At 67.7% G+C, this 55,148-nt stretch carries 54 protein-coding genes (2 of these 54 cut by a window edge); 32 read left to right on the top strand and 22 right to left on the bottom strand.

Translation table 11 applies throughout. The annotated features are described in order from the left end of the window. Positions 1-923: the 5' portion of a heavy-metal-associated domain-containing protein gene (locus ACZ6DL_RS26035; RefSeq protein WP_466054930.1), read on the bottom strand. The gene continues 364 nt to the left of window position 1, outside the view; only the first 923 of its 1,287 coding nucleotides appear in the window; the start codon lies at positions 921-923; its stop codon lies off the left edge, out of view. After that, positions 920-2,176, bottom strand: coding sequence for an aminotransferase class V-fold PLP-dependent enzyme (locus ACZ6DL_RS26030; RefSeq protein ID WP_466054928.1), 1,257 nt, complete (start codon positions 2,174-2,176; stop codon positions 920-922). The genes ACZ6DL_RS26035 and ACZ6DL_RS26030 overlap by 4 nt, the downstream gene beginning before the upstream one ends. 136 nt (positions 2,177-2,312) lie before the next feature. Here ACZ6DL_RS26030 and ACZ6DL_RS26025 point away from each other — a divergent pair, with 136 nt between their 5' ends. Then, entirely contained in the window at positions 2,313-2,744 is a 432-nt protein-coding gene (locus ACZ6DL_RS26025; protein WP_466054926.1) for a pyridoxamine 5'-phosphate oxidase family protein, read from the top strand. Here ACZ6DL_RS26025 and ACZ6DL_RS26020 read toward each other — a convergent pair. The 4 genes from ACZ6DL_RS26020 to ACZ6DL_RS26005 form a co-directional block, all read right to left on the bottom strand. Next, positions 2,741-3,175 (bottom strand): CBS domain-containing protein, encoded by a 435-nt coding sequence (locus tag ACZ6DL_RS26020; protein ID WP_466054924.1) that lies wholly within the window; start codon positions 3,173-3,175, stop codon positions 2,741-2,743. The genes ACZ6DL_RS26025 and ACZ6DL_RS26020 overlap by 4 nt on opposite strands. A gap of 102 nt (positions 3,176-3,277) precedes the next feature. Continuing rightward, positions 3,278-4,540, bottom strand: a complete 1,263-nt coding sequence (locus tag ACZ6DL_RS26015; protein ID WP_466054923.1) for a PucR family transcriptional regulator — start codon at positions 4,538-4,540, stop codon at positions 3,278-3,280. Between the two features lie 239 nt (positions 4,541-4,779). Beyond that, entirely contained in the window at positions 4,780-5,019 is a 240-nt protein-coding gene (locus ACZ6DL_RS26010; protein ID WP_040866586.1) for a hypothetical protein, read from the bottom strand. Positions 5,020-5,242: 223 nt separating this feature from the next. Continuing rightward, the gene (locus ACZ6DL_RS26005; protein ID WP_174315388.1) at positions 5,243-6,040 is read right to left on the bottom strand and encodes an SAM-dependent methyltransferase; all 798 of its coding nucleotides are present in this window, start codon (positions 6,038-6,040) and stop codon (positions 5,243-5,245) included. Positions 6,041-6,366: 326 nt separating this feature from the next. Between ACZ6DL_RS26005 and ACZ6DL_RS26000 the strand changes: the two genes are divergently transcribed. After that, positions 6,367-6,588 carry a DUF397 domain-containing protein gene (locus ACZ6DL_RS26000; protein ID WP_393238602.1) on the top strand — a complete coding sequence of 74 codons (222 nt, stop codon included), beginning with the start codon at positions 6,367-6,369 and terminating at the stop codon, positions 6,586-6,588. A 90-nt stretch (positions 6,589-6,678) separates the two neighbouring features. Beyond that, positions 6,679-7,566 carry a helix-turn-helix domain-containing protein gene (locus ACZ6DL_RS25995; RefSeq protein WP_466054920.1) on the top strand — a complete coding sequence of 296 codons (888 nt, stop codon included), beginning with the start codon at positions 6,679-6,681 and terminating at the stop codon, positions 7,564-7,566. A gap of 247 nt (positions 7,567-7,813) precedes the next feature. On the opposite strand, the gene ACZ6DL_RS25990 is transcribed toward ACZ6DL_RS25995, so the two are convergent. From ACZ6DL_RS25990 to ACZ6DL_RS25975, 4 genes are all read right to left on the bottom strand, one after another. Next, positions 7,814-8,041, bottom strand: coding sequence for a hypothetical protein (locus ACZ6DL_RS25990; protein WP_040866587.1), 228 nt, complete (start codon positions 8,039-8,041; stop codon positions 7,814-7,816). Between the two features lie 297 nt (positions 8,042-8,338). Beyond that, positions 8,339-8,641: a putative quinol monooxygenase gene (locus ACZ6DL_RS25985; protein ID WP_040866588.1), complete on the bottom strand. Its 303-nt coding sequence runs from the start codon at positions 8,639-8,641 to the stop codon at positions 8,339-8,341. A 64-nt stretch (positions 8,642-8,705) separates the two neighbouring features. Beyond that, positions 8,706-9,365 carry an SDR family oxidoreductase gene (locus ACZ6DL_RS25980; RefSeq protein ID WP_466054917.1) on the bottom strand — a complete coding sequence of 220 codons (660 nt, stop codon included), beginning with the start codon at positions 9,363-9,365 and terminating at the stop codon, positions 8,706-8,708. Positions 9,366-9,399: 34 nt separating this feature from the next. Beyond that, positions 9,400-9,912 (bottom strand): DUF2599 domain-containing protein, encoded by a 513-nt coding sequence (locus ACZ6DL_RS25975; RefSeq protein WP_466054915.1) that lies wholly within the window; start codon positions 9,910-9,912, stop codon positions 9,400-9,402. 165 nt (positions 9,913-10,077) lie between these two features. Between ACZ6DL_RS25975 and ACZ6DL_RS25970 the strand changes: the two genes are divergently transcribed. Further along, positions 10,078-11,187 carry an alpha/beta hydrolase gene (locus ACZ6DL_RS25970; RefSeq protein ID WP_466055121.1) on the top strand — a complete coding sequence of 370 codons (1,110 nt, stop codon included), beginning with the start codon at positions 10,078-10,080 and terminating at the stop codon, positions 11,185-11,187. 10 nt (positions 11,188-11,197) lie between these two features. Here the strand turns inward: ACZ6DL_RS25970 and ACZ6DL_RS25965 are convergent, their stop codons facing one another. After that, positions 11,198-11,440, bottom strand: a complete 243-nt coding sequence (locus ACZ6DL_RS25965) for a hypothetical protein (RefSeq protein ID WP_393238588.1) — start codon at positions 11,438-11,440, stop codon at positions 11,198-11,200. A 344-nt stretch (positions 11,441-11,784) separates the two neighbouring features. On the opposite strand from ACZ6DL_RS25965, the gene ACZ6DL_RS25960 reads away from it, so the two are divergent. The 7 genes from ACZ6DL_RS25960 to ACZ6DL_RS25930 all read left to right on the top strand — a co-directional run bounded on the left by ACZ6DL_RS25960 (position 11,785) and on the right by ACZ6DL_RS25930 (position 19,592). Then, positions 11,785-12,960 carry a lipase family protein gene (locus tag ACZ6DL_RS25960; protein WP_466054913.1) on the top strand — a complete coding sequence of 392 codons (1,176 nt, stop codon included), beginning with the start codon at positions 11,785-11,787 and terminating at the stop codon, positions 12,958-12,960. Positions 12,961-13,194: 234 nt separating this feature from the next. Next, a complete protein-coding gene (locus ACZ6DL_RS25955; protein WP_466054911.1) occupies positions 13,195-14,565 on the top strand; it encodes a lipase family protein in 1,371 nt (456 codons plus the stop codon). Between the two features lie 177 nt (positions 14,566-14,742). Beyond that, complete coding sequence (locus tag ACZ6DL_RS25950; protein WP_466054910.1) at positions 14,743-15,807, top strand: fused (3R)-hydroxyacyl-ACP dehydratase subunits HadA/HadB; 1,065 nt, start codon at positions 14,743-14,745, stop codon at positions 15,805-15,807. A 393-nt stretch (positions 15,808-16,200) separates the two neighbouring features. After that, on the top strand, positions 16,201-17,145 hold the full coding sequence (locus ACZ6DL_RS25945; RefSeq protein ID WP_466054909.1) for a helix-turn-helix domain-containing protein: 945 nt from the start codon (positions 16,201-16,203) through the stop codon (positions 17,143-17,145). A gap of 101 nt (positions 17,146-17,246) precedes the next feature. Continuing rightward, complete coding sequence (locus ACZ6DL_RS25940; protein ID WP_466054907.1) at positions 17,247-18,197, top strand: helix-turn-helix domain-containing protein; 951 nt, start codon at positions 17,247-17,249, stop codon at positions 18,195-18,197. Positions 18,198-18,369: 172 nt separating this feature from the next. After that, positions 18,370-19,029: a TetR/AcrR family transcriptional regulator gene (locus ACZ6DL_RS25935; protein ID WP_466054905.1), complete on the top strand. Its 660-nt coding sequence runs from the start codon at positions 18,370-18,372 to the stop codon at positions 19,027-19,029. Further along, the gene (locus ACZ6DL_RS25930; RefSeq protein WP_466054903.1) at positions 19,011-19,592 is read left to right on the top strand and encodes an Rv1733c family protein; all 582 of its coding nucleotides are present in this window, start codon (positions 19,011-19,013) and stop codon (positions 19,590-19,592) included. The genes ACZ6DL_RS25935 and ACZ6DL_RS25930 overlap by 19 nt, the downstream gene beginning before the upstream one ends. A gap of 216 nt (positions 19,593-19,808) precedes the next feature. Here the strand turns inward: ACZ6DL_RS25930 and ACZ6DL_RS25925 are convergent, their stop codons facing one another. Then, positions 19,809-21,359 (bottom strand): acyl-CoA carboxylase subunit beta, encoded by a 1,551-nt coding sequence (locus ACZ6DL_RS25925; protein ID WP_466054901.1) that lies wholly within the window; start codon positions 21,357-21,359, stop codon positions 19,809-19,811. A 567-nt stretch (positions 21,360-21,926) separates the two neighbouring features. On the opposite strand from ACZ6DL_RS25925, the gene ACZ6DL_RS25920 reads away from it, so the two are divergent. The 4 genes from ACZ6DL_RS25920 to ACZ6DL_RS25905 are packed head-to-tail and all read left to right on the top strand — an operon-like array spanning position 21,927 to position 25,996. After that, entirely contained in the window at positions 21,927-22,871 is a 945-nt protein-coding gene (locus tag ACZ6DL_RS25920) for an RsbRD N-terminal domain-containing protein (RefSeq protein WP_466054900.1), read from the top strand. A 57-nt stretch (positions 22,872-22,928) separates the two neighbouring features. Continuing rightward, the gene (locus tag ACZ6DL_RS25915) at positions 22,929-23,879 is read left to right on the top strand and encodes an acyl-ACP desaturase (protein ID WP_466054898.1); all 951 of its coding nucleotides are present in this window, start codon (positions 22,929-22,931) and stop codon (positions 23,877-23,879) included. Continuing rightward, positions 23,876-24,904: an alpha/beta hydrolase gene (locus ACZ6DL_RS25910; protein WP_466054896.1), complete on the top strand. Its 1,029-nt coding sequence runs from the start codon at positions 23,876-23,878 to the stop codon at positions 24,902-24,904. The genes ACZ6DL_RS25915 and ACZ6DL_RS25910 overlap by 4 nt, the downstream gene beginning before the upstream one ends. Before the next feature lie 42 nt (positions 24,905-24,946). Next, on the top strand, positions 24,947-25,996 hold the full coding sequence (locus ACZ6DL_RS25905) for an LLM class flavin-dependent oxidoreductase (RefSeq protein ID WP_466054894.1): 1,050 nt from the start codon (positions 24,947-24,949) through the stop codon (positions 25,994-25,996). Positions 25,997-26,008: 12 nt separating this feature from the next. Here the strand turns inward: ACZ6DL_RS25905 and ACZ6DL_RS25900 are convergent, their stop codons facing one another. Then, on the bottom strand, positions 26,009-27,046 hold the full coding sequence (locus tag ACZ6DL_RS25900) for a fused (3R)-hydroxyacyl-ACP dehydratase subunits HadA/HadB (RefSeq protein WP_466054892.1): 1,038 nt from the start codon (positions 27,044-27,046) through the stop codon (positions 26,009-26,011). Positions 27,047-27,090: 44 nt separating this feature from the next. Then, positions 27,091-27,696, bottom strand: a complete 606-nt coding sequence (locus ACZ6DL_RS25895; protein ID WP_466054890.1) for a YdcF family protein — start codon at positions 27,694-27,696, stop codon at positions 27,091-27,093. Positions 27,697-28,054: 358 nt separating this feature from the next. Between ACZ6DL_RS25895 and ACZ6DL_RS25890 the strand changes: the two genes are divergently transcribed. The 5 genes from ACZ6DL_RS25890 to ACZ6DL_RS25870 all read left to right on the top strand — a co-directional run bounded on the left by ACZ6DL_RS25890 (position 28,055) and on the right by ACZ6DL_RS25870 (position 33,702). Beyond that, complete coding sequence (locus tag ACZ6DL_RS25890; RefSeq protein ID WP_466054888.1) at positions 28,055-29,254, top strand: esterase/lipase family protein; 1,200 nt, start codon at positions 28,055-28,057, stop codon at positions 29,252-29,254. 327 nt (positions 29,255-29,581) lie between these two features. Continuing rightward, on the top strand, positions 29,582-30,889 hold the full coding sequence (locus ACZ6DL_RS25885; RefSeq protein WP_466054887.1) for an ABC transporter substrate-binding protein: 1,308 nt from the start codon (positions 29,582-29,584) through the stop codon (positions 30,887-30,889). A gap of 2 nt (positions 30,890-30,891) precedes the next feature. Continuing rightward, entirely contained in the window at positions 30,892-31,737 is an 846-nt protein-coding gene (locus ACZ6DL_RS25880; protein ID WP_466054885.1) for a carbohydrate ABC transporter permease, read from the top strand. Further along, complete coding sequence (locus ACZ6DL_RS25875; RefSeq protein WP_466054883.1) at positions 31,734-32,600, top strand: carbohydrate ABC transporter permease; 867 nt, start codon at positions 31,734-31,736, stop codon at positions 32,598-32,600. Before ACZ6DL_RS25880 ends, ACZ6DL_RS25875 begins: the two co-directional genes overlap by 4 nt. Before the next feature lie 13 nt (positions 32,601-32,613). Then, positions 32,614-33,702, top strand: coding sequence for an ABC transporter ATP-binding protein (locus ACZ6DL_RS25870; protein WP_466054881.1), 1,089 nt, complete (start codon positions 32,614-32,616; stop codon positions 33,700-33,702). A 220-nt stretch (positions 33,703-33,922) separates the two neighbouring features. On the opposite strand, the gene mhpA is transcribed toward ACZ6DL_RS25870, so the two are convergent. From mhpA to ACZ6DL_RS25855, 3 genes are read right to left on the bottom strand one after another with little or no spacing between them, the layout of a single operon-like run. Then, entirely contained in the window at positions 33,923-35,707 is a 1,785-nt protein-coding gene (gene mhpA / locus ACZ6DL_RS25865; protein WP_466054879.1) for a bifunctional 3-(3-hydroxy-phenyl)propionate/3-hydroxycinnamic acid hydroxylase MhpA, read from the bottom strand. Further along, positions 35,704-36,732 (bottom strand): VOC family protein, encoded by a 1,029-nt coding sequence (locus ACZ6DL_RS25860; protein ID WP_466054877.1) that lies wholly within the window; start codon positions 36,730-36,732, stop codon positions 35,704-35,706. The genes mhpA and ACZ6DL_RS25860 overlap by 4 nt, the downstream gene beginning before the upstream one ends. Further along, positions 36,729-37,562 (bottom strand): alpha/beta fold hydrolase, encoded by an 834-nt coding sequence (locus tag ACZ6DL_RS25855; RefSeq protein ID WP_466055119.1) that lies wholly within the window; start codon positions 37,560-37,562, stop codon positions 36,729-36,731. The genes ACZ6DL_RS25860 and ACZ6DL_RS25855 overlap by 4 nt, the downstream gene beginning before the upstream one ends. Positions 37,563-37,754: 192 nt before the next feature. Between ACZ6DL_RS25855 and ACZ6DL_RS25850 the strand changes: the two genes are divergently transcribed. Further along, a complete protein-coding gene (locus tag ACZ6DL_RS25850) occupies positions 37,755-38,393 on the top strand; it encodes a TetR/AcrR family transcriptional regulator (protein ID WP_466054875.1) in 639 nt (212 codons plus the stop codon). Between the two features lie 518 nt (positions 38,394-38,911). Here the strand turns inward: ACZ6DL_RS25850 and ACZ6DL_RS25845 are convergent. The 3 genes from ACZ6DL_RS25845 to ACZ6DL_RS25835 are packed head-to-tail and all read right to left on the bottom strand — an operon-like array spanning position 38,912 to position 41,826. Then, positions 38,912-39,925, bottom strand: a complete 1,014-nt coding sequence (locus ACZ6DL_RS25845; protein ID WP_466054873.1) for a hypothetical protein — start codon at positions 39,923-39,925, stop codon at positions 38,912-38,914. Next, the gene (locus ACZ6DL_RS25840; protein WP_466054871.1) at positions 39,922-41,256 is read right to left on the bottom strand and encodes a Dyp-type peroxidase; all 1,335 of its coding nucleotides are present in this window, start codon (positions 41,254-41,256) and stop codon (positions 39,922-39,924) included. Before ACZ6DL_RS25840 ends, ACZ6DL_RS25845 begins: the two co-directional genes overlap by 4 nt. A 9-nt stretch (positions 41,257-41,265) precedes the next feature. Beyond that, positions 41,266-41,826 (bottom strand): hypothetical protein, encoded by a 561-nt coding sequence (locus tag ACZ6DL_RS25835; RefSeq protein WP_466054869.1) that lies wholly within the window; start codon positions 41,824-41,826, stop codon positions 41,266-41,268. A 143-nt stretch (positions 41,827-41,969) separates the two neighbouring features. Here ACZ6DL_RS25835 and ACZ6DL_RS25830 point away from each other — a divergent pair, with 143 nt between their 5' ends. The 5 genes from ACZ6DL_RS25830 (at position 41,970) to ACZ6DL_RS25810 (ending at position 46,686) form a co-directional block, all read left to right on the top strand. Then, positions 41,970-42,680 (top strand): hypothetical protein, encoded by a 711-nt coding sequence (locus ACZ6DL_RS25830; RefSeq protein WP_466055118.1) that lies wholly within the window; start codon positions 41,970-41,972, stop codon positions 42,678-42,680. Between the two features lie 50 nt (positions 42,681-42,730). Continuing rightward, on the top strand, positions 42,731-43,162 hold the full coding sequence (locus ACZ6DL_RS25825; protein WP_466054867.1) for a hypothetical protein: 432 nt from the start codon (positions 42,731-42,733) through the stop codon (positions 43,160-43,162). An 814-nt stretch (positions 43,163-43,976) separates the two neighbouring features. Then, positions 43,977-44,183, top strand: coding sequence for a DUF5988 family protein (locus ACZ6DL_RS25820; protein ID WP_396986390.1), 207 nt, complete (start codon positions 43,977-43,979; stop codon positions 44,181-44,183). A 180-nt stretch (positions 44,184-44,363) separates the two neighbouring features. Then, positions 44,364-45,269, top strand: a complete 906-nt coding sequence (locus ACZ6DL_RS25815; RefSeq protein ID WP_466054865.1) for a toll/interleukin-1 receptor domain-containing protein — start codon at positions 44,364-44,366, stop codon at positions 45,267-45,269. Between the two features lie 424 nt (positions 45,270-45,693). Next, a complete protein-coding gene (locus ACZ6DL_RS25810; protein WP_466055116.1) occupies positions 45,694-46,686 on the top strand; it encodes an alpha/beta hydrolase in 993 nt (330 codons plus the stop codon). 144 nt (positions 46,687-46,830) lie between these two features. Here the strand turns inward: ACZ6DL_RS25810 and ACZ6DL_RS25805 are convergent, their stop codons facing one another. Next, complete coding sequence (locus ACZ6DL_RS25805; RefSeq protein ID WP_466054863.1) at positions 46,831-48,345, bottom strand: MFS transporter; 1,515 nt, start codon at positions 48,343-48,345, stop codon at positions 46,831-46,833. A 162-nt stretch (positions 48,346-48,507) separates the two neighbouring features. Here ACZ6DL_RS25805 and ACZ6DL_RS25800 point away from each other — a divergent pair, with 162 nt between their 5' ends. The 3 genes from ACZ6DL_RS25800 to ACZ6DL_RS25790 all read left to right on the top strand — a co-directional run bounded on the left by ACZ6DL_RS25800 (position 48,508) and on the right by ACZ6DL_RS25790 (position 51,371). Next, on the top strand, positions 48,508-49,092 hold the full coding sequence (locus ACZ6DL_RS25800; RefSeq protein ID WP_466054862.1) for a TetR family transcriptional regulator: 585 nt from the start codon (positions 48,508-48,510) through the stop codon (positions 49,090-49,092). A gap of 22 nt (positions 49,093-49,114) precedes the next feature. Further along, the gene (locus ACZ6DL_RS25795) at positions 49,115-50,332 is read left to right on the top strand and encodes an FAD-dependent oxidoreductase (protein ID WP_466054860.1); all 1,218 of its coding nucleotides are present in this window, start codon (positions 49,115-49,117) and stop codon (positions 50,330-50,332) included. A 184-nt stretch (positions 50,333-50,516) separates the two neighbouring features. Further along, positions 50,517-51,371: an aminoglycoside adenylyltransferase domain-containing protein gene (locus tag ACZ6DL_RS25790; RefSeq protein WP_466054858.1), complete on the top strand. Its 855-nt coding sequence runs from the start codon at positions 50,517-50,519 to the stop codon at positions 51,369-51,371. Between the two features lie 134 nt (positions 51,372-51,505). On the opposite strand, the gene ACZ6DL_RS25785 is transcribed toward ACZ6DL_RS25790, so the two are convergent. Then, positions 51,506-53,242 (bottom strand): DUF3556 domain-containing protein, encoded by a 1,737-nt coding sequence (locus ACZ6DL_RS25785; protein WP_466054857.1) that lies wholly within the window; start codon positions 53,240-53,242, stop codon positions 51,506-51,508. A 76-nt stretch (positions 53,243-53,318) separates the two neighbouring features. Between ACZ6DL_RS25785 and ACZ6DL_RS25780 the strand changes: the two genes are divergently transcribed. The 3 genes from ACZ6DL_RS25780 to ACZ6DL_RS25770 form a co-directional block, all read left to right on the top strand. After that, positions 53,319-54,074, top strand: a complete 756-nt coding sequence (locus ACZ6DL_RS25780; protein ID WP_466054855.1) for an NUDIX hydrolase — start codon at positions 53,319-53,321, stop codon at positions 54,072-54,074. Positions 54,075-54,169: 95 nt separating this feature from the next. After that, positions 54,170-54,754 carry a biotin transporter BioY gene (locus ACZ6DL_RS25775; protein WP_174371818.1) on the top strand — a complete coding sequence of 195 codons (585 nt, stop codon included), beginning with the start codon at positions 54,170-54,172 and terminating at the stop codon, positions 54,752-54,754. Beyond that, positions 54,747-55,148 carry the 5' portion of a class I adenylate-forming enzyme family protein gene (locus ACZ6DL_RS25770; protein ID WP_466054853.1) on the top strand. Its footprint extends 720 nt past the window's final position, so the window shows 402 of its 1,122 coding nt (coding positions 1-402); the start codon lies at positions 54,747-54,749; the stop codon falls past the right edge of the window. Before ACZ6DL_RS25775 ends, ACZ6DL_RS25770 begins: the two co-directional genes overlap by 8 nt.

Raw genomic sequence — 55,148 nt, 5'->3', positions numbered from 1 at the left:
AGCGACGGCAGGACACTGACATGCCCGCTGTCGAGCTGATGCGGCGTGGCCGCCAGGCAGGCCGGATGACTGCCGGCGGGCAGCAGTGCGTACTGCCGGGAGATCAGGTCCAGGTCGTCGTGATACTTGGCGATCGCCTCGGCGACCGTGAGACCTTCGACCGTGGTGGCGCGCTCCATCACGGCGTGCGCGTCGGCGATGGTGGCGTCCTTCATGGCGCGCAGGGTCGCCACCGTCTCCGCCGAATAGCGAACGGTGCCGTCGGGCTGTGCGACGAGCGTCACCGGGATCATGCCCCGCCGATAGGTCGAGGCCTGTAGCTCCCAGAACCAGCGAGTGGCCACCGCGGCGAAGATTCCGGAAGCCCGCAGGCCCTCGGCGAACTCGGCGGCATCGCGGTAAGGGGTCTGGGCGGCCAGCAGCGCGTGCTGGGCCAGTACGCGCCCCGCCGCCTCGATGCCCACCCGGAAGATGTCGCGCGGATCGTGGTCGGTGGTCGTGCCCGCCAGCACGGCATGTTCGCCCGGCCCGAGCGCCGCGATCCGCGCGGCGAAGGCCGGATCGGCGTCGAGCTGGTGCCACAGCGCCAGGACGGTCTCACGCATCGCGATCGGCAGCGAGGGCCCGAGGCCGCCGGCGCGGAAGTGCCCGGTGTTCGGGATGCCGTCGCTGTCGGTCCACGCCATCCGGTGCGTCGCGCTGGTCACCTGATCCGCGCGGCACGGCCGCATGAACCGCTCCAGATACAGCCGCTGGGAATAGGTGAGATGGCTGTCTGGCTCGGGACGCAATGCGGCGCAGGTGAATTCGAATCGCCGCGGCGGGGGAGCGGGCGCGAGCGCACCGCGCGACCCGGGCTGCGCCAACTGCGCCAGCACCCTGGACGCGGCCCGCCGGTCGTAGCGGGGGATGTCGTTACTCACGTGACCTCCTCGGCGATGGTTCGCACGCACGCGACGAATCGGTCGATCTCGTCGGGCGTGTTGTAGATGTGCGTGCTGACCCGCACCGAGCCCGCGCCGTCGGTGTCGGCGGGGACGCAGTGCGCGCCGGTGCGCACCAGGAAACCCAGCTCGCTCAGGACGAATCCCGCGTCGGTGGCCGAGATCCCGTCCAGGGTGAAGGAGAGGATGCCGTAGCCGACCTCGCACGCGGCATGCGCCGGACCGGGCAGGAACTCCAGGCCGGGGACCGCTCGCAGCCCGTCGATCAGGCGCAGGGTCAGGGCACGGTTGTGCGCGGCGATGACATCCATGCCGAACGATTCCAGCACCTCCAGCGCACTGCCGAGGGCGAGGATGCCCGGGATGTCGGGCGTGCCGCCTTCCAGCAGCGCGGGCATCGCCCCCGGCCGCAGACCGCCCGGATCCGTGGCGATGCCCGAATTGCCGCCGGGCAGGAACGGCACGAGCCGGTCGTGCACGCGCCGGTGGCAGTACAGGATCCCGGTGCCCGGCGCCCCGAACATCTTGTGCGCGGCGAAGATCGCGAAATCCGCACCGAGCGCGGTCACGTCGACCGGAAGATGCCCGCCGCTCTGCGAGCAGTCGAAGCACAGCAGGATCGCGGGGTCGATCCGGCCGCGCAATTCCTCCAGGGTGCTGAGCCCGCCGAAGACATGGTGCAGATGCCCGGTCGTGATCAGCCGGGTGCGCGGTGTGATCTTGGCCAGGATGTCGTCGGTGTCCGCCTCCCCGGCGGCGGTCGTCCGGTAGGGGATCGGGTGGATGCGGCGTCCGAACCGGGCGAGCAGTCCGCGAAGGTGCTGCCACGGGTACACGTTCGACGCGTGATCGCCGGCGTTGTAGAGGATTTCGTCGCCGTCGGCGAGCGCCGTGAGGCCCCACGACAGCGCGACGGCGTTGAGTGCGGCGGTGGCTCCCGCTGTGAAGACCACCTCGTCCGGGTGCTCGGCGCCGATGAAGGCGGCGGTGCGTTCCCGGATCCGGGCGATCCGGGCGGTCAGGCCGGTGGCCCAGGGATAGGTGCCGCGGCCGACGTTGGCGGTGCCGTTGCTGTGATAGCGCTGGATGGTCTCGATCACCGGGAGCGGCTTCTGTGTGGTGGCGGCGCTGTCCAGGTAGACCTCGGTGGCGCGGGCGAGCGCCGGGAACAGCGCCCGTGCCGCGACCGGCGGCGTCGCCGGTGGCCGGGGAGTCTCGTCGGTCCGCGTCACCGGTGATCTCGGGGCAGAGGACCGCAACGTGACGCTCCCTTCACCGGTAACTCGGACGTCACCCACGATACGCATTTTCGGTACGGACTTCGAAGCTTTGTCGCCGACAACGGCTTTCGGGACTAGCCTGGGCGATATGCCCCTGAGCCCGCAAGAGCGTCAAGAGTTCCTCGCGCAGCCGCACGTCGCGGCGTTCGCGGTGGCCGCGGGTACCGGTCGTGGCCCGCTGACCGTCCCGATCTGGTACCAATACAGCCCCGGTGGCGAGATCTGGATCCTGACCGGCCCGCAGTCGCAGAAGATGCGCTACCTCCGGGAGACCGGCCGCTTCAGTCTGATGGTGCAGCAGGTCGAGCCCACGGTCCGGTATGTGAGTGTGGAAGGCCCGGTCACCCGGACCGTCCCGATGACCGACGAGCAGCACCGCGAGATGGCCGCGCGGTATCTGCCTGCCGAATCGGTCGACGCCTACCTGAAGGCGGCCGAGGCCTTCGGTGAGCAGGTCGCGGTCTACCTGCGGCCGGAGCACTGGCTGTCGGCCGATCTGGGGAACCCCAGCGCGTTCTAATATCTGCCCTGCAGATACTCGACGAGGTGCTCGCGCTCGGTCGCCAATTCGGAGATCGCGCTCTTTACCACGTCGCCGATGCTGACGATGCCGACCAGCTTGCCCTCGTGTACCACGGGCAGGTGCCGGATGCGATGGTCGGTCATGGTGCGGCGCAGACCGTCGACCCGGTCGTCGAGTGCGCAGGTGCGCACCGCGGAGGTCATGATCGCCGACACCGGTGTGTCCAGCAGCTCCGCGCCCCGCGCGTGCAGACTGCGCACCACGTCGCGTTCGGAAACGATGCCCGCGATCGTGTCGCCGTCGGGGGAGACGACGACGGCGCCGATGTTCCGCTCGGCCAGGGTGGCGAGCAGTGTGCGTACCGTCGTGTCGGGTGCGACCGTGGCCACGTCGCTGCCCTTCCTGCGCAGGATCTCCGAAATTCTCATATTTCACCATCCAGACGTCGGGGCACTACCAGGATCGCAAGTTCACGGCGCGGTGACCAGCACGAATCCGTTACAGGCCACGGTTCGGTCACGGTGGGCAGGTCAGAGCCTGCGCGCGACGCTGCGGTCCAGATCCCGGGCCAGCAAGGCGATCGCCGCCTGGGAGATGCCCGTCGAGGTCGCCAGGTCGACGGAGGTCAGCTGGGCGATGCGGCGTAGGCGATAGTCGACGGTGTTCGGATGCACGTAGAGCTGGCGGGCGGTGAGCTGCCGGTTCATGTCGTTGCCGAGGTAGGCGCGCATGGTGTCGAACAGTTCGGGGTGGGCGTCCAGCGGGTCGAGGATGGTCGCGATCCGCCGGGTGGCCGGCCCGCTGCGCGTGAGCTGGTATTCCACGGCCAGATCCGACATCTGATAGAGGCCGGGCGGCCGGACGCCGACGCGCACGAGACTGAGCAGCTCGTGCGCTTGATCGGCCGATTCGGGGATCTGATCGGTGTCGGTCGGCACGACGGTGGCGGTGAGCGGTACCTCGGCCGCAGCGGCCAGCAGTTCGAGCGTCGTGGCGGTGAGGACTGCCTCGTCCTCGTCGCCCAACGGGATGAGCAGTGTCCCTCCCTTGGCGCTGAGTAGGGCGAGCGCGCGGGAGGCGAACACGGTGGCCAGCTCGGACTGCAGCCGCCGCAGCTTGCGGCGCGCGGCCACGTTACCGTCGACGCGCGGATCGCGCTCGTCCGGATGTTCCGGAATCGACAGGGCGACAACCTGATAGGCCTCCGCGATCGGAATGCCGGTCTGCCGTGCCAGAGCCGAGCTGCCGCGACCGCTGAGCAGCGCCGAGGCGAGCGTCTGCGTCGCCGTCTGATGCTCCTTGGCAACCAGGTGCTGTTCGTCGACGTAGGCATCGGACACCGCCGCGGTGATCGCCTCGAGCAGTTCGAGAAGCAGATCGGCGGCGACCAGCACCTCGTCGACGTCGTCGGCCGCGGCAGGCGCGGTGACCAGACCGAAGGCGATGCGCAGTCCCTCGTGATAGGCGCGCAGGATCGTGCTCAGCGGCACCGCCTCCCGCGCCCAACGAGCAGCAGCCGCGCGGACCGGGCCGAGCTGGTGCTCGTCCGGTACGGTACGCCGGTCGAACATCTCGGCAGCGAGGTTCAGGCAGCTGCGGGTGAGTTTCGTGACGTCACCGCGTAATTGCTCGCCGGGCAGGGTACGGCAGGGTGCCATGACGTTCTCGAAGTATCCGACCATGTGCGAAGCTACGCTGTCGGCGTTCAGCAAGGGCACCGAAGCCGGCTGTCCGCCGATTTCCAGCACCGGGTCGGACGAGTCGGGGGACAGATCCAACGCGGAGTAGGTCATTACGAGTTCGCTCCCAATGCCACGCCGGGCGTGCGAGAAATCGCGCCCGGGTCGATCGATCACTATACGAAAGGGTTGTGTGCACGGGGAGTGATCTGTGAGATCGTCTGGGAGCCGGACGCATTGCGCGATGGCGCTATTCGACCGCGGCGCGGGATCGTGAAGCGCTACCGGCCGGTCACAGCGTCGGAGCCGGCTTCGCCCGCGGCGAGGGCTCTTGCGTGCCCGCCGAGGCAGGGTTACTCGTCGTCCAGCCCCGCTGACAGATAGGCGGCGGCGGCCAGCCATTGCCTGCACTGCGGACCGTGGACTTCGTGGGTGTAGAGAATGTCGCGGGCCTGCCGGTAGGTGAGGCCGCGGGGCTCGACCCCGCAATCGGAGAGGGCGAACTCGGGCGCTGCCGAGTACTGGCGCAAGGGTTCGGCGCCGGCCCCATCGATGACGGCAACCCGGCGGGGCGTTCGAAATGGCTCGATCATTCGACTACCCCTCGCGTCCCACGTGCGGCGGGGAGGCCGTCGTGCCGGTGACGCAAGCTCGAACTCCCTGCGTACCTCCCCGATTTCGAGTTCGAGTCTATGCCTCCGTTACTTACAGATGCAAGTACATCTGCACGATCGGTCGGAGAAAAAAACGGCGGCGGCCGCCGGTGCGAGACCGGCGACCACCGCTGTGCCGCTTACGGTTTGATGTTCAGGGGCCTTACGGCTTGCGGGCGACCGCGCCGTAGGCGGAGATCGGCCGGGTCTCACCGACCTCGGTGTCGCCCGAGCGCCACTGCGTGATGGACACGAAGCCGGGGTCGACGAGTTCCAGACCGTCGAAGACGGCCTTGATCTGAGCCTGCGGACGGGGGACGTAAGGAGTGCCGCCGGTGCCGGTGTAGTTCTCGCACAGGGTGACATACGCCTTGCTGTCGTCGGTGCCGTCCCACATCACCAGGTAGCTGCCCGACGGCACCGCATCCAGCACGGTGTGCACGATGCGCAGCAGATCGTCGTAGGTCTTGGCATGGCCGAGCACGCCCATGAACATCACGGCGACGGGCTCGTTGAAGTTGAGGACGTGCTTGGCGTCGTTGACGATCCGCTCGGGATCGTGGTAGTCGGCGTCGATGTAGGTGGTGACGCCCTCCGGCGTGGTGGAGGTGAGCAGCGCCCGCGCGTGCGTGAGCACCAGTGGGTCGTTGTCCACGTAGACGATCCGGGACTCGGGCGCGACGGTCTGGGCGACCTCGTGGGTGTTCTGCATGGTGGGCAGGCCGGTTCCGATGTCGAGGAACTGACGGATGCCCATCTCGCCCGCGAGGTAGCGCACCGCGCGGATGAGGAACTGGCGCGATTGCACCGCCATGGTGGTGATGTCCGGATCGACCTCGATGCCGGCGTCGCCTGCGATGCGGTCGATCTCGTAATAATCCTTGCCGCCCATCCAGTAGTTCCAGATCCGCGCGGAGTGGGGGATGTCGGTCCGGATGAGGGGGCTGTGGTCTTCGGGCATGGGGTGGTACTCCTCGGCAATAACGTGTCCGCGACACTGCCGTGCGGGTGGGTGCGTGGGGGCGTCGCGAATGACTGGTGCATCCGATGTGCACTGCGACACTACAAGATTCGAACTCGTCCAGCGGGGTGGATCGGGGAGCTGATCTCGCTGTTCTCGAGGCGAGGCAACGGCGTTTCACATCGCCGCCCGGATGCCTCCGGTCTGCGAGCGCACGGAGGGCGAACTTCGTGCTATCGTCCGGTGTTGGTGCAAATGCAAGAACGTTTGAACGTGCATCTGCACGAACCGAATCGCCTAACTGCGGTAACCGAGGAGTGGGGAAGATGTCGGATACGTCCACCAACGAGATCATCGGAACTTGGCGTAAGAGTTCCTTCAGTAATCCGAGCGGCAACTGCGTCGAGGTGGCCGAAACGGCCAACGGCCAGGTGGCGGTGCGGAACTCGCGGGACCCGGAGGGTGGGGTCCTCGTCTACACGCGTCCGGAGATCGACGCGTTCGTCCGCGGCGCGAAGGCCGGGGAGTTCGACTATTTGACTAGCTGAGCGGTAACATTAGCGGTCGGTACGGTGTGTTTCGCGACAGGTGGTTGTGACACACTGTGGGCAACCCCCGGAGTATCGGAGACGAACTCGATGATCGCTGAACCCGATGACGATGGTCATGTGCAATCCGTTGTCGCGGAACGTGGTCCGACCGTGCTACGCATCGCACTGGGCGGCCAGCTGCGCAAGCTCCGGGAGAAGAGGAACATCACCCGCGAGGCGGCGGGCGATGCGATCCGCGGATCGCACGCCAAGATCAGTCGACTCGAGCTCGGCCGTACCGGCTTCAAGGAACGTGACATCCGCGACCTGCTGACCCTGTACGGCGTCCACGATCCCGAGGAGCGCGAGTCGTTCCTCGAATTGGCCAGGCAGGCCAACGAACCCGGTTGGTGGCATCGCTACAGCGACCTGCTGCCGCAGTGGTTCGGTACCTACCTCGGCCTGGAACAGGCCGCGAGCAAGATTCGCACCTACGAGTCGCATCTTGTTCCCGGCCTGCTGCAAACACCCGAATACGCCAGGGCGGTCGTGGCGCTCGGGTACGAGGACGTCGATACGGAGCGGCGGGTCGCGGTGCGTCAGCGCAGGCAGGAAATTCTCTTCCGCGCGGATCCTCCGGTGGTCTGGGCGGTGCTCGACGAAGCCGCGCTGGTGCGACCGGTGGGTGGCACGGAGGTGCATCGGGAGCAGATGTTGCATCTGGTCCGGCTGGCGAAGCTGCCGAACGTGACGATCCAGGTATTGCCGTTCACCGCGGGCGAGCACGCCGCGGCGGGCAGCTCGTTCAGTATTCTGCGTTTCGCCGAGCCGGAACTCCCGGACATCGTGTACCTCGAACAGCTGACCAGCGCGCTGTATCTCGAGCGGCGACAAGACCTGGCGCTGTACCTGTCGGTGATGGACCGGCTCAGCGTGCAGGCCGAGCGTCCGGAGAAGTCGATCGAGATCATGGAGAAGTATGCCGACGGGCGCTGAGATCGCGCGATAGCGTCTCGCGGCCGGGAAATCCCCGATACGCCGAACGGCCACCTCCGGAATCGGAGGTGGCCGTTCGGTTGTGCTGTCCAATTGCTAAGCGGCGGTGGCCGCGGAAATGGTGTCTATCCGCGCCCGGCGTCGGCGGCATCGTGGTGGCTACGCGCCTGCGTCGGGCGACGCGACAAAGTGCTCGTGGCACAAGGCATTCAGCTATCCGCCGGTGCTCGGACGGCGGGGCTCGGGCCTACTGCCTGATGAAGCTGGAGGCAATTCGCCAAAATGTCGCGGGTTGCAATGTCTCGAGATCCCAATCGTCGGCCATCGCGTGCGCGGTGGTGACGATCCGGTCGATATCGAAATCGTGCCGAGTTGCCGCCCCGGTGGATTCGACGGCATCGATGACGTATGCCACGGCGGTTTCTCGGGAAAAGGCGGTATTGCTGTGGCCGCTGCGGGCCGTCGATGTGCTCATATGTCTACCGTTCGCTGGCTGGTCGGCCAGTGCGGTGTCGGTTGATCCGAACCGACCGCCGGTAAGTGGTAGTTCCATTCGAACGCCCCTGCTTGTCCGGCGGCGGCAAACCCACGGCGGCTTCGGCCTTCGGCTCGCCCACGCGGCCTTCCCTGGTGGTCCCCTGTAAAGCGTTGCGGGACCGAGTTTATGCCGCTGTACCTTTCAGATGCAAGCACATCTGCACGATCGATTGCACGTGCGCAGTGCGCATTTCGAGGCCGGAAGTTTGCGGATGTGGTGCCCGGCGCCGGAATTTCAGTCGCGGGCGAATAGGACGTCCGTGCTGTAATCGATCTGTGTACCCGGCTCGACGAATTGGTCCGCGGCGGCCCGCCAGGCCAGAAAATGTTCGGTGAAACGGTGCGCTTCCGCCGCCTCGTCATCGGTGTAGAGCTGGTAGAGGAAGAATCGGTGCGGATCCACTCGATCAGCGCAGATGTCGAAGCGCAGACAGCCGGGCTCGGTCCGTACGGAGGCTTCGGCGCTGCGGGATATGGCCGCGAGGAACTCGGCGCGAGAGCCGGGGCGGATCTTCATCGAGACGATTCGACTGAACACGGTTGTTCTCCCATCGTGACCGTTGCGGTCGATCGGCAAGGGCGGTGGCGAGCGACACGACAGCTCAGTCGGCCAGTTGCGCTATTGCCTGGCTAATCGGATCGCTGCCGGAAACGAGTTCGAGTGTCAGCTCGAAGGTGTGCGCGGCGGGCAGCAGTCCGGCCAGTACGGCCGCGACGTCGGCGCGGGGGACCTCGCTGCGCTCAACCGGGGGCGGGGCCAGAGTCACGAGTCCGGTGCCCGGGGCATCGACCAGCCGGCCGGGGCGCAGGATGGTCCAGTCGAGAGCTCTGCTGCGCAGATCGTTCTCGGCCTCGGTCTTGGCGTCTATATACGCCGCCCACACCTCGTCGGAACCGGGAGCGGGCGACGCGCCGGCGCCCATCGTGGAGATCTGCAGGAAACGGCGCACCCCGGTTCGCTCGGCCGTCTCGGCCAGCCGGACGGAGCCGCCCAGATCGACGGTGTATTTACGTTCGACGCCGCTGCCCTGCCCGGCGCCCGCGGCGAAAATCGCCGCGTCGCAGCCTTCCACGACGTCCGCCAGTTCGTCGGCGGCCGCATGCTCCAGGTCACACAGCACCGGCTCGGCGCCGGTGACGCGCACCTCGTCCGCGTGCTCGGGATTGCGGATGAGGGCGGCGACCTCGTGGCCGTTCGCGGTGAGCACGGGGGCCAGCAGCAAGGCGATCTTCCCGTGTCCGCCTGCGATGACGACGCGCATGGATCGCTCCTTCCGGTCGGGGCGGCGCCCGCGCTCAGCGCTCGGGGCCGCCGGGATTGCAGTGCGCTTCGACGGTGGCCGGATAGCCGACCGCCGGGCGCCAAGGTTCCAGGTTCCAGCTCGGTTTGTTCGGCTGGACCAGCCGCGCCCACGCCCAGTGACAGATGAACTGATCGCGCATGCCCGGTGCGTCGGCGTCCGTCGACCGGTCCACGACTTCCTGCCACGCCCGTTCGTCCGAGCCGGGGAAGGTGGTCTGCCGACCGGCCTGTGTGGGGAAGACGAGCAGTCGCGGGCCGTCGATCGTCTCGGTCCAGGTGACGTTATCGATCAGCGGCTGCCCCGCGTAAGGGTCGACGGACGGTATCGCGGCCTGCGCTGTCGTGATCGGCGACGCCGGGGCGCTGGAGGTGGTCGTGCGGCCGATATCCGCCGACGGCGTGGACGAATCGGCACCGCAGGCGACCACCGAGGCAAGCAGGCCCGTCGCGAGGAGCGCGGCCGCGCGACGCCGGGTGACGAGGCGATGCGGGTACCGCTGCGCCACGGTCGAGCCTCCTGTGTTCTCCTCGGCACCGCTTTCCGGCGTGATCACCCGAGCCTAGCGAGCCGGGGCGGCTCCGGCGAGACTCCCCGCCCGCGCCACCGAATGTGGTGGCTTGCCGGTGCGGCTCCAGCTGGGGATAGTCGGTCGGTGCGGTGTGGACGGATCATGGTGGGGGCGGCGGGCGTCGTGGTCTCGGTGACGGTCGCGTTGGCCGGCCCCGCGGGCGCTCGGGTGGGCGAGGCGCCGGGCACCGTGACGGACCTGATGGAGCTGGCGGGGCGGCTGCGTGTGGCGGGGGCGACGACCGCCGATCGGCTGACCTATTGGTCGCGTGGCCCGCGTGGGCCGATGCAGAGCACCGGAGTGCTGTATCTGCCCGAAGGCTCTCCGCCGCAGGGTGGTTGGCCGATCATCGCCTACGCGCACGGCACCTCGGGGATCGCCGACGAGTGCGCGTTCACGCTGCAACCTCGGGACTACTACCTGACGTCGGTGTACCCGGACCTGCTGCGCGCGGGATACGCGGTCGTGATCTCCGACTATGTCGGTCTCGGCACCCCCGGCGTGCACCCCTACCTGGACGGTCCGGCCCAGGCTCGCAGCATCATCGACGGCGTACGCGCCGCACGGGCGGTCGCACCCTCGCTCGGCACCCGCTGGGCGGTGTTCGGCCAGTCGCAGGGCGGGCACGCGGCGCTGTTCACCGCCCACCTCGCACCCGCCGACGCGCCCGAACTCGATCTGCGCGGTGCCGCCTCGACCGGGACGCCGTCGAACCTGGACGCGCTGTTCCCGCTGGCCGGGCCCTGGCTGCCGCGACTGCCGCTGCAGAAGACGACGACCTACTTCGGCATGCTGCTGGCCGGATTGCGCGCCAGCGCACCGGAGCTGGACATCGACAGCTACCTGACGCCGGTGGGCCGGGACGTCCTGCGCATCGTGGAGGCGGATTGCGCCGCCGAGGCGGACGCGCAGGTGGCGAGTATCGGCATCGGCGCCATGCTGTCGCGGCCCTTGGACGATCCGGCGTTGCTGGCCGCGGTGCGCGCGATGTTGCGGGTGCCGACGAGCGGCTACTCCGTTCCGCTGTATCTCGGCCAAGGGCTGACCGATCTGGAGGTGCCCGCGCCGTTGACGCTCGAGCTGATCGCGGAGCTGCGCGCCTCCGGCACCGATCTTCGGGTGGGCTGGTACCCCGGCGATCATCTGGGCGCGGCGCGGGAAGCGTTTCCCGACGCGCTCGCGTTCCTGCGCGGCGTGCTCGATCGGCCCTGACCTCGCGTACTCAGCGCCAGAGCGACCGGCACGGTAGCCTGCGCAGGCCGGGACGGACCTGGGCGTCGACGGTGACGGTGAGCCCGGCGTGTGCGGCGGCCGAGGTGAACTCCCACGCCTCGGTCCTGGTCGCGGCGTATTCGAGGACCAGCGCGTCCTCGGGGGTGGAGCCGTCGAAGTAGACGGTGATCCGCCGGGTCGGCGGATCCTGGGTGTCGTCGCGGTCGGCGAGTCTGCGCGCAGTGCCGTCCATGCCACCGTCTCCTTCCTGCCGGCTCGGCAGCCGTGCCGGTGGATCTGACGGTAAAGGGCCGCCACTGTTGAGAACATGTTCCAAGTTATCGGCTGGAAATGTCACAGAACGGACGCCGGGTGGTCGGGTACAGTCACCAGCCGGGGCGCACGACCGCCACAGGCCGGGCACCCGAAACTTGTGAATTGTCAACATGATCGCGTCGGGTGGTGCTCAGCGCAGGTGATGTTGCCGAGGATGAGTACAGCGTTGGACGATTCAGGAGGCACACGTCGATGAGTCAGGGCCCACGTTCGTTGGGTGGGGGAGTGGGACGACGGCGTCTCGCACATGCGATCGGAGCGATGGCCGTGGGCCTGGTGCTGGTCGCGAGCATGGCCGGCGCGGCGACCAGCGCGCCGCTGTACCCCGAACCCGATCCGGATCCCTTCTACGCGACACCCGCGGATATCGCCGACCGCAAGCCGGGTGACGTGATCGCGACCAGGGTGATGCCGCCGCTGGCGATCTTCCCGGAGACCACGGTGACCGTGGTCCGGTTCCGGTCGACGAGTTCGGAGGGTAAACCGATCGCCGCGACCACCACGGTGCTGACGCCCAAGGCGCATCGCACCGACGGGCCGCTGCTGTCGTTCCAGCACATCATCAACGGACTCGGCTCGGAGTGCTCGGTCTCCCGGGTGCTCTACACCGGTGACCCGAACCTCGTCGTGCGGGAAGCGCCGGGCTGGAACGTGCTGCTGGCGCGCGGCTGGAGCGTCGCGCTGCCCGATCACCTCGGCCCGAATTTCGCCTACGGCGCCGCGAAGCTCGGCGGGCAGATCACCCTCGACGGGATACGCGCCGTCAAGCAGGTCGGCGAACTCGGGGTGCAGCGCAGTCCGGTGGCGATGGTCGGGTACTCCGGCGGCGGGATGGCCACCGCGTGGGCGGCCGCCCTGCAACCGAAGTACGCCCCGGAGCTCGACATCGCCGGCGCGGCCATGGGCGGCGTGCCGATGAATCTCGTGAAGATGCTCGAGGGGCTGGGTTTGAACCCGCACCCGGTGTTCGGGCTCGCGTTCGCCGCCGGATTCGGGTTGGAGCGTGAGTATCCGACTCGCTTCCCGCTCAGCGAGCAGTTGAACGAACGGGGGCTGGCCGCCCGCGCGCAGATCGCCAACAGCTGCACCAACGACATCCTCTCGACGGGCGCGGGCCGCGGTGCGCTGGACTTCGCCAAGACGACCTCGATGATCAACGACGACACCGCGCGCGCCGTGGTCGAGGAGAACAGTCTCGAGCTCTACGACGGCGTGCCGAAGATGCCGGTATTCGAATGGCATTCGCCGATCGACGGTCTCATCCCGATCGACGCGGTGGTCAACACCGACAAGCGGTGGTGTGCGGCGGGAGCCAAGGTGCAGGCCGAGCAGATTCCGGTTCCGGACCATCTGACCGCGGCGGTGCTCGGCATTCCCGCGGCTCTGACCTGGCTGGACGCCCGCTTCCGAGGGGAGCCCGCGCCGAGCAACTGCTGAGCGACGATACGCGACCGGCCGAGCCGGGACCCGTTCTCCGGATACGGGTCTCGGCCCGGTTGTTGCGATATGGATACGCGACAACACAACTCGGATGCTTTACTGCGTCCAGCCATGGCCGCTGACGTAGCCTGACGTCCTGGCTCCCGGTCTGACAGGGGCCGATTCGGGGGTCGAAGGCCAGTGCGCCCGGGTGCCAGACGACGTTGCCGTTCGCACCCGAAGGCGTGTGCCATGAGAATTTCGCGTGCCATTGCTGTGGCTTTGCTCGCCGCCGGCTCGGCCCTGGCCGTCCCCGCTGCCGCGGAGCCCGCGCCCGCCCCACCGCCCGGCGGGCTCCTGCCCGGGCTGCAACAACTCATCGATCAGGTCATTCCGCCGCCGATCGCGCCGCCGCCTGAGCCGAGTTCGCCCACGCACGAGGCGACTACGCTGTCGCCGTCGCTGGCGGCGCTGCGCTCGGCCGCCCTGCCGTCGGCCGTCGGTGATCCGATGTTCGACCTGCGCCCGGCGAATCTCGACGAACTGTCCGAGGGGCAGGTCATCGAAATCCGTGACGTGAGCCCGACCACCGCACCGTTGATGCTGATGCCCATCCAGCGGGCACTCCTGATCAAGTACCGCACGACCGACGCGCACGGCGCGCCGTCGTATGCCACCGCCACGCTGGTCGTTCCCGCCGCACCGTGGCCGGGACCGGGGCAGCGGCCGGTGGTGGTGAACAACCTGCCCATCGACGCCCTCGGCCGTACCTGCACGCCCGGATACACTCTCGCGCACGGACTCAACCCGGACACCAGCTTCACCGATTTCCTGCCACCCACGACGCACGTGGCGGCGCTGCGCGGTTACGCAGTGCTGATCCCCGACCACGAGGGCCCGTCGATGGCCTACGCCGAGCCGATCGTGGCCGGGCACGCGGTGCTGGACTCGATCAGGGCGGTGCGCGATCTGTTCCCGGACGAGTTCGGCGCCGCGAAGTTCGGGCTCGCGGGGTATTCCGGCGGCGCGATCGCGACACACGGGGCGGTGAAGCTGATCGACGGCTACGCACCGGAATTGGCGGGCGTGATCGTCGGCGCCGCGCTCGGCGGCGTGCCCGCCGACTTCGAGATCCTGGCGCGCAGCATGAACGGCAACCTCGCCTCGGCAGTGTTCATGGGGGCGGTCTTCGGGATCGGCCGCGAGCGGCCGGAGATCCTGGCCGGGATGAACAATCTCGCCCAGTGGGTGGCCACCTCACCGGTGAAGAACATGTGCGGCAGCAGCTACGGCGCGATCGGTGTGCTGATGCTGCCGATCGACATCGCCGCGAACTTCCCCGATCCGCTGCATTCGGCGCTGGCCGCGGACATCTATCGGGTGACGAAGATGGCCGGCATGAGGTCGGCGACTCCGCTGTACGTCTACAACGGCGAGCAGGAGTTCTGGATCCCGGCCGAGGGCGCGCGCAATCTCTACGCGGAGCAGTGCCGCCTGGGGGTGCCCGCGGTGTACCGCAGTGTGCTCGGCGAGCACATCATCGCGGGTGCGCTCGGATATCCGGAAGCCATGGTCTGGCTCGACGACAGGCTGCGGGGAGTCCGGGCGCCCGACGAGTGCTGACCGGTTGACGGCGCGGTGAGGGCTCCGGTTAACACCGTGGGCCTGTGAGTGCGATCAACACTTGTCCCCTTCGGTTCGTATGCCCAGATCTGGCGAGAGTGCTGTGCGGTGTCGTCGCCGCTTCGGTACGGTGGGCCGGTCCGGGCGGGGTGACGCCCGAATTCCCGAGAGAGGCACATGAGCGACATCACGACCACCGCGTCCGAGCAGGCCAAGGCACTGGTGGGGCGGCACTACCGCCTGACCGACCCGTACGAGGTCGGTCGGGAGAAGATCCGGGAGTTCGCGCGAGCGCTGCAGGACGGCCATCCGGCGCACCGGCACGAAGACGCCGCCGGGGGACTGGGCTTCGACGGACTCGTCGCGCCGCTGACGTTCTCCTCGATAATCCTCATGTTGATGCAGCGCAAGATGTTCGAGTCCGTGCTCACCGGGTACGACCTCGGCCAAGTGCTGCAGACCGAGCAGTCGATCCAGATGCACCGGCCGATCGTCGCGGGCGACGAGGTGCGGTGCGACTCCTACATCGAGTCGTTCCGGCAGTTCGGCGACAAGGACTTCATGGTCACCAAGAACGTGCTGAGCAATCAGCACAAGGAGGTGTTGCAGACCGCGCACACCACGGCGGTGGCGCAGACCGGAGTCGAGCTCGCCGCCGATCTGCGCGCGGCGGTCGATGGCGTGATCATGACCGGGCAGTCGGCCGCCGACCGCGCGGACGCGGCGGCCGCGCGCCTGGCCGACGACGACGGCGGGCTGGTCGAGAGCTTCGATGAGCCGGCGCAACCGGACGCGGCCGCCGAGCCGCGCACGCCGCGTACCCTTCCCGCTTTCGAGGACTTGTCCGTCGGCATGGAACTCGCCCCGCGCACGGTGCTGGTGTCCCGTGGTGATCTGGTGAACTACGCCGGTGTGTCGGGCGATTCGAATCCGATCCACTTCAGCGACGAGGTCGCGCGCAGCGCCGGTCTGCCCGACGTGGTATCGCACGGTCTGCTGACGATGGGCCTCGGCGCCGGATATCTCACCTCGTGGCTCGGTGATCCCTCGGCCGTGACGCGATACGGCGTGCGGTTCGCCGGGTTCGCCCCGGTCCCGGCGACCAAGGCCAGCGCGATCGAATTCCACGGCCGGGTCAAGCAATTGGATCCGGATCGCCGCGCGGCCACCATCGCGTTGACGGCGACCTGCGGGGACCGGAAGCTGTTCGGTCGCGCGACGGCGGACGTGCTGCTGCGCTGAACCGTGCGGCGGCTCCGGCCTCCTCGTCCGGAGAGCGTGGGGCCGGTGCCGTCGCTCGGGCGTCCGAACCACACCGTGATCCGGTTCGGGCGTAGCCCTGTACGCCGGAATAACCTTCTCGCCCATCGAAGTTCGGTTCCTATCCCGGCCGGCGAACCCCGTGGCCCCGCGGCCCGGGGGTTTCGCGCGTACTGGGAGTAAATTGGCAGGCGGGTGTGCGAAGTCGGCCTGCAACACCGCGCGGTGTGCGACATCCGGTGACTGCCACCGGACGCGAGCAGAGTCCCGCTATCCCGTGCGTGATCTTGCGGATGTGCTTACACCTGCGCATTCGCGTCATCGGCGAAGGACTCGGTGCTGGAATGTGGACAGTGCGCATGCAAGACTGCGTACATGCGTGCTTCGGTAGTGCGGCCTCAAAACGAAACCATCGCTCGGGGAACGGCTCCCGCCGCCGAGGGCGGCCCGACCGCCTTACGGATGATCCTCGGCGGGCGGATGCGGCGGCTGCGGGAGGCATGCGGCATCTCGCTCGAGGAAGCGGGCGAGGCGATCCGCGGCTCGCATTCCAAGATCAGCCGATTGGAATTGGGGCGCACCGGATTCCGGGAACGGGATCTGGTGGATCTGCTCGCGCTGTACGGCGTCACCGACGAGGAGGAGTGCGCGGAATTCAAGCGGCTGGCGAAGCAGGCGAACACCTCGGGATGGTGGCATCGCGACGCCGACTGGCTGCCGAAGTGGTTCGACACCTACCTCGGGCTTGAACAGGCCGCCCAACTCATCCGCTGCTACGAGCCGCGGGTCGTCCCGGAGTTGCTGCAGACCCCCGACTACGCTCGCGCACTGTTCGTGCTCGCGCATCCGCACGAGGACGAGGAGTCGATCGAGCGGCGCGTGGCCCTGCGGATGCGCCGCCAAGAGATCCTGACCAGACCCGACCCGCCCCAGCTGTGGCTGATCGTCGAGGAGGCGGCGCTGCGGCGCAGGATCGGGGGATCGCAGGTGTGGCTGGCCCAGCTCGAGCACTTGCTGCGCGCCGCGGAGGCGCCGAACATCACGGTGCAGGTGCTCGCCGATCATGTCGGCGGCCCGGCGCTGTCCGACGGCGCGTTCGCCATGCTGCGCTTCGCCGAGGCGGATCTGCCCGACATCGTGTATCTCCAGCAGCTCACCGGTGCGCTGTACCTGGACAAAGACGCCGATCTCGCCGCCTACCGCGCCGTGGCGAATCTGCTGTCGGTGCACGCCGCGCCGCCCGAGTACACCCGCGACCTCATCGCGGCGTTGCGCGAGCGCGAGCCGCGCATCGTGGAGCTGCCGTCCGGCCACGGCTGACCGTCAGGCGCGGCGACGAGCCCGGCGCAACGACGAATACCCAGCGGTACAGGGACTTTCGACCATAGATAACGACTGGGTGAACATGACAGACTCGGGGCATGCGTCCTTCGAAGGAACGACAGGCGAGCGATTCTCCCGGGCCCGGCGGTCATCCGGTGTCCGGCGGCGGGCCGACGGTCCTACGCATGGTCCTCGGCGGCAGGCTGCGCCGCCTACGCGAGTCCCGGAATATCACCCGTGAGGCGGCCGGTGACGCCATACGCGGGTCGCATTCGAAGATCAGCAGGCTCGAGCTCGGGCGCACCGGTTGCCGGGAACGGGATCTGGTCGACCTGCTCGACCTCTACGGGGTGACCGATCCCGGGGAACGGGAGCGCTACCTGGAACTGGCCAGGCAGTCCAATGCGTCGGGGTGGTGGGCGCGGGACAACGACTGGCTGCCGAAATGGTTCGACACCTACCTCGGGCTGGAACAGGCGGCGCGCTTGATCCGCAGCTACGAACCGCGAGCCGTTCCGGAACTGCTGCAGACGCCGGAGTACGCTCGCTCGTTGCTCACCCTGTCGCATCCGGGGGAGCCGGAGGATTCGATCGAACGTCGTGTCGCGCTGCGCATGCGCAGGCAGGACATCCTCGCCGGTCCGCACCCGCCCCAGTTGTGGATGATCATCGAGGAGGCCGCGCTGCGCCGCAGGATCGGCGGCTCGACCGTGTGGCGCGCCCAGCTCGACCACGTGCTGCGCGCGGCCGCTCAGCCCAACGTCACCATCCAGATCCTGGCCGACCATGTGGGTGGCCCGGCCCTCACCGACGGGGCGTTCACCATCTTGCGTTTCGCCGAGGCGGATCTGCCCGACATCGTCTATCTTCAGCAGCTGACCAGCGCGCTGTATCTGGACAAGATCGCCGACCTGGATGTGTACTACGCGGCGCTGAACCAACTTTCGCTGCTGGCCCCTTCGCCGCAGCACTCCCGGCAACTGCTCCAGGTCTTGCGCGACGGCGTGCCGCCGACGGTCGACGAACCGGTGGACCACCCGCGAGGGTGACCGGAACGCGCACCGCGGCACGCCGCATTCGCGCGCCGGAAAGAACTCCCTCGCCGCCCGCTCCATTCTGGATTCAGCGCGCCCGAATCGGGCATTTCCTGTGCGAGATGATCCGCATGCCGGGAAGGGCCGAATATTGTCCCATTGGGACAATAGGGAGTAAGCTGTGTGTATGAGCGACGACGGTGTCGGTCTGGACGGCCGTCGGCTGCGCACCCGGCGCAGCCGCGAGGCGTTGTCGCGCGCGGCGTTCGACCTGCTCACCGAGCGGGGGCTGGAAGCGGTGGCCGTCGAGGACATCGCGGTGCGGGCCGGTGTCACCCGGCGCACGTTCAGCAGGCATTTCGCCTCCATCGAGGAGGCGATTCTCGGCGATGTCGATCAAGACGTCCACCTGTTCAACGAGGCGTTGTGCCGTCGGCCGCCGGGCGAGCCGCCCCTGATCGCCTACCGCAACGCCGTGCACGACTGGCTCGCCACCGAGTACGGCGGCGCGCGCGCGTCTCTGCTGGCCCGTCGCTGGGCTTTGTTCCAGCGCTTCGAGGACGAACCCGAACTGTTCGCCGGCTATCAGCGCATCCGCATCGATGGGCAGCGCGAATCGGTCCGGATCATCGCGGCGCGGCTGGGGGTGGATCCGCTGACGGATCCGCGTCCGGCGGTCGCCGTAGGCGCCGGCGCGGGCATGCTGCTCGCGGCGCTGCAGAGTTGGGCGGCAGGCCCGGATCCGATGGGTCTGCCCGGCCTCGTCGAAGAGTTCTTCGACACCCTCGTCACCCTCACCACCGAATTCCGTAACGAGGAGTCACCGTCATGTCTACCGGGTCGGTGAACATGTACCGCCGCACGTGCCGCCGCGTCGGCCTGGATCGAAATCCGCTGCGCCGCAGGGAAGACCGCGTGCAAACCGGGGTCGCGGTCCTGCTGGCCCTGGTGTTCCTGATCGTCGTGCCCGTGCTGGCGGTGACCGTCGGCGGCCGGGTGTACCGGGTGGAGACGGCCGCGGTGCAAGCCGAGACGGCGCGGTTGCATCAGGTCGACGCGACCGTGATCGAAACCGGGAAGGCGCCGCTGTACGCGCCGGTGGTGCCCGCGCGCGTGTCCTGGAAAGACGCCGACGGCGTGACCCACACCGGCGACTATCAGTCGACCACGGTGGTGGAGCCGGGTTCCGCCGTGCCGATCTGGCTGAACGAGCGCGGTGCGATCGTCGAGCCGCCCTCGTCGTCCCAGCCTGCCAGCAAAGCGGTGATGCTCACCGCGGGTGCGGTGCTCGGCGTCTCGATCGTGCTCGGGGGAAGCTACCTGTTGCTGCGCCGCGGCCTCGATCGGCGGCGGCTGCGCCGGTGGGAAACCGAATGGGTAGCCGCCGACCTCACTTGGGGGCACGGCTGAGCCCTGGTGCGGCGTGCCCGCCGGGCGAGGGTAGGGAACACGCGCAGCGGGCACGTCGCGTGCCGGACGGCAACGCGGCGAACGAAGCGGCCCGGCACTGACCTGAGATTAAGGCATCGGCGTGCCGGGCGGCCCCGTTCGGCGCGGATCGTCGGAGATCCCATCATGTAGACCCGGTTACGTTGTGACACAACATAACCGGAGCCGGGTGGCGTCTCAGACCGGGAAGAGGCTGTGCTTGCGCGGATTGGGCTCGGCGCTCGCCTCCTTCTCGCGCAGCAGGCGCAGCGCGCGACGGATCTCCAGTCTGGTCCGTGAGGGCTCGATCACCGCATCGATGTAGCCGCGCTCGGCGGCGATCCACGGCGTGGCCACCGTGGCGTTGTACTGCTCGATCATGTAGTCGCGCACCGCCGCGCGTTGCTCAGGGGGCACCTGGGCGATCTGACGCTTGCCGACGATGCTCACCGCGCTCTCGGCGCCCATCACGGCGATGCGCGCCGTCGGCCAGGCCAGACTGACGTCGGCGCCGAGTTGCTTGCAGCCCATCACGGCGTAGCCGCCGCCGTAAGCCTTGCGGACCACGACGGTGACGATCGGAACGGTCGCCTCGATCACCGCGCGGAAGAACCGCCCGCCGCGTTTGATCACCCCGCTGCGCTCCTCCTCCACGCCGGGCAGCACACCGGGGGTGTCCACGACGAAGATCAGCGGCAACCCGAAGACATTGCACAAGCGGATGAAATGCGTCGCCTTGTCCGAGCATTTGGCATCGATCGCGCCGCCGAGCACCAGGGGCTGGTTCGCGATCACCCCGACGCTGCGCCCGTCCACCCTGGCGAAGCCGGTGATCAGGTTCTGCGCGGTGGCCGCGCTGATCTCGTGGAAGTCACCGTCGTCGAACAGCCGCAGCAAGATCTCGTGCATGTCGTAGCCCTGCCGATCGGCATCGGGAACGATCGAGTCCAGTTCCAGATCGTGCGGCGTGACCTGCGGCTCCAGCCCCGGGTTGACGATCGGGCCGGGCTCCAGGCAACTCGACGGCAGATAGCTCAGATAGGTCCTGGCCCAGTCGAACGCGTCCCGCTCGGTGGCGGCGACGTGGTGGACGGTGCCGGTGGCGGCCTGCGCCTGCGCGCCGCCCAGCTCCTCCATGGTCACCTCCTCGCCGGTGACCTCCTTGATCACCTCGGGGCCGGTGACGAACATGTACGACTTCTCGGTCGCGATCAGGACGTCGGTGTTCACCGGTGCGTAGACCGACCCGGCGGCGCATTTGCCGAGCATGATCGATACCTGTGGTACGAAGCCCGACAGCCGTTCCTGGCGGCGGCTCATCAGCGCGTACCACGCCAGCGAGGTGACCGCGTCCTGGATGCGGGCGCCACCGGAGTCGTTGATCGCGACGACCGGGCAGGCATTCGTGGTGGCGAAATCCAGTGCGGCGGCCACTTTGCGGCCGAACATCTCACCCACCGAGCCGCCGAAGACGGTCTGATCGTGCGCGATCACCACGACGGGCCTGCCGTCGATCCGGCCGCGCCCGGTGACCACGCCGTCGCCGTACATGGCGCCGGGGGTGCCCGGCTGGCGCACCAGCGCGCCGATCTCGACGAAACTCCCGGGGTCGAGGAGCGCGCGCACCCGCTCCCGCGCACTGGGGATGCCCTTGCTCTTGCGCTTCGCGATGCCGTTCTCGCCCGCGGGCTCCTCGGCCAGCTCCAGGATCGCCCGCAGCTCGTCCAGCTTCTCTCGCGTACCGCTCATATGTGGTGTAGCCCTTCGAAACTCGTCGCGACGCCGTACGGCAGCGCGGCGCTCGATGCTATCGGCGCCGCGATCCGCTGCACAGCCGTTCGGAAGATCTCATGGAACAGCTCACAGGTTTGCCTTTCGATTCCACGGTTCATAGCACGTGCCGGACCGCTCCGCTGCGACGACACGGACTGTGCGACGTCCCAATCGTGGCCGTGGGCGTCGATGAACCGTCCTCACAGCGTCGAAGGGGACTTCTCAGGTCGGTGCCCGCGGATCTAGGGTGAGCTCGACGCAGCGCCGGAAATGCGCGGACGGCGCTGCGTCACATACTCCGGAGATCAATGGGCCGGCGACGGCTCGGGCGCCGGATTCGAAAATCGCGGTGCCGCAGCAGTTCTGTCCGTGCCGGACGCCGTCGGCCTCGATCCGCTCGAAAAGCTTGTGATCGCGCCCAACCGGTCGGGCGACCACTGATGACTTACCCGATTCGGCGCGACATATCTCGATTCCATCACGATCCGTCGCTAACCTTCGGAAGGCATGATGGGCAGGCAGCCGAGAACGAGTACCGAGACATTGACATCGAAACTCGTCGAACACCTCGCCGAGCGCGTCGGCCACGACGCCTCCGGCGATGTCGCGAGCACCGCGCGGAACTGTTTGGCGGCCGCCGTCGAACTGCTGGCGCCGCGTCCGGCGCCCGCGGCACCGCGACCCCCGGAGATCGCCGGTTTCGCCTCGCGCTGGGCGCGGGAGGGGATCGCGCTGGAAACGGTGCTCGGCGCGTATCACGACGAAATCCGCAACGGACTGGAATTGCTCGCCGACGAGGTCGCCGACGAGCGGACCGACCATTTTCTCGCGGGTGCGCGACTGGCGATCCACGTCCTGGAAATGGTGACCGTGGCGGCGTCGACCGCCTACGTGGACGAGCACCGCGCGGTCGCGCGGGAACATCAGACCGCCGCCCAGACGCTGGTCTCCGCGTTGCTGGGCGGGCACGCGGTCGGCGAACTCGCCAGGGCGACCGGCATTCCGATCGCACGGTCGTACCAGGTCGTGGCGCTGGGCATTCCGGCGCACCCGGACGAGCGAAGACCCGTCACGGGCACCGACGCGGCCCGGCGCAAACTGCGGCGGGTCCAGGCCGCTCTGGCCGATCCGCTCGGCTCACGGGCATTGTCGGTGCTGTCCGCCGCCGGCGGCACGGTGCTGGTGCCGATCGATGACGTGCCCGCCCGCACCGGAACATTCAGCATGACCCCCGACGTGCTGGCCATCGTCGGCGAGGCCGCCGAGGTGCCGTTGACCGCCGCGGTGGCCACCGGGCGCACCGCGCGCATTCCCGAATTGGCCGGGCGCGCCCACGATCTGCTGGACCGGTTGCGGGCGGCGAACAGGCCCCCTGGGCTGTACGGGGTGACCGACGCGGGTGACACCGCGGGTTGTGAACTGCCCCAGCCGGGTCATATGACCGTCGTCACCTCGCCCAACGATCACCTGATCGGCCGTTCGGCCTGAAATTTCGCCGGTATCGTCGAACGTGCCCTGAAATCGAGGGTGAGCAAAGGAGTGCGAGTGACCACCGCGTTGACCGATCGCGATATTCTACGCGAACTCGAACCCACCGCCGAACGCCTGCTCAACGACCATCTGCGCAAGGCCAAGTCCTGGAATCCGCACGATTACGTGCCGTGGGACGACGGGCGTAATTTCGCCGCCCTCGGCGGAATCGATTGGGAACCGGGACAATCCGGACTTTCCGAACTCGCGCAGACGGCGATGATCACCAATCTGCTCACCGAGGACAATCTGCCGTCGTATCACCGGGAGATCTCGGACGCGTTCTCACTGGACGGGGTGTGGGGTACCTGGGTGGGCCGGTGGACTGCCGAGGAGAACCGCCACGCCCTCGTGATGCGTGACTATCTGGTGGTGACCCGCGCGGTCGATCCGGTGCTGCTGGAGCAGGCCAGGATGGCGCATATGGCCACCGGCGTCGCGAAACCTGGCACGGGGCAAGTGTTCCTGCATTCGGTGGCCTACGTCACACTGCAAGAGCTGGCGACCAGGATCAGCCACCGGAATACCGGAGCGGCCTGCGAGGAGCCGATCGCGGAGCGTATGCTCCAACGAGTCGCCGCCGACGAGAACCTGCATATGATCTTCTACCGGAACATCAGCGCCGCCGCTCTGGACCTCGTGCCGAACGAAGCGCTGCGCGCGATCACCACCGTGGTCACCCGCTTTCAGATGCCCGGACTGTCCCAGCCGAACTTCCGGCGTAACGCGGTGCTGCTGGCCAAGCACGGCATCTACGATCTGCGCCAGCATCTCGACGTGGTCGTTCGCCCGGTGCTGCGCGCGTGGCATGTCTTCGAGCGCACCGACCTGACCGGCGACGGCGAACGCGCCCGCGACGAACTGCACGCCTACCTCGAGGACCTGGAGCTGAAGGCGCGACGGTTCGAGGAGCAGCGCGAGCGCGCGGCGGCCAGACGAGCGGAACGGGCCGCTGCGGCAGGATGAGGTCGCGCGTACCGATCACCACGGCGGCGATGGCCCTCATCGCCGCGGTCACCGCTGCCCCCGTGTTCGCCGATCCGGTCCCGCAGACCCCGCCGCCCGCGGTGGACCCGGCCATGACCCGCACCGGGCTGCTGTCGATCGAAAAGGTCGCCGAGGGGCATGAACGGCTCTCCATCGCTTCCGCGGCGATGCGCAGGATCATCTCGGTCGACGTGCTGCGCGGCAGCGGCGAGGCGCCACGCCCGGTGCTGTATCTGCTCGACGGCGTGGACGGCGACGCCACATCGGCATGGCTTGGCAAGGGCGGCGCCGCCGAATTCTTCGCGGGCAAACCGGTCGACGTGGTGCTCACCGGCGGCGGCACCGGCAGCATGTACAGCGACTGGGTCCGCCACGACACCGCGCTGGGACTCAACCGCTGGGAGACATTCCTCACCACCGAGCTTCCACCGATCGTGGAATCGCTGCTGCGCACCGACGGCCGCCGCGCCATCGCCGGAGTGTCGATGGGGGCGCAGGCGGCGATGATGCTCGCCCAGCGCCACCCCGGCTGGTATCGCGCCGTCGCCGGGATGAGCGGGTGCTATTCCACCGCGGACCCGCTCGGTCACGCGGTCACCACCATCACGGTCGCCTCGCGCGGTGGCAACGTCGACAATCTCTGGGGCCCGCCGTCCTCACCGGAATGGGCCGCGCACGACAGCCTGCTGCATGCGGAGAACCTGCGTGGCACCGCTGTCTACCTCTCGGCGGCCGCCGGGCTGCCGACCGGCGCCGACCTGGTGGCGGTCGCGAACTCCCCGTCGGTCGCGGACGCGCTGCGCACCGCGGGCGGCGGCGCGGCGCTGGAGGCGGGCGCCCGTGCCTGCACCGAGCGGTTCGCCGCCCGCCTGTCCGAGCTGCAGATTCCCGCGACCGTGGAGTACACCGCGGAGGGCATGCACACCTGGCCGGATTTCCAGGCCCAGCTGCCGCGGGCCTGGCGGGTGCTGGCGGAGGCGCTCGGAGTGCCCGCCGCCCCGTGAATCGGCGCGGAATCAGCGCGGCGCGCTCGCGTTGACATCGGTATGACCTCGGCGCTGTCCTCTGTCCGGTTCTCCGTCCTCGATCGGTCGCGCGTGCGGCGCGGTCAGAGCCATCCGGCCGCGCTGCGGGAGACCGTCGAGTTCGCCCGGCTCGCCGAGGAATGGGGCTATCACCGCTTCTGGGTGTCCGAGCACCACAGCGTGCCCGGCGTGGCGGGTTCGGCGCCGACCGTGCTGGCGGCGGCCGCGGCGGCGGCGACTTCGCGGATCCGCATCGGCACGGGCGGCGTGATGCTGCCCAATCATCAGCCGCTGGTGGTCGCCGAACAGTTCGGCGTGCTGGAATCGCTGTACCCGGGACGCATCGACATGGGGTTGGGCCGCTCGGTCGGCTTCACCGACGGCGTGCGGCATGCGCTCGGGCACGGCAAGCGCGACGCGGAGGACTTCGACGCCCGGCTCGCCGAACTCCTGGCGTACTTCACCGAGGGAAGGCAAGGGGTGCACGCCTGGCCCGCCGAGGGACTGCGGGTTCCCGCCTTCCTCCTGGCGACCGGCTCCGGCGCCGAACGTGCCGCCCGTTTCGGGCTGCCGCTGGTGATCGCCCCGGCCGGCGGCGAGGACCGCATGGTCGAGGCCATCGAGCGCTACCGCGCCGAATTCCGTCCCGCCCTGGCCGGCGCCGAACCCTACGTGATGGTCTCCGGTTCGATCGTCATCGCCGACAACACCGCGCAGGCCCACCGGCTGCTGCTGCCGGAGGCGTGGTCCGCCGCGTACGCGCGCACCCGTGGCGAGTTCCCGCCCCTGCTGCCGCCCGCCGAGATCGAGGCACGCACCATGACCGACCGGGAGCGCCGAATCGTCGAGGAGGGGCTGCGCGGCCATCTGTACGGCACCGAGGACGAGGTCGCCGACCACCTCGAGCGGCTGGTGACCAGGACCGGCGCGGACGAGATCCTCGTGCACACCAGCACTTACGATCGCGCGGCGCGGCTGGATTCGCATCGCCGCCTGGCGTTGCTCACCGGTCTGTCGCCCGACCGCGCAGACCGCGATCACGCGGACGCGCGGTCCGGCCGGGCCGCCTGATCCCGATATCGCCTACGCGAAGAGCACTTCGGCGGCGGCGTAGCCGAAGAGTCTGCGTCCCTCGGAGCGCGCGTCGACCGCGATGGTCGCCCGCCGCTTGCGCGCATCGATCGAGGTGACCCGGCCGCGGAAGTGGATCGTGCCCGCTCCCAACGACGGGATCCGCAGGTGCTGAGTGTTGTGCGCGAACTGCGCGCGGAAACGGGTGACCGCCGCGGGATCACCGAGCCAGGAACTCAGGAACGAGGTGGCCAGCCCGAGTTTCAGCATGCCGGGCGCGACCACGGTCGGCAGGCCGCTGGCGACGGCGACGCGTTCGTCGAACAGCACCGGATTGGATTCGCCGGTCACGCCGGCGTAGTTGACCAGGTCGCCACGGGACAGGCGCATGGTGCGAACGGGCAGCTCGGTGCCCACCGCCAGGTCTTCGAAATTCACACGCGTGCGCGGTATCCGGGAGTCCGGCGTCGGCGTGAGATAGTCCGCCGCGGCCGGGACGACGGTGCTGCCCGCGGCCGGCTCCTCGGGGCAGCGATGACCCATGGCGACTTTGCGCACCGCATCGGCCAACCCGGGATCACGCTCGCCGACGCGCGCGAGCAGCGCGCTGGAGCCGGTCTGCACCACGGCCCCGTGCTGGTCGATCAGCACACTCTTGATCGCGAGGACGTCGTAGTCGCCGAAGTGCCGGAACGATTCGAAATAGATGTCGCAGGTCAGCCGATCGCCGGCCACCAACGGCCTGCCGAAGTCGAAGACCTGGTCCGCGTGCAGAATGCGGGTCGGGTCGTAACCGGTGATCAGCGTGTCCAGTATTTCGGTTTGCACCCTGGTGAGAATGATCGAGCTGAACGTCGCGGGCGCGATGAGTCCGGAAAAGCCGAGTTCGGCCGCGGCGGCCTCGCTTCGATGCGCCGGATGCGAATCCTGGACGGCGCGGGCGAATTCACGGATCTTTTCCCGTTCCACCTCGTAGCGAAGAGTGGAACGGTAACGATGGTCGACCAGCGACATCGCCTGTTCGGCGGGATTAACCGCGGTCTCGTTCATGGTTGCTCCTGTATTGCGAAACGGTAATCGACGGCGGCATCCCGTCAGGGGAGCGGACCGAACCGCCAGAGTGCGGGCGGCACCTGCTCGGGGGTCACGGTGCCGACGACGTCCACCCCGGCGTCGTGGAAGGTGCCCACCGCCCGGTCCATGTGGTCGGCCGACGTGATCACCACGGCGTCGCGTGCGCCGATCGCGCGCATGATCGTGGCCGAGCGCACGGCGTTCTGCGCGGTCGTGTCGGCCTCCGGCTCGAGCTCGATCCGGGCGGGCGGGACGCCGCGGGCGATCAGCCAATCGGCCATCGCCCGTGCCTCGGTGATGCCGTTGCGTGCGTTGCCGCCGGTCACGATGATCGGCGAGAAGGGCGCCAGCAGCGCCTGCGCGTATCCGGCGTGCAGACGATCGATCAGTTCCGGGCGCATGCCGCCGTCGGGCAGCAGTCCGTAGCCGAGCACGACGATGGCGGTGACCGGCCCGCGCACCGTCGGCGTCGGGGCGGGGATGAGGGCGAACGGCGCGGTGATCGAGGGGCCCGCGTCGGCGGAGCCAGGGCCGTCCGCGGCGGCGTGCGGGGGGTTGGTCAGGGCGGCGGTGACAGCGAACGCGCCCAGCACGGTGCGGGCGAGGGTAACCATGGTGGCGGACACGGGATCTCCCAGTGGTTAGCCACCGGATGGCCACCGATGGCTGGGTTCAGCGTCCATCCATGATGCGGCCTTCGGCCGTTGCGGAACCGTAATCGCCTGGTGATCTGGAAAATTCACCGTTTCAGCGCCATCGGCTTGTGCAGGCCGACCTATTCGCCGAATTCATGAAATTGCCCTTTTCGCGTACTTTGTGCCGTCTCCCTAGCCGTGGCCGAACGCATTCGTGAGGTCTCCAGATCCAGCTCTTCCGCATAGGCCGTCCCGTTTTCCGGTTCTAGCGTTGGCGCAGCTTCGGTGCCGTCTACCAGCGAGAACGGCGCCGGTCGTCGAACACCGTGGTTCTGCAGGAAGGCAAATCATGAAACGAAGTACCTACGGGCGATCGTCCTTGGCGGCGGTGCTGCTGAGCGTTTCGGTGCTCGCCGTCGGTGCGTCCGGCGCGAACGCGGCGCCGGAGGCTCAGCCCACCGAACAGCAGTTGGCCGACTACATCGCGGCGGGCCGCACGGCCGCGCCGGTGGCGGATTCGGGCAGCGCGGGCACCGGCTCGGCCTGCACCTCGGGCAGCGGCGCCGGGTCGGGCAACGGATCCGGGGACTGCTACGGCGGATCCGGCAGCAGCTCGGGATCCTCCGGCGGATACGCCAGCGACACCGTGGGTTACGGTCCGCCGATGACCTCGTGGCTGGCCGCGTTCGGCTACGGGCTGACCCATCCGGACGTCGCCCCGCCGGGCGCCAACGACTGGAGCTGCAAGCCGACCGCCGAGCACCCCCGCCCGGTGGTGCTGGTGCACGGCACCTGGATGAACGCCTACAACGGCTTCGCCTTCATGGGCCAGCCCATCAAGGACGCGGGCTTCTGCACCTTCACCTTCAACTACGGCCGGTCCAACCTGCTCGAGGGCGGCGGTCTCGGATCGGTGCTGCCCGGGGTGATGGGCACCGGCTACATCCAGGACTCGGCCAAGCAGCTGGCCACGTTCGTCGACCGGGTGCTGGCCGCGACCGGGGCCTCGGAGGTGGACCTCGTCGCGCATTCGCAGGGCGGGTCGATGTCGAACTGGTACACCAAGTTCGAAGGCGGCGCGGCCAAGGTGAAGAATCTGGTCACCTACGGCGCCACGCATCACGGCACCAGTCTGGACGGCATCGGCGCGCTGGGCCGGGCGATCAACAACTTCGGCATCGACATCCTCGGCTTCATCGAGATCTTCGTCGGGCACGCGGGCATCCAGCAGACGATCGGCTCGGACTTCGTCAACAAGCTCAACGAGAACGGCGACACCGTCTCCGGGGTCGACTACACCGTGGTCGGAACCCGCTACGACGAGATCACCAATCCCTACGATCTGACCTTCCTGAAGGCGGCGCCCGGCGTCACGGTGCAGAACATCACGCTGCAGGACGGATGCGAACAGGACGTGTCCGACCACCTCACGATGATGTACTCACCGCGGGCGCTGTCCATCGCGCTGCGCGCGCTGGACCCGGCGGGCCATCCGAATCTGGAGTGCACCTTCAACCCGTGGTTGCTCGGCGGCGGGGGCTCGCTGTGATCACCGGATGACCTGCTCCCGTCGAGCGGCGTGGTTTGTGCCCCGACTCCGCCCGCCTGCTCGACGGGAGCACCGGCCGCCACGCGTTTCTGCCCGCCGGACGGGATCTCTCAACCCGCCCCTGTCCGGCGCGTACGTCCCCGGCGCGCGGCGGTATGCCCACCGAGTGGCCCTCGCACCCGCTGCTCGGTGGGCATCGGCGTGTTCCGGGACGTTCCGTTCCGTGCACTATCGCCAACATTGGTAATCGACAATGTCTTTCAGCGCTCTAAGGTTGACCGACCTTATGTTCGTCCGAACCGCTTTGTGCCCGAACAGGAGCCATGCATGCTGGTATCCGGTTCCACGCGCAGATCCTTCCTGCGCGCGGCGGGCTTCGGCGCGGCGGCCTTGTCCGCCGGCTGCACCGGATTCGCCACCAGCGGCAACGGCGGAATGATCTTCCTGTCCACGCAGTTCCGTCCCGCCGACGAGGCCGAACGGTTCCGCGGTCTGCTCGCCGATGCCGCACCCGGCGTCGGTTACGTGACCATCGAAGAGAGCCCGTTCGCCAGCCAGGTCCGCAGCCAGGTCGACGCGGGAGCGACGCAGATCGGCCTGCTCGGCGGCCTGCACGGCGACATCGCGCCGCTCGCCGACGGCTATTTGCAAGACCTCACCGGTTTGGTCGCCGACCTCGGCCCCCGCGGCTGGCCCGCCGCCTACCTGGAACTGGCCAGGGTGGGCACCGACCGCACGTGGTACATCCCGTGGGCCACGGCGAGTTATGTCCTTGCCGCACATGCGGACGCGCTGGAGCATCTGCCGTCCGGCGCCGATGCCGCGTCGCTGACCTATGACCAGTTCCTTGACTGGGCCATCGCCGCGCGCCGCGCCAACGGCAATCGCCCCGTGCTGGGTCTGCCCGCCGGACCCAAGGGCCTGCTGCACCGCTTCGTCCAAGGCTTCCTGCTGCCCTCGTTCACCGGCGGGCAGATCACCACCTTCCGCTCGGACGAGGCCGTGACGGCGTGGCGATACCTGCGTGAGCTGTGGGCGAACTGCGTCCCGGCGAGCACGAACTTCGACTTCATGCAGGAGCCGCTCGACAGCGGCGAAGTGCGCCTGGCTTGGGACCACGTCGTGCGCGTGGTCCACGCCCCCGAGCGCGACCCGCGCAACTGGCGGATGCTTCCGGCCCCTCGTGGCTCGCACGGCCTCGGTTACATGGCCGTGATCGCCGGACTCGCGATTCCCGAGGGCAGCCCGGACCCCGAACTGGCGCGGCGGACGATCAGCACGCTCACCCGTCCGGACACTCAACTGCGGCTGCTGCGTTCCAACGGTTTCTTCCCGTCGGTCGACACGGCGATCCCGGGCGACCTGCCGCCGGCCATCCAGCTGGAGGCCGATGCGGTGCGCAGGCAGCAAGAGGCGCCCGGCGCCATTCTTTCGCTGCCACCGGTGGGTCTCGGACAGCGTGAAGGCGAGGTGAGCAAGGTTTTCAAAGACAGTTTCCGCTCGATCGTGCTCGACGGAGCCGATATCCGCTCCACGCTGGATCAGCAGGCTCGGGTCCTGCAAGGCATCCTCGACGACCTGAAGGTGCCGTGCTGGGCTCCGGATCCCGCCGCCGAACTCTGCCGGGTGGGCTGACCATGATGTCGCGACTGCGCTCCCCGTGGATGCTGCTGCTGCCCTCGATCGTCCTGATGGCGGCGCTGTTCGGCTGGCCGCTCGTGCAGGGCGTGCTCGAGGCGTTCCGTGGCGACGACGGACTCACCCTCGCCAACTGGAAGCGACTGTTCGACGATCCCTACATCGTCACGGCACTGCGCAACACGGTCCTGCTGATCGTGATCGTCGTGCCGATCCAGCTCGCGCTCGCCGTCGGCATGGCGCTGCTCATGCAGGCGCGGCCGCGGTTCGCCGGCGGCCACTTCTACCTGTGGTGCCTGCCGCTGGCGATCTCCGAATTGGCCGCGGGCCTGGTCTGGCTGTCCATTTTCGACAACCGCGGCTATCTGAACTCCCTGCTGGTCGGCCTCGGAGTCTCCGACGACGGCGTGCAGTGGCTCGGCTACCAGAACGCGGGCACGATGCTGCTGGCGGTCGTGGTGGCGGAGGTCTGGCGCGCGACGTCGCTGGTGTTCGTGATCGTGGTGGCGGGCGTGCAGATGATCCCGCGTGACTACGACGAGGCCGCGCAGGTGTTCGGCGCGAACTTCTGGCAGCGGCTGCGGCACGTGACGCTGCCGCTGCTCGGGCCGAGTCTGCAGGTGGCGCTCATCCTGCGGACCATCCTGGCCCTGCAGGCGTTCGCCGTGGCGCAGGCATTGACCGGGCGGGACTTTCCGCTGCTGGTGGGCGAGACCTACGAGTGGTACGCCAATCTGCAGAATCCCGCGGTCGCCAGCGCTGTCTCGCTGATCGTGCTCGCGATCTCGCTAGCCACCGCGGTCTTCTACCTGCGGGCGGTCCGGCAGCCGGAGCGGGCGCGATGAACCCGGACAGCGCCCCGTCGCGCGCACTGCCACCCGTCGATCGCGCGCCGCTGCGCAGGCGCCGCAGGCGCGCGGTGTGGGTGCAGGTGGCCTGCTCGGGCGTGAGCCTGTTCATGGCGTTGCCGATCGTTCTCATCGGCCTCGCCGCGGTGTCCTCCCGCGAGGCGCTCAACGAGTTCCCGAAACCGCTGGTCCCCAGTGATTTCTCCACCGAAACGCTGATCGCGTTCTTCCGGGCGACGGGAACCGCCGCCGCACTGGGCAACTCGGTGCTGGTCGGTCTGTACACGGTGTTCTGGTCCCTGGTGATCGGCGCGCCGGCCGGATATGCGCTCGCGCGCCACGCGTTTCGCGGCAAAGACACCTATCAGGTCTTCATCCTCTTCGTGCGCGCCTTGCCGATCGTGGTGCTCTCGGTGCCGCTGGCCACGATGTTCCTGCGCGTCGACGTGTACGACACGGTGTTCGCCGTGACACTGGTGCACACCACGCTCGCGTTGCCGACCACCGTGCTCATCACGGCGAGCATCTTCGTCGCGGTGCCGCCCGATCTGGAGGAGGCGGCCCAGGTCTTCGGATGCGGCCGCTGGCAGGCCGCGCGCCGGATCGTGGTGCCGCTGGCGCTGCCGGGGCTGGCCGCGTCGTCGATCTTCACGTTCGTCCTGTCGTGGAACGAGATCCTCGGCGCGACGATCGTGACACTCGGGCACCGCACGCTGCCCGCGCAGGTGCTCACCGCGCTGGACGAGGCGTCGACGGCCTACCGCTTCGCGGGCGGCTTCGCGTTGATCATCCCGGCGCTGGCGTTCATCTTCGTGATGCGGCGCTACCTGGTGAACATGTGGGGGACGACGCTGCGATGACAGGGGTTCGCTGATGGCTGAAGTGGTGGTCCGGGATCTGGCGAAGACCTATCCCGGCGGTACGGCGCGCGCCACCGACGAGGTCTCGCTGGAGATCTCCGACGGCGAGTTCATGGTGCTGCTCGGACCTTCCGGCTGCGGCAAGACCACCTTGCTGCGCATGATCGCCGGGTTGGAGCTGCCGGACTCCGGTCAGATCGTGATCGGCGGCAAGGACGTCACCTATCTCGAGCCGCGGCGCCGCAATCTGTCCATGGTGTTCCAGTCCTACGCCGTGTTCCCCAACAAGAAGGTCGCCGACAACATCGGTTTCGGCCTGCGCGTGCACGGCGTGCCCGCCGACGAGATCCGTCGCAAAGTCGCATGGGCCGCGGAGTTGTTGCAGCTCACGCCCTACCTGGACCGCTACCCGGCGCGACTGTCGGGCGGGCAGCGCCAGCGCGTCGCGGTAGCGCGGGCGATCGTGATGGACGCCGACGTGCTACTCATGGACGAACCGCTGTCCAACTTGGACGCGCTGCTGCGGCTGTCGTTCCGGGCCGAGCTGAAACGACTCGTCGCCGAACTCGGCACCACCACGATCTACGTCACCCACGACCAGATCGAGGCGCTGTCGCTGGGCAACCGCGTCGCCGTGATGCGCGCCGGGGCGATCGTCCAGTGCGGCCCGCCCACCGAGGTCTACGACGACCCCGCCACCGAATTCGTCGGAGGCTTCCTCGGCAGCCCGCCGATGAACTTCCTCACCGGCACGGTCGCCGCCGGAGCAGCCGGGCCGCGCATCGACCTGGGCGGGCAATCGCTCGCCGTTCCTCCCGAGCTGTCCTCCTTCGAGGGCAAGACGTTGCGGCTCGGCATCCGCCCCGAGGCCGTCGTGTTGGCCGGCAACCCCGCGGACGCGACGGTGCGGGCCGAGCTCGAAGTGCTCGAGCCACTGGGCTCCTCGACCCTGCTCACCACCCGCCTCGGCGGGCAGACGGTGAAAGTGCAAGCGCCGCCGGGCTTCCGCGCCGACGAGGGCGGCACTGCGAATCTGCACCTGCCTCCCGAAGCATGCCGCTGGTACGACCCGGAAACCGGAATGCTCCTGCCGGTCGGGTGAGCACCGGACGCCGGCCCGGCGTCTGCGCGAGGTTATCGCGGAACCCGAGGAAGTTCGGTCCAACCGGCGGCGCCGAAAGCGAAGGCCCGGCAGGGCTTGCAGCACCCACAGCAGAATGTTCGATGTCCAGTTGGCCTCGACTGCCGATGAGTCACAGTTCGAGCGGGTGGGCATCGAGGCGATGCCGAGTCGGTTCCCGGCGTAATGGTGTAGCGAAGCGTCAGGTATGAGTTCCTCGCTGAACGGCAAGGCCGAGGAAGCCGGATGTGGGCTCGGCCGACTGTGTGGCGGGCTCGGGCAACCGGGCCGAGGCGGGCTGTGTGAGCCCGGCCGGCGGGGTCGGCAGGTGCAGTTGATGCCGTAGTGCGGCGACCAGTGCGGCGGTCTCGGACGGTTCGGCGGTGCCGAAGACGTACCGGTCGGGGCGCAGCAGGACCACTCCGCCCGGACGCAGCCGGGCTCGGCGGAACCAGCGGGTGAGTGTGCCGGTGTGGTCTTCGATGTCGGTGAGGTCGTCGCGGCCGTCGCCCGGTTTGCCTTGCGGGCGGCCGCCCAGCGGGTAGACCGTCACGAAGCGGGTGTCGAGGGCGCGCAGAACGTCCAGGTCCGCGGGGGAGAAGGCGCGGCGTGGGTCCGACCCGTAACCCAGGACGGCGAAACCGAGGCCGAGCGTGTCGTCGAGTCGCTGGTGCCTGCCGTGGTAAGTGCGGATCTCGGGCTGGGGCGCGATTCTGCCCTGAACTCCGCGGATCAGCGGGCGAGGCAGGCCCAGGTAGGCGCCGCGGCGGAAGCGCGGGGCGGGCTTGATCTTCGCCTGGCGGATCCATCCACCGAGGCCGGGTACCCGCACCGTGGTGGAGATGAGGGTGTCGCGAGCCGCTGCGAGGAGCCGGTTGTCGAGGGAGACGATGTTCTTGTTGAATACCGACAGGTCGATCATGGCCTCGGCGTGCGGGCGGCGTTCGCTCTCGTAGCTGTCCAGGATCGCCGGGTCGGCGCCGTGGCGCAGGATCGTGGTGAGCTTCCAGGACAGGTTATCCGCGTCGCGCACACCGGAATTCATGCCCTGGCCGATGAATTGCGGGGTCATGTGCGCGGCGTCGCCTGCGATCAGGATCCGGGCTTCGCGCCAGCGGTCGGCGACCACGGCGTTGAAGGTGTAGACGAGCTTGCGCAGCACCTCGACCTCGTCGGGGTCGACGTAGCGGGAGATGTGGCGGCGCACCGTTTCCGGGTCCTCCATCTGCTCCTTGGTCTGGTCCTCGCGCAGCATGAACTCGAAGCGGTGGTGCCCGTCGGGCTGCGGGCAGGACACGATCGGCAGCTCGGGGTCGCAGACGAAGTCGAAGTAGGGCAGGTGCCGGAACGCGTCGACGCCCTCGCGTGCCTTCAGATCGACCACCAGCCAACGCTCGGGAAAGCTGGTGCCCGACATATCGATTCCCAGCTCGGTGCGCACGATGCTGCGCCCGCCATCACAGCCGACGAGGAACTTCGCCCGCACCCGTTCGGCCGTGCGCAGGTCGATATCCGCATCGCGTTTGCCGTAGCCGGTACCCGTGCACGCGGCGTGCTCGACGCTCACCGACGCGGCGTCCTGGTCGAAACCGGTCACGGCGCGCCCGCGGCGCACGGTGACGTGCGGGTACCGGTCGAGAGCGCGCTCGAGGCTGTTTTCCAGGTAGGGCTGGTAGAGGAAGTTGGACACGGGCCAGCTCAGGGGCCGGTCGATCTGGTTGAACTGCGCGAGGACTTTTCCGTCGCCGCGGACCCATTGGACGGTGGAGTCGAGGTTCATCTCGGCGTTGATCTCGTCGGCGACGTCGGCGGCCTGGAAGATCCGCATGCATTCGTCGTCGGTGTAGACCGCGCGGGCCAGGCCGTAGTACTCGGGTTCGCGTTCGAGAAGGAGTACGTCGACGCCGCGGCGGCCGAGCAGGTTGGCCAGGGTCAGGCCGGTCGGGCCGAGCCCGACGATCACGATCTCGTGGTCGAATTCGCTCATCTGACAACGCTTCCGGTGAGTTCGGGGACGGTGATCTCCGGGGTGCGCAGCCGGGCGGCCGCGGTGCGGAGCTGGGCGAGTTTGTCCAGTGGGGTCTCGGAGACGGTGTGGTGGCCCCAGATGCTGATGCCCTGATAGGTCGTCGCCGCCCATGCGGCGTCGAGTTCCGGGGTGATGACGATCGGGTTCCAGCCGACCTCGAGTTCGAAGCCAGAGGGAGTGACGCAGTAGAACGACAGTTCGCGGTCGTTGGTGTGCTGCCCGACCGACCATGCCATCCGGAACCCGAGATCGGTGACGCGGCCGTAGGCGGCGAGCATGTCTTCGAGGGTGGCGGATTGGATATTGACGTGCTGGACCCGGGTGCGGATGGGGTCGATCCTGATGCCGCGGATGTTGGCGACGGCGATCGAGTGGTGGCGTTCGTCGACCCGCAGGAAGCGGATCTTCATCTTCAGCCCGGAGATGTTCTCGTCGATGAAGTCCGACACCCGCGAATCGAACAGGGTGCGGTAGTAGGCGTGCATCGATTCCGCTTCCCGCGACAGGATCGCCACATGGCCCATGCCGGCTTCGCCGGTGACCCAGCCGGAGTTGAGCATGCGCAGCGGCTCTGGTGTGGTCAGCGCGGTGGTGAAGATCTCGGTGGCGATGCCTTTCGGGCCGGGGAAGCGCCACAGCCGTTCCACCCCGCGTAGCGCGGTCTCCTCGGCGGTGCCTTCCTCGATCGGCACGCCGCGGTCGCTGACCCGGGCCAGGATGCGGTCGAATGTCTCATGGTCGTCGACCTGCCAGCCCAAGGCGGTCACATCTTCGGCGGGGCCGCGTCGGATCAAGAAACGGCACGCCCGGTCATCGAGACGGAATCGCAGGGTGTCGGCGTCGAGCCGATCGGTGTGCAGTCCGATCGCCGACGCGCCGAAACGCTCCCAATCCGGCAACCGCTGCGACTGCACCGCCAGGTAGCCCAGGTGGACCGCGCCGTAGACCGAGGCGTCGGCGTTGGGGCGCAGCAAATCGCTCATCGCGAGTGTCCGAGGAAGGTCCCGGCGAGATCGTTGAACAGTTCCGCGCGTTCCCACTGCACCCAGTGGCCGGTGCGCGCGGCCAGGTAGACGTCGCAGTCGGGCATGCGGTCGGCCAGCATGCGGGCGCCGCTGGGCCGGTTCACCCGGTCCGCGGCGCCCCAGACCACCAGGGTGGGGTGCCGGACCTGACCGAGCCGCGGGTCGCGGGTGAAGTCCATCCGCCACACGGTGCGCAGCGCGCCCGGCCCGGACGGGCGCCGCAGTGGCGGGTTCTCGATCACCTCGGGGTCCAGGCTGGCCTGATAGCGGTTGTCGAGGATGTCCTCGGTGACGGCGCTCGCGTCGTAGACCAGGTAGTTCCGCACGAACTCCGCGAGCTTCTCCCGGCTCGGTCCCGTTCCGCTGTAGTAGCTCAGCAGCGACTGGAGGCCCTTGGTCGGCAGCGCGCGGGTGGTGCCGACACCGCCGGGGCCCATGAGGATCATCCGGTCCACCTTCTCCGGCCGGTCCATCGCCAGCCGCAAGGCCGCAGCACCGCCGTAGGAGTTGCCGACCAGATGGGCGCTGGGCACGCCCAGCGCGTCGAGCAGTCCGCCGACCGCCGCGGCGAGATCGCCGAACGGGTCGGTGTGGTCGACCCGCTTGGTGGAGCGCCCGTAACCCGGCATGTCGGGCACGATCACCCGGAACTTCCCGGCCAGAGCCTCGATATTGCGCGAGTAGTTCGACCGTCCGGAGGCGCCGGGGCCGCCGCCGTGCAGTAGCACGACGACCGGGCCCGCACCGGCCTCGGTGAAGTAGATATCGCGGTCGCCGACCCGGACCATCCGCCCGGCCTCGACTCCGTTGTCAGTGCTTGGCACAGCCACCTCCACAGCTCTAGTGATGAAATCATCAGTTACGAGGGATGCATCTGTCAAGGTGATATTGATGATTCGATCAGAAACTGTTTTGCCTCGCGAATCGTAACTGACCGATTCCTCAGTTATGATTTCTCCAGACGAACAGGGGAAGGTCTGATGACTGCCGAACCAGTGGTGCGTACCCGCACCGATCGCCGCCGTGAGCGCACCCGCAACGCTCTGCTCGGTGCGGCGCGCAAGTTCCTGTCCGAGGGGCGTTCGGTGGTGAGCATCCAGGAGATCACCGAGGCTGCCGATGTCGGATTCGGCTCGTTCTACAACCATTTCGAGTCCAAGGACCAGCTCTTCGACGAGGCGGTTCGCTCGGCGCTGCAGGTCTACAGTGAAATGCGCGACAAGATCGTGGCCCTCTACGAGGACCCGGCCGAAGTGTTCGCCGTGAGCTTCCGGATGACCGGTCGGTTGCAGCGGCGCATCCCGGAGATGGTGCGCGTGGTGCTCAACTCCGGCATGGCCGTGATGCTGCGCGACGAGGGCCTCGCGCCACGCGCCCGCCGCGACATCCGCGCCGCCCAGGAGGCGGGCCGGTTCGAGCCGATGGATCCGGACCTGGCTGTCATGGCCGCCGGTGGTGCGATGCTGGGGCTGCTGCAACTGCTCGATGCCGACCCGGCCGCCGACGCCGACGCGCTGTCGGACGAGATGACCTACCGCATGCTGCGCATGTTCGGGATGAACAAGCGGACCGCGCAGCGTCTCAGCTCCGGCGACCTTCCCGACATCCCGCAGATCTGAGCGGCGCGCCCAGCCGCCTCGAACTCGTGCCACGCCTGGGCAGCCGGGGCCGGGATCGTCGGCCGGTCGCGGAACCGGGTTCGGCTGTGCCACCGGCGCGGCGGCGGGCGGGCTCGGGGTTGCCGGCTCAGCGGTTCAGGCCGCGTTCCCCTCAGCGCGCCGGTCGCGGAGGATCGTCGTCGAGCAGCCCCGATCAGGCGCCTTTCGGCCGAGCCCAGGCTGTCAGCTGCCACTGAGTCTCGATCTTCCCGAGCTCGACCGTGAAGATCGAGCCGGTCTGCGTTACGCGCTTGCGCTGGAGATCGACTGTCGCGGGAACAACGACACACGCCCACCAATCTTCACTGGCTGTCGGCCGTGCCACATATGTGGCGGCATTCCGTCGAGTATCCGCATCGGTTCGGCGCACAACGCTGCCCTCGCGTTCGGGTCGGCGTTGTTGAAGGCATCGACGTATCAAAGCACCACCGTTGTCGGGTCGTCCGGGTTGTTCACAACGAGCCCCGGGGTGGTCGTGGTCATTTCATGGTGGCGAGGTTGTGCCAGAGGTGTTTGAGGCTGTCGGTGCCGCCGAAGAGCGTGGTGAAGTTGGTGGAATCGATGAGCACGATGTCGCCGGTGCGTCGCCCGGTGGGGGGCATCCAGATCAGGGCGTTGAATTCGGTGTTGCCCGCGGTGGTGAAGGGGTGGGGGCGGGTGGGGTCGACGCGCTGGCGGGCCAGCACACGGAGCGAGTCGCTTTCGGGCGCGGTGAGTTGGTAGTGCGGCAGATGGGGATGGAAGTTGAATGTGGTGACCTGGTCGAGGAGCCGGGGGGTGTCCAGGTCGCGGTACGCGGTGACGGGGGAGATCTGATCGGTGCCGTTCACGACCGCCGGGCGTAGGCCCCAGGTGTTGTGGATCGGCACGTCGAGCGTTTTCATCAGCGAGCGCGTGTACTGGCCGAATCGCTGCTGGCGGGGGACCAGCGGATCGCCGTGATGGCGGTATTCGATTTGTCGCTGCGCGTTGTCGTCGCTGAAGCCGACGTCGTGGTGCGGCGCGAGCAGCAGGCAGGTGCCGTCGCGTCGCAGCCACGCACCGATGGCGTCGCTCTCCTCGGGTGCGGCCCGCTGTTCGGAGAGGATGTGGTCGAGCCCGAATATCATCAGGGTGTCGGTGTCGGCCAGGATGCGTTCGTCGATGGGCAGGGTGTAACCGGCCTGGTCGATGCGCTGGAAGACCGCGACGGGATGACCGGTGGCCTCCTCGGCCAGCTGCTGGAAATCCAATGTCGAGCGGTGGAACAGCTCGAGGGTGCCTGCGATGCCTTGCAGGAAATGCGCTCTGTCGTAGTCGGGGGTCTCGTAGGCCGGCCATGTGGCGTTGCGGACTTCGGTCATCGTGGAGAAGCGGTTGTAGATTTCGGCGGGGTCGCGTTGGGCTTCCCATGGGTAACTCCACGTCCAGTAGATGCTGATCCGCCGCCGCCCGTCGGCCTTGCGCGACATGTGACTCTGGTTGTAGGTGCGTGCCGTCGGCAGGCTGCTCATGAGGTCACCTCTGGGCTGTCGAGCCCGGCCAGGTAGCGCAGGGCGCTGATTCCGGGCAGGAAGAAGTACGCGCCGCCTTTGAGCGTGGTGAACGCGGGCAGGCTCGCGAACACCCTGCGGATCGGCCGCTTCGGGACGGTGAACTCCAGGGTGCCGTCCTGGGTGCCGCAGATGGGATCGTGCTCGTTGCCGAGTTCGTGAAACGACTTGTCGTTGATCCAGACGTTCTGGGCGAACTCGAACTGGCGAACCAGGCTGGCGCAGATGATGAAGGCGGCGATACCTCGGTCCGCGCCGTCGTCGGAGGCGTCCGGTGGCAGCGCGGACCCGTAGGTGGCGCCACGACGAATCATCCTGCGCCGGTTCATATGCACCGCGGTGTCACGCGGATTGAGTCGCCGCGCATGCGCGCCCAGCGGCACGGCATAACCGTGCGGGTCCATCTCCTTGTAGTTGAAGTCGTTGTTGCGTGAGGGATCCGCACCCAGCTCGGGGTCGTCGCGGTCCGGCGAAAGCACGAGCGGGGCGCCGCTGCGCCACCGGCCCATGAACTTGGCGGCGAGTAGTTCCTGCCCGTCGGGGGTGTCGGCGTGCTCGCGCAGGAAGTCCCGGAATGCGCCCACGTGTTCTTGCAGCCGCCGGTAGGCCATGTAGCTGCCGTTGCGGGACAGGACCTCCGGCTGCGGCTGCCCGCGGGGCGGCCCTTCCTCGTCGGGGTAGCCCAGGATGAATTCACCGGGTTGCAACGGCGCGCCGGAGCCGGGGGTCGGGTCCTCGCCGGACCCTTCGATCGCAGGCTGGGACAACCGGTCGCGGAATCCGAAGTGGTCGTGGGCGTAGTTGAACGGCGGTGTCGCGTTCAAATCCAGGAACGACAACACGCGCACACCCGGACAGCCGACCACCAGTTTCTCGTGTTCGGCCGTGCACCGCTGTCGTTCGGCCTCGGTGCGGGCGAACAGGATTGCGATGGCATGCAGGTCGTCACCGGCCAGCCCGCCCACCCAGTTGTCGGGATGATTGGCGCCGGTGTCGCCCAAGATGTCGGCGCGGGCGGCCATGCCCTCGCGGAACTCGTCGGGGAAGGTGGCGAGCGCTTGCTCCGACACTCCGAGCGCCCGCAGCCCGTTCCAGGTGAAGGCCAGTGTGACCCAGCGCTGCGAGCTGTCCATAGTGGCGCGCACGTCCGCGGCCGACTGCACCCGGTCCAGCAGCGCGGTCAACCAGGCTCGGCCCCCGGCGGGGTCGTCGAAGGACAGGAACTCATAGCGGCCGGTCACCGCCGGGGTGCGGGTCAGCAGGATGTGTTGAATGTCGTCGAGTTCGAGCATGGCGCCGGGTCACTGCATCTGATCGAGCATGTCGGAGAACGCCGCCTTCAACCGCAGCGCCTTCTTGATCTCCTCAGTGCTGACGTAAGGGTATTCGCCGTACTCGAGGAAACTCGGAAAGTGATGTTCACGAACGAATTCGACGAACGCGTCCGGATTTTCCTTCCAATCCTCCGGGAATCCCTCGAGGTTGGTGAAAACGGTGTCTATACCGGTCTGCGTGAACAGCATCACGGCGTCTTCGGTGTACTTGTCGAAATCGGTATCGAAGATGCCCTGATATTGGAAATGCAGTCCGAAACCGACGTCGAACAGCAGCCACCGCAGGTAGTGCAGCCGCAGCGGTGCCAGTACGTCCGGGCTTGCCGCCACCGCGGCTTCCATCTGCTTGCCGTGCGCGCGGATGGCCTCTTCCCGGCCGGGTTTCACCTTGGCGATGATCGAGAACCCGTAGCAGGCCGGAGTTCGTGGAAACGTGGGACCGTATCGGCCGCGCTGCAGTTCGAAGTAGCCCTCTGCCGGAATGGCCAGCGCCGCTGGTTTGCTCCAGTCCTGATCGGCGGTTGGCATATTGTGCACCTACCTTCGCTGCGTGAGCCAACCGAAGCTCAGAAGTCGATAATCGTTTTCGATTCGTGACGCGGCCCGGCGTTCGCATCGCCGCACCAGCGGAAATTACGTCGGCCGGCATCCGATTTTGGCAGGATGACCTCATGCCGACTCCGTCGCAACACACCAAGCCTGCGCCGCCCCCGCGTCGATTGTCAACGCCGCGAGCCGCCGCATCGGCCGGGGTGGTCTTCGCGGTATTGCTCGGTACGACGCTGGTCTTGATTCGGCTCACAATGCCGGAGCACGCCGAGAATTCGACGCAATGGCTACAGGATCGGCACGGCGTGATCACCACGGCGACAGTGCTGATGCCCTTCGCCGGAATCAGCTTTCTGTGGTTTATCGGCGTCGTGCGCGACGGGTTCGGACAGTATGAAGACCGGTTCTTCCTGTCGGTATTCTTGGGCAGCGGACTGCTCTTCCTGGCGATGATGTTCGTCGCGACCGCTGCCGCCGCGGGCCTGGTGATGAGCAACGACGGCGTCACCGACCAGGGCGCCCGCGCCGAGGTGATCAACTTCGGGAGGATGGTGGTGGTTTCGGCGAGCCAAACCTACGCGTTGCGGATGGCCGCGGTATTCATGATCTCGCTCGCGACGATCTGGGCGAAGACCAGGCTGATGCCCCGTTGGCTCGTCGGTCTCAGCTACCTGCTCGCTGTGGCGCTGCTGGTCGCCAGCGAGCTGAACCGGTGGGTGACGCTGGTTTTCCCGGTGTGGGTGCTCGTGGTCAGCGGCTTGCTCCTGGCTCGCGCCGGACTGATCGACCAGCAGCGCGACGAGCGCGGTGAATCTCGGCGGCAGCTTTCATGAACGAGTCACCGTCGCGGCGTTCGCCCGAGTTGAGAATGCTCTATCAGGCGGTGGCGGAGCGACACCTGCAACACGACAACCTGCTCTGGCAGGTGCCTGCCGTCAGCCTCACAGCTCAGGCCTTCTTGTTCAGTATCTCGATGGGAGCAGGCAACGACGCCGTCGCGCGGATCGCCTCCTCGCTGCTCGCGCTGAACGTGTCGATCATCTCGATCATGCTGATGGCGAGCCATCGCCTCGCCGCTCGTAAGGATGTGCTCTGGCTGGAGCGTTTCGAACAGAACGAACTCGCGGCCGGCGCCTGGGGCGCACACGGCACGGCATTCGAAACACAACAAGACATCGCCGACCTGGACGCCGGATGGGTGGGCAACCTGATACCGATGCGGCAGATGTTCACGGTCTGGGTGGTCGGACTCGCCTGCTTCGGCCTGGCCGCCGTCTTCATGATCCTGCGGACACTCATCGGCCTCGCCCGGTGAGCGGATCTCACCCGGCCGGGCGCCAACGGGCCCCGAAACGGAGCCTCCCAGCATCTGGTGCGTCCCGTCCTCTAGTGGCTTCCGGCCGATCGCAGTAACCTGGTTGAATCACGTCCTTTCCTCATCGTCGCGGAAATGGTCATCGCTTCGGCCGGAATACCGGTGTCGAAGCCGCCAGGTCGACGCAGTCGTGATAGGGCTTGGCGCCGGACCGTCCTGCACAGGGTGTGGTTCGGCAATTTCACCGCACGGTTGACGCTCGCCGTGCGAGACCATAACAACCGGGTCGGGGTCGAGAACAAAACAAGCGCGTCATGGTCGGCGCAGCCGGGCACTGTCTGTTTCGGCAGATTTCGCTCACCCGCCGGCCTCACGTCGGTTCGACGGCACCACATCGCTGGTCGGCCGGAATGTACGCGCATCGAATCAATCACTCGATATCGAGGGAACAAATATGTCCAGCAAAATGAGCAAGTTCGTCGTCGCAACCGCTATTGCCTTGCCCCTGGCCACTCTTGCAGCTCCGGCGGCTTCGGCCACCCCCCTTGGAACGGCACCCGCGAGTTCGACATCCACCGCGGTCGTTCCTGTCACAGGATCAGGATGGGGATCAGTGGCAATCTGCTTCCCCCTGGGCAGCGTGGTCTGGTGCATCTGAGACCATCCGCCAACGTCCGCAGATAAGTCCGGAAGGAGTCGCAAATAGCCGACCTGGCATCCCCGGATTCCGCCTTCCTGGCGCCGGGGATGCCCCCACACCGCCGGGCATATCGTCAGGGCCCATGTGCGTTGTTTCGTCAACGGGAGGCACGCCATGCCACAAGTGAACATCTATCTCGAAGGCGGACCGGATGGTCTGGCCGAACACGCTCTGCCGCTTGCGCCGACCGCTGAGATCAAGATCCCCTATCGTGGCGGCTACGAGCACTTCATTCCGACACCACGGTTTCGCGGTACCGCGATAGGCCGCGCGCGTGTATACGAGTGGACCTACCGGACCATATCGCCGAACAGCTCGTAGGCTCTCCGCCACCAAGTCCTGGCACAATCTGCGCTTTCCATCGCCATTTGCGGCTCTCGTGACATGATGTGAGGCGATCCCGCGGCTCGCTTCGATGTGAGCGGGCGAGCCGGATCGAACAAAATGCGGGGGTTTTCCGAGCCTCGGGATACCTCGCTCGAACCGCGCGGGGGGAGCGGAATGAGGGTATTCCTCAGCCACACGAGCTACGACGCCGGAGTGGTCAGGTACTTGCGCAGCCTGCTGGAACACGATCTCGGGGTCGAGTTCTTCCTCCTCCCCGACGACGCGCCGCACGGTCTCCCGTGGATCGAACAGATCAAGCTGGGTGTCGAGAACAGTGACGAATTGTTCACCGTCATCACCCCGGAGTCGGTGCACCGCCCTTGGGTCTCGGCCGAATGGGCATGCTTCTGGATGCAGGGTAAGCCGACGACACCGCTGCTCCTCGAGGTCGGCGTCGACCAGTTGTGGGAGCCGATGCGCGCATTCCAAACTGTCGATCTGCTCGACGTATCGTCGTTGACCCGCTTTCTTCGGTCCATCGCCGACCGAACGGGGTGCGAACCGACCTCCGGTGTGACTCCTGTGGCGCACCAGATGGTCAGGGAGATCCCGCGCATCCGTGAGCGGCAGGCCGTAGCGGATCTGGAGCGCACCCTGGAACGGCTGCAACGCACCGTCACCGCGAATCACACCAATGTGCGGGCCGGTGACGTTCGAGCACTCATCGCTCGTGATCGCCTGGACGATCTGATCGCGATCGCGATCTCGGCGCAGGCCGCGCAGGTCAAGCAGAAACAGATCGCCGTGCACCTGGTCGATCTCGGGCGGTTCGGAGAAGCGGCACGGATCGGCGAACATATGCAGAACAGGGCGGAGATTCGCAATATCTGCCTGCAGATCGTCAAGGCGATACCGCGCGGCGCGACCGGATCCTCCGATGAATGGGCCGCGCTGGACCGTCTACATCCGAAGCTCGGCAAACCCCAGCGTCGCGACGTGCTGGAATTCATGGACCAGAACGGTGTGGCTCCACTCGGCCGCTGGGCGCCTGCGGATTCGTTGGGCGAGGGTGGTGGATGACGGACCGACTTGCGGCTTCAGCCGCGCACGCCGGGGAACCGCTGCTACCCACCCCGAAACGACCCGGTATGAGGCCATGACGTCGGTGCGCCTCTGCGTGCCGACCACCTCCTGGTCCTGCGCGGCCGCTCGATTCGGTTGACGCCTTGCCGCACGCCTGTGCTTGTGTCCCGCACCTAGCGGGATCGGTCCGATTCGTGAGGTGTCCAGACCACTCTTACCGGCAGAGCGCCATGCCTTCCTCGGTTCTAGCGTTATCCGAGCTTCGGCGCTGTCGAGCCGCTACGACGGCGCCGGTGGACGAACGCTGTGGTGGTGGAGGAAGCAAGCGATGAAACGAAGTATCCACGTTGGCGCATGGCTTGCGGCTGTTGCCGATTCGGGCAGCGTGCAGGCAAGGATCAAGTCGGTCTCCCGCTTCGGGATGCACGCACTCGGCGTGCTGGCGGCGGTGTCCGCCCTGACCGCCGGGGTGATCGCGGCGTCACCGGCCGCGAGCGCTGACTCGCCGTCCATCACCGGTTCGTGGGCGGAGGACGACCGGACCGTGCAGTTGCGGGTGCATTCCGCGGCGATGGGGCAGGACATCATGGTGAAGGTGCTGCGTCCGGCCGACCGTTCGGTACCGCGGCCGACGTTGTACTTGCTGAACGGTGGCGGCGGTGGCCAGGACAGCGCGACCTGGCAGAAGAACACCGACGTGCTTGGCTTCCTCGCGGGCAAAGACGTGAACGTCGTGCAGCCGGTCGGCGGCCGCTGGAGCTATTACGCGGATTGGCGCTCCCCGGATCCGAAACTCGGTGTGTACAAGTGGAAGACGTTTCTCACCGAGGAGTTGCCGCCGCTGATCGACGCCGAGTTCGGCACCACCGGCGTGAACGCCATCGCGGGCTTGTCCACCTCCGGAACCTCGGTACTGCAGCTGCCGATCGCCAAACCCGGCCTGTATCGAGCGGTCGCGGCGTACAGCGGTTGTGCGCAGATCAGCGACCCGATCGGCCGCGAGTTCGTGAAACTGGCAGTCGAGAGCTGGGGCGGCGGCGACACCGAGAACATGTACGGCCCGCCGGAAGACCCGATGTGGGCGGCCAACGACCCGTACCTGCACGCCGACCAACTCCGTGGCATACGCCTGTTCCTGTCGACCGGGACCGGAGTGCCGGGCATGTATGACACTTACAACGGCGCATATGCCCAGCCAGGACCGCGCGGCTACCTCAATCAGCTGGTGCTGGGCGGCGTGATCGAGGCCGCGGTGAACTGGTGCACCCACAACATGCGCGACCGCCTGAATGCCCTCGGTATCCCCGCCGCCTACGATTTCCAGCCCACCGGGACCCATTCCTGGGGCTACTGGCAGGAGGCGTTGAAGAATTCGTGGCCGGTGCTGGCCGACGGGTTGGAGCTGCCGCACTGACGGCCGGGAGGGAGGGCGAGCAGCGACCGCCCGATTCCTCCCTCCGGACTCGTAAAACCTCCGGGCTCGGGATCTCCCGCCCCACGGCCGAATGCTGCTCGACTTCTTTCGAGAAATCATCGCGGGCCGGACGGGATGCACGATTCAGCCGACTCGCGTGGATTCCGGTTCGGAAGCTGCTGGTTCCGCATCCGAGGTGGTCCGCGTTCCGGTGGCCGCCACCAGCGCGATCGCTGCGACGCAGATGCCGGCGCATACCCACATGAGCAGGCTCATGCCGCTCATGAAGGCCGATTGCACGTGGTGCAGCAGCGCGTCATCTCCGATGCCGCGGGCGGCGGCGACTCCGGAGCCGACTCCGGCGCTGATCGGCTCGTGGTTCAACGGACCGAGTTCCGAGTGGTACCGCACGGATACCACGGTGCCCAGCACGGCTACTCCGATCGTGCCGCTGGCCTGGCGCAATGCCGACAACAACGCGGAGCCCGCCCCCGCGCGCTCCGGCGTGAGCGCACCCACGGCAAGAGCCATGGAGGTGGGCAGGACCAATCCGATGCCGAGCCCGACCACCGCCATCCACACCGCGATGAACCAGTACGCCGTACCGACACCTGTGGTAGCTCCCACCGCCATACCGACCGCCAGCAGCGCGAACCCGGCGACCAAGGTCGGCCGGACGCCGATCCTGTCGCGCAATCCTTCGAGGAAGTTGGAGGCGAGGAGCAGACCGCCGATCATCGGCAGCATCCGTAGGCCGCTGCCGAGGGCATCGACGCCGAGGATCGCCTGGAAGTACTGCGGGATGCTGAAGAACAACCCGAACATGGCGAACGCGCTGAACAACTGGAAGGCCGTGCCCCATCGGAACCCGTGGTCGGCGAACAGTCCGAGGTCGACGAGGGGGTGAACCAGCCTGCGTTGCCAGGCGATCAGGCCGACCAGGAGTCCGATACCACCGAGCACGGTCATCCATGCGGCGCCGTCGCTCCAGCTGTTCTCGCCGAAGCGGATGAAGCCGTAGGTCAGGCCGGCCAGTCCCACACCGGACAGCACGACGCTGACGGGATCGATGGGACGGCGAACCAGGCTGCGGGACTCGGGTATCAGCAGGCCGACCGCCACCGCACCGATCAGCACCATGGGAATGTTGATCAGAAATACCGAGCCCCACCAAAAGTTCTTCAGCAGCAGGCCCCCGACGATCGGGCCCAGCGGCATCCCGAGCGTGACCGCCGTAATCCACACCGTCGTCGCCCGAGTGCGTTCCGCGTGGTCGGGGAACAGGACGGGAATCATCCCCATCGACAGTGCCATCAGCACCGCCGCGGCGACTCCCAGCGTGATACGCGCCGCGATCAGCTCACCGGCAGTCGAGGCGAGCGCGCACCAGACGGACGCACCGCCGAACAGCAGCAGGGCGCCGAACACGAACTTCTTCCGTCCGAACCGGTCACCCAGCGCACCGGCGGGCAGCATCACGGCCGCGACCGCCAGCGTGTAGGCGGTGCTGAACCACTGCAGCGCAGCGGTACCGGCGTCCAGATCTTGCGCGAGTGTCGGCAACGCGATGTTGAGCACGGTCATGTCCAGCCCGACGGTCAACATCGCCAGCGCGAGCGCACCGAGGGCCAGCCATCGGCGCAGTGGTGTCACTTCCATCGAAGTCCTCTCAGAATTTCATAGTAACTACGAGTTTGTAGTGAATACTGATTTAGTGAAGGTGTCAATACGGAGTCGTTTGCCTTCCATAGTCGGTTCGCAGTCGAGGTAGACTCGGCGCGACAACGAGGTAGCGACGTCTGCACACAAGGGGTTGGCAACGTGCCAGGGCTGCGAGAACGGAAGAAGGCGCAGACGCGTAAGCGGCTGGCCGACACGGCGTTCGCGATGTTTCGGGAGCGAGGCTTCGACAATGTGACCGTCGCGGAGATCGCTGATACCGCCGAAGTGGCGGTGAGCACGCTGTTCGCCTACTTCCCGAGCAAGGAAGCGCTCGTCTTCGACGAAAGCGACGCCTACGAGCAGGCGCTGACCGCGGCGGTCCGCGAACGCGATGCCGGCGTCTCGATCCTGGACGCGCTCGAGCAGCACCTGGTGCCGCTGGAACATCCGGCCGTCGAGGGCCCCTCCGGCGCGGAGTTCGTCGAGCTGGTCAAGGCCACCCCGGCGCTGCTCGACTACGCCGCTCGGATGCGCCACCGATGGGAGAGCGTCCTCGCCGTCGCCATCGCCGACGAGGCGGGCCTGCCGCCGGACGACCTGCTGGCTACCACCCTGGCTCGCTACGTTCTCGACGCCGAGTTCCTCGCCACGTACGGTGCGCATTCGCCGGCGGATTTGCGGGCCGTCTTCGGCAAACTCCGCCATGGCTGGTCGGATTTCGGTGCCCAGCCGTCGTCGGGGTAGGCATCGTATGAAGAGAAGGGATATGCGTTCGACGGGACCGAACGTCGGCGCGACCGATGAGCGTGCCGTGGTGGGTATCGTCGGAGCGGGCCCGGGGGGACTGACCGCGGCCCGCGTACTGCAACGTCACGGCATTTCGGCAGCAGTCTTCGACAGTCGCCGTGGGCTTTCGGGCAGTGCATCCGAAACCCTTGTCCTGCACCCTGATTCCGGACGGCGTGCCATGCGGTATACCGGTCTGCTCGATACGATCGTGGCGCAGTCCGTACCCGAACGCACCGGTGTGCGCTTGCTCGGCAGAGACGGAACCGTTCACTACGCCGACGGCGGCGGCCGCGACGCACGGGCGAATCCGGAGGTCGCACAACGTGTGCTCGAAGCAACCCTGCTCGATTCGCTGACCTCCGGGACTGTTCGATGGTCGCACCGGCTGACCGACATCCGCGACGAGCGAGATGACGGTTTGCTGCTGCGGTTCGACAACGGCCGCTCGGTGCGGGTCACCGCGGTGGTCGGTGCCGACGGCGGCTGGTCTCGGGTTCGCGAGACCGTAGCGTCGGTCGATCCCAGCTATCTCGGCGTCGTGTTCGCCGTGGGATGGTGCGAGGACAGCCGTCTCCTCGATGACGAGCTGATCGCGGACGGCGACACCTTCGTCCTGTCCGACAACAAGGCACTGTTCGTCTATCGCCCGGCCCGCGGTGCCACGCGCGTCGTCGCCGGGTTCCGGGCGGGGATGAATTGGCTGATAGACGGCCCGTTCGAACAGGCCGGACCCGAAGCGGCCAGTGCTGCCCTGACCGCGATCTTTCATGACTGGGCGCCTCCGTTCCGCAAGCTCCTCGACGGGCGGATCGCGTTCGACATCCACCCGGCGTACGCGCTCCCGGCATCGTCCACCTGGCGCGGCCATCCGCGATTGACGCTGGTCGGTGACGCCGCACACATGATGGCGCCTTTCTTCGGTCAGTTCGCCAACCTCGCGATGCTCGACGGCGCAGAGGTCGGCACCCGCATAGCGGAATCAGTGCACCGGGGAACGAGTCTCGACGCGGCCCTGCGCGGTTACGAAGAGTCGATGTTCACCCGCAGCCGCGATCTGCAGGTCTGGGCGGCCGACGGCCTCGACCACGCGGTAGCGCCCGACGCCCCGGGGCCCGCCTTGCGCCACCTTCGCGTGCACCGGAATCGAGCATGGCCGAACTCGAGTACCAAGCGGTGTCACTGCATGATCGCCTGAATGTTTTGGGCTTCTCGATCAATGCAGCTCGATCCGGCATTTGGCTCGGGTAAGTCTCCGCGATCCGCACAGGAGCAGGCAATGCGCCGGTGTCGAATGGTCCGATTCCGTAGTTGTGGATCTCCGGTCCGGATCAGCGGCAGGCGGTAGGCCCGGAACCCGGCCGTGGCGGATACTGGCCCGCATGACCGATGCCTTGGTGGACTCGCACTCCCTGCCGGCTGAGTTGCGTCCCTATCTGGATGGCCTCGTGCGTCGCACCCGCGCCGTGTGTGAAGGTCATCTGGTCAGCGTGTTCGCGGTAGGGTCGATCGCGCTGGACGACTATAGGCACGGGCGCAGCGACGTCGACGTGACAATCGTCGCCGACCCATCGATCCCCGTGCGGGTACTGCGGGAACTGGCCGAATCGCTCGACCACGCCTCGCTGCCCTGTCCGGCGGCCGGGCTGGAGATGGTGGTCTACGGCGCGGACTCCGTCGCCGAAGCATCCGGCGCGGCTGGTTACCTCATGGACCTCAACACCGGCCCGATGTTGCCGAACCGCGTCAGCTTCGATCCGGCGGAATCATCGGACTTCTGGTACGTCATCGATCGTTCCATCGCTCACCAGGCCGGTCGTCTCCTGTACGGCACCCCTGTACGGCAGGTCCTCGCAGCACCGTCGGAGCGCGACCTGTACGCGGCGATGCGGGCTTCGGTCCGGGAGCACGCCGGGGGAGCGGGGCATCTGGGCGACAACCGGGTGCTGAACGGCTGCCGGACGGCAGCGTTCTGCCGCACGGGTCGCTGGTCGGCCAAACGCGAAGCGGCACAGATGATCGCCACATCCGAGGAGAATTTCCGCCCCCTCGTCGAAACCGCGCTGCGCAGCTTCCAGCGCCCACGCTCGGCAGCGCTTCCGCTGCCCGCGACCGACGTTCGGACTTTCCTCACCTGGGTGGGGGAGCGCGTCGAGGAAGCTGCGATCCACGCGTTGGCCGATGGTCAGCGGGGAGATGCGGACCTGCGCCGAGGCCCGTGGAGTCCTCCGAAGTGAGTAACTGACTCGATCCGCGTCGGGCACCCGACTTCTGAAGACAGTAAATGATGGCGTTACTTGGATATGCGCATCTGGCTATGAATGTGTTGTGAACAAGACTCGGTGGGAATGAGGCCGAGGAACGAAGGGCGTCAGCCTTGTTCGCTGGCGCTGTAGAGCACCCGCACCGGTACATCGTCGGCCCAGGGCTGGCGGGTGATCATGTCGGCGACTTTCACCTCTCCGCGTTCGAATTCGCCGGTGGCCGCGTCGACGAGGCGGTATTGCTGGGTCTGCTTGTGGATCGGCTGGGCGTCCAGGAGGACCACGCGTACTTCGCCGGGTTCGAAGTGACAGCGTCGGTGCATCGCGGCGATGAGTTGTTCGTTGTGCATGTGGCCGTCGCCGAAATTCCAGCCCACGGCGGTGCTGCAGATGCGTTCGCCGTCGGTGATGGTGTACTCGTCTTCGCGGCCGGGCGGCATGGCGCGGTGGACGAGCGTGAACAGTGCGCGGCCGTGGGTGTTCATGGCACGGAAGGCGTATCCCAGGTACATCGGAATCTGCGCGCGGTCCTTCCCGTAGAACCGCTCCAGCTGCGCCTGCGGCATGCTCGCGATGGCGACGATGCTCGTGCCGATCTTCTGCGCGGCCGAGGGTTTGATGCACCACATCGTGGTGTCCCAGTTCCCCGCGTAGTACCGCATGCCCGGCAGGAAGGAGATCTTGCGCGGGAACAGGTTCCCGGCGATCACGATGCTCGCGGTCACGCCGAACAGCACTGCGACCGGTACCGGATTTCGCAGGCTGCTCAGGCCGAGGTCGGCGTGCGCGACGAACAACGCGGCGATGCCGAAGATCATGAAGACGTTCCATTCCAACGGCACGCCCATCGGAATGGCAGTCAGGATCGCCAGATGGAAGCACACCATGACGAAAGCCGCGACGGCAGTCGGCCAACCACCGTGGGAGAAGAACAGCACCGGCGGAACGCACATCTCGATGATGGTGCCGCCGTGGGCGAAGACGCGGGACAACCGCCCTGGCCGCAGATCGTCGGGGAAGCGTTCGAAGAACGCGCGCTTGAGTGGTTTCGGCCGGAACACCGGACTGTTGGACATCATCGTGGAGACCACGAAAGGGAAGTGCTTGTTCAGCTTCGACGTCGCCGCGCCCATCCAGATCACGACGAAAACCGCTTTCGCGGCGACGATCGAATCGGCTCCCGGGAAGAGGAAGGCGACGGTGAGCGTGGCGTAGACCTCGCCACGGGCGGCCAGGAAGATCACCTTGTCGCGCAGGCCGATGACGGCCAGCAGGCCGAGAATCGCCGCGACCTGCCAGTGCGCCAACAATCCCACGGTGGTGTCCAGTTCCGGGATCGGGCCGGTGCCGTCGGACAGCAAGGCGACCGTTGTCGTCGCCAGCAGCGCCGCGTACAAAGCGATGTCCACCGGGGTGCGGTTGTCGCCCCTGGTGAGCGGTACCCGATCCGGCCACGGTGGCAGCCGAATAGTGTTGGGGCGCAGCCAATACAGGACCGAGCCCAGCGGCGGGAAGTATCGGTTGTTGAGTGGGCCGAAGCCGCAGCCCAGCCCCGCCACTTCGAACAGCAGCGTGTACAGCACGATCTTCTGGAAGACGATCGGTTCCGTCCACCAGGTGCCGATGTTCGTGAATCCGTCGATGCCCGCGGTGGTCAGTGCGACCAGCAGGCCGCCGAGGGCATACAGACAAATCTTGCCGACGTAGAACAGGTGCAGCACCACGGGTGTCCCGAACCCCACTTCTGCCCAGTGCCGGGCCATGGGACGGATACGCTCGCCGCGCGTGCCCTTGCTCCATTCCGCCAGGTCGACCACGGGCAGGTCGGGCTCGAGAAACCCCATCAAGCACGCTCCGATCGCGAACGCCCGAGGCACGGCCGGGGCCCCGAGGTTCCCGATACGGTGACAGGTGCGGCATTTGCTGTCAACGACTCCCGCGTCGCCCGTCGTGTCCGGTTCGGGCAAGATCGAGGCCATGGAGCCGACTCCGAAAGCGCCGCTGCCCAGGAGCATCGACGAGTTCCGCGTGCTCGCGACCTCGCGGCTGGCGGGATTCCCGCGCATCGAGGTCGCCGACGCGCCCGGTGTGCGCCGCGCGGCGGTGGTGTTGTGCGTGGTCGAGGAGGCCGGTGGACCACCGGCGGTGATCGTCATCAAGCGGGCCTACCGTGGCCGCAATGCCGGACAGTGGGGATTGCCCGGTGGCCGCTTGGACGAAGGCGAGACCGCGGAACAAGCCGCCCTGCGTGAACTGCACGAGGAATTGGGGCTGCACGCGCGTCCCGAAGATCTGCTCGGCGCGCTCGACGACTTTCCCGCCGCGTCCGGCTTCACGATCACGCCTCTCGTTCTGGTGCTGACCGACGCCACGCGATTGCGGCCGAACCCCGACGAGGTCCACTCGGTGCACCTGGTCGACCTCGCTCGGCTCGCCGCCGAGGACACCCCGCGCTGGGTCCGGGCCGAGGACGCGGTACGGCAGGCGGAACTGCGCGACGATGCCGCGCCTGCCGACGAAGCCGGCCTGCTGCAGATGCGGCTCGGCCCGAAGATGACCATCCACGCACCGACCGGCGCACTGCTGTGGCAGTTCCGCGAAGTCGTCCTGCTCGGTACAGCGCCTTCCGCGGCCCGAGTCGCTCACTTCACCCAACCCGATTGGACCCACCGGTAGGCCTCCGGGCAGGTCCGGCGCGGGAGGTCCACGGCGGGGGATGGTATCCGGCCTGCTACCTTGAACGTCGTTCAAGTTCTATGCGGAGGGTTGTCGTGGAGGGTGTCGAGGGCTCTCGGGAGCCGAGGGTCGGTATTTCCGCGCGGGACATGGCGCAGATCGCGGTCTTCGCGGCGCTGATCGCGGCGCTGGGCTTGCCGGGCGCCATCACGGTCGGGTTCAGCGGTGTGCCGATCACGGTGCAGACCCTCGGTGTGATCCTGGCGGGTGCGGTGCTCGGGGCACGCAAAGGGACCGCCGCGGTCGTGGTCTTCCTGACGCTCACGATGATCGGCCTGCCGCTGCTGTCCGGCGGCCGTACCGGTCTGACGGCGCTGGCCGGTCCCAGTGCCGGGTACCTGATCGGCTGGATCCCCGCGGCGCTGTTCATCGGACTGTGCACCGCCCGCATCCTGCCGAAATACCCGATCGCGCTCGGTCTGCTGATCAACGCCATCGGCGGCCTGCTGATCATCTACCTGTTCGGCACGGTGGGGCTGCTGCTGCGCACCGACCTGGGGGTCGGAGCGGCCATCACCACCAACTGGGCGTTCATTCCCGGTGACCTGCTCAAAGTCGTCGTCGCGAGCGTCGTTGCCAAAGGAGTGCACCGCGCGTACCCCGGTGTGATCCGTGCCTAGTCGCGAACTCGGCGGCGCGGGCGACGCGCCTGCCCTCGACTTCGACGGCCACGCCTACACCTACCGCGAACTCGACCGGGCCATCGAGCGATGGATCGCCCGGGATCCGGACGCGGCCGTCTACGACGCGTCGGCCCTACCCGTCGCGGACGCGCTGATCTGCGTCTGCGCCGCGGCACGGCGCGGTATCCCGGTCTTCGTGGAGAATCCCGAAGCCCGCCCGCACCGGACGGGCATACCGCCCGCGGCGTTCTTGCTGGTGGCGACCTCGGGCTCGACCGGTCGTCCCCGGCCGCTCGCGCGAACGGCCGCCTCCTGGTACGACAGCTTTCCGGCGTTCACGGCGCTCACCGGCGTCGAACCGGCCGACCGCGTCCTGATCACCGGGCCGTTG

Source organism: Nocardia sp. NPDC041819, from assembly GCF_055590505.1.
The sequence above is the reverse complement of the archived record's forward strand: the minus strand, read 5'-3'. Positions and strand labels throughout refer to the sequence as shown.

Excerpts from the sequence above, each read along its gene's own strand:
- ACZ6DL_RS26025 (WP_466054926.1), top strand. The coding sequence starts at position 2,313 with ATGCCCCTGAGCCCGCAAGAGCGTCAAGAGTTCCTCGCGCAGCCGCAC.
- ACZ6DL_RS26020 (WP_466054924.1), bottom strand. The coding sequence starts at position 3,175 with ATGAGAATTTCGGAGATCCTGCGCAGGAAGGGCAGCGACGTGGCCACG.
- ACZ6DL_RS26015 (WP_466054923.1), bottom strand. The coding sequence starts at position 4,540 with ATGACCTACTCCGCGTTGGATCTGTCCCCCGACTCGTCCGACCCGGTG.
- ACZ6DL_RS26010 (WP_040866586.1), bottom strand. The coding sequence starts at position 5,019 with ATGATCGAGCCATTTCGAACGCCCCGCCGGGTTGCCGTCATCGATGGG.
- ACZ6DL_RS26005 (WP_174315388.1), bottom strand. The coding sequence starts at position 6,040 with ATGCCCGAAGACCACAGCCCCCTCATCCGGACCGACATCCCCCACTCC.
- ACZ6DL_RS26000 (WP_393238602.1), top strand. The coding sequence starts at position 6,367 with ATGTCGGATACGTCCACCAACGAGATCATCGGAACTTGGCGTAAGAGT.
- ACZ6DL_RS25995 (WP_466054920.1), top strand. The coding sequence starts at position 6,679 with ATGATCGCTGAACCCGATGACGATGGTCATGTGCAATCCGTTGTCGCG.
- ACZ6DL_RS25990 (WP_040866587.1), bottom strand. The coding sequence starts at position 8,041 with ATGAGCACATCGACGGCCCGCAGCGGCCACAGCAATACCGCCTTTTCC.
- ACZ6DL_RS25980 (WP_466054917.1), bottom strand. The coding sequence starts at position 9,365 with ATGCGCGTCGTCATCGCAGGCGGACACGGGAAGATCGCCTTGCTGCTG.
- ACZ6DL_RS25970 (WP_466055121.1), top strand. The coding sequence starts at position 10,078 with ATGGTGGGGGCGGCGGGCGTCGTGGTCTCGGTGACGGTCGCGTTGGCC.
- ACZ6DL_RS25965 (WP_393238588.1), bottom strand. The coding sequence starts at position 11,440 with ATGGACGGCACTGCGCGCAGACTCGCCGACCGCGACGACACCCAGGAT.
- ACZ6DL_RS25960 (WP_466054913.1), top strand. The coding sequence starts at position 11,785 with ATGGCCGTGGGCCTGGTGCTGGTCGCGAGCATGGCCGGCGCGGCGACC.
- ACZ6DL_RS25955 (WP_466054911.1), top strand. The coding sequence starts at position 13,195 with ATGAGAATTTCGCGTGCCATTGCTGTGGCTTTGCTCGCCGCCGGCTCG.
- ACZ6DL_RS25950 (WP_466054910.1), top strand. The coding sequence starts at position 14,743 with ATGAGCGACATCACGACCACCGCGTCCGAGCAGGCCAAGGCACTGGTG.
- ACZ6DL_RS25945 (WP_466054909.1), top strand. The coding sequence starts at position 16,201 with ATGCGTGCTTCGGTAGTGCGGCCTCAAAACGAAACCATCGCTCGGGGA.
- ACZ6DL_RS25940 (WP_466054907.1), top strand. The coding sequence starts at position 17,247 with ATGCGTCCTTCGAAGGAACGACAGGCGAGCGATTCTCCCGGGCCCGGC.
- ACZ6DL_RS25935 (WP_466054905.1), top strand. The coding sequence starts at position 18,370 with ATGAGCGACGACGGTGTCGGTCTGGACGGCCGTCGGCTGCGCACCCGG.
- ACZ6DL_RS25930 (WP_466054903.1), top strand. The coding sequence starts at position 19,011 with ATGTCTACCGGGTCGGTGAACATGTACCGCCGCACGTGCCGCCGCGTC.
- ACZ6DL_RS25925 (WP_466054901.1), bottom strand. The coding sequence starts at position 21,359 with ATGAGCGGTACGCGAGAGAAGCTGGACGAGCTGCGGGCGATCCTGGAG.
- ACZ6DL_RS25910 (WP_466054896.1), top strand. The coding sequence starts at position 23,876 with ATGAGGTCGCGCGTACCGATCACCACGGCGGCGATGGCCCTCATCGCC.
- ACZ6DL_RS25905 (WP_466054894.1), top strand. The coding sequence starts at position 24,947 with ATGACCTCGGCGCTGTCCTCTGTCCGGTTCTCCGTCCTCGATCGGTCG.
- ACZ6DL_RS25900 (WP_466054892.1), bottom strand. The coding sequence starts at position 27,046 with ATGAACGAGACCGCGGTTAATCCCGCCGAACAGGCGATGTCGCTGGTC.
- ACZ6DL_RS25890 (WP_466054888.1), top strand. The coding sequence starts at position 28,055 with ATGAAACGAAGTACCTACGGGCGATCGTCCTTGGCGGCGGTGCTGCTG.
- ACZ6DL_RS25885 (WP_466054887.1), top strand. The coding sequence starts at position 29,582 with ATGCTGGTATCCGGTTCCACGCGCAGATCCTTCCTGCGCGCGGCGGGC.
- ACZ6DL_RS25880 (WP_466054885.1), top strand. The coding sequence starts at position 30,892 with ATGATGTCGCGACTGCGCTCCCCGTGGATGCTGCTGCTGCCCTCGATC.
- ACZ6DL_RS25875 (WP_466054883.1), top strand. The coding sequence starts at position 31,734 with ATGAACCCGGACAGCGCCCCGTCGCGCGCACTGCCACCCGTCGATCGC.
- ACZ6DL_RS25870 (WP_466054881.1), top strand. The coding sequence starts at position 32,614 with ATGGCTGAAGTGGTGGTCCGGGATCTGGCGAAGACCTATCCCGGCGGT.
- mhpA (WP_466054879.1), bottom strand. The coding sequence starts at position 35,707 with ATGAGCGAATTCGACCACGAGATCGTGATCGTCGGGCTCGGCCCGACC.
- ACZ6DL_RS25860 (WP_466054877.1), bottom strand. The coding sequence starts at position 36,732 with ATGAGCGATTTGCTGCGCCCCAACGCCGACGCCTCGGTCTACGGCGCG.
- ACZ6DL_RS25855 (WP_466055119.1), bottom strand. The coding sequence starts at position 37,562 with ATGGTCCGGGTCGGCGACCGCGATATCTACTTCACCGAGGCCGGTGCG.
- ACZ6DL_RS25850 (WP_466054875.1), top strand. The coding sequence starts at position 37,755 with ATGACTGCCGAACCAGTGGTGCGTACCCGCACCGATCGCCGCCGTGAG.
- ACZ6DL_RS25845 (WP_466054873.1), bottom strand. The coding sequence starts at position 39,925 with ATGAGCAGCCTGCCGACGGCACGCACCTACAACCAGAGTCACATGTCG.
- ACZ6DL_RS25840 (WP_466054871.1), bottom strand. The coding sequence starts at position 41,256 with ATGCTCGAACTCGACGACATTCAACACATCCTGCTGACCCGCACCCCG.
- ACZ6DL_RS25835 (WP_466054869.1), bottom strand. The coding sequence starts at position 41,826 with ATGCCAACCGCCGATCAGGACTGGAGCAAACCAGCGGCGCTGGCCATT.
- ACZ6DL_RS25830 (WP_466055118.1), top strand. The coding sequence starts at position 41,970 with ATGCCGACTCCGTCGCAACACACCAAGCCTGCGCCGCCCCCGCGTCGA.
- ACZ6DL_RS25820 (WP_396986390.1), top strand. The coding sequence starts at position 43,977 with ATGCCACAAGTGAACATCTATCTCGAAGGCGGACCGGATGGTCTGGCC.
- ACZ6DL_RS25815 (WP_466054865.1), top strand. The coding sequence starts at position 44,364 with ATGAGGGTATTCCTCAGCCACACGAGCTACGACGCCGGAGTGGTCAGG.
- ACZ6DL_RS25810 (WP_466055116.1), top strand. The coding sequence starts at position 45,694 with ATGCACGCACTCGGCGTGCTGGCGGCGGTGTCCGCCCTGACCGCCGGG.
- ACZ6DL_RS25805 (WP_466054863.1), bottom strand. The coding sequence starts at position 48,345 with ATGGAAGTGACACCACTGCGCCGATGGCTGGCCCTCGGTGCGCTCGCG.
- ACZ6DL_RS25795 (WP_466054860.1), top strand. The coding sequence starts at position 49,115 with ATGCGTTCGACGGGACCGAACGTCGGCGCGACCGATGAGCGTGCCGTG.
- ACZ6DL_RS25790 (WP_466054858.1), top strand. The coding sequence starts at position 50,517 with ATGACCGATGCCTTGGTGGACTCGCACTCCCTGCCGGCTGAGTTGCGT.
- ACZ6DL_RS25785 (WP_466054857.1), bottom strand. The coding sequence starts at position 53,242 with ATGGGGTTTCTCGAGCCCGACCTGCCCGTGGTCGACCTGGCGGAATGG.